The 51,376-nt window shown below is 36.3% G+C and carries 57 protein-coding genes, 2 tRNA genes and 2 rRNA genes; 40 read left to right on the top strand and 21 right to left on the bottom strand.

Going from position 1 to position 51,376, the window contains the following annotated elements:
* The 8 genes from PHH50_01805 to PHH50_01770 all read left to right on the top strand — a co-directional run.
* On the top strand, window positions 1-224 hold a 224-nt coding region (locus tag PHH50_01805), incomplete at its 5' end, for a hypothetical protein (GenBank protein ID MDD3729036.1).
* The gene (locus PHH50_01800; protein ID MDD3729035.1) at window positions 221-382 is read left to right on the top strand and encodes a hypothetical protein; all 162 of its coding nucleotides are present in this window, start codon (window positions 221-223) and stop codon (window positions 380-382) included. The genes PHH50_01805 and PHH50_01800, both read left to right, overlap by 4 nt.
* Window positions 379-1,626, top strand: a complete 1,248-nt coding sequence (locus PHH50_01795; GenBank protein ID MDD3729034.1) for a DegT/DnrJ/EryC1/StrS family aminotransferase — start codon at window positions 379-381, stop codon at window positions 1,624-1,626. Before PHH50_01800 ends, PHH50_01795 begins: the two co-directional genes overlap by 4 nt.
* The gene (locus tag PHH50_01790; protein ID MDD3729033.1) at window positions 1,617-2,639 is read left to right on the top strand and encodes a peptidoglycan bridge formation glycyltransferase FemA/FemB family protein; all 1,023 of its coding nucleotides are present in this window, start codon (window positions 1,617-1,619) and stop codon (window positions 2,637-2,639) included. The genes PHH50_01795 and PHH50_01790 overlap by 10 nt, the downstream gene beginning before the upstream one ends.
* Entirely contained in the window at window positions 2,639-3,394 is a 756-nt protein-coding gene (locus PHH50_01785) for a hypothetical protein (GenBank protein ID MDD3729032.1), read from the top strand. Before PHH50_01790 ends, PHH50_01785 begins: the two co-directional genes overlap by 1 nt.
* A 62-nt stretch (window positions 3,395-3,456) precedes the next feature.
* Window positions 3,457-4,131: a phosphoribosyltransferase family protein gene (locus PHH50_01780; protein ID MDD3729031.1), complete on the top strand. Its 675-nt coding sequence runs from the start codon at window positions 3,457-3,459 to the stop codon at window positions 4,129-4,131.
* 20 nt (window positions 4,132-4,151) lie between these two features.
* Entirely contained in the window at window positions 4,152-4,328 is a 177-nt protein-coding gene (locus tag PHH50_01775; GenBank protein ID MDD3729030.1) for a hypothetical protein, read from the top strand.
* Window positions 4,315-4,575, top strand: a complete 261-nt coding sequence (locus PHH50_01770) for a DUF3850 domain-containing protein (protein ID MDD3729029.1) — start codon at window positions 4,315-4,317, stop codon at window positions 4,573-4,575. The genes PHH50_01775 and PHH50_01770 overlap by 14 nt, the downstream gene beginning before the upstream one ends.
* Window positions 4,576-4,635: 60 nt before the next feature.
* On the opposite strand, the gene PHH50_01765 is transcribed toward PHH50_01770, so the two are convergent.
* Both PHH50_01765 and PHH50_01760 read right to left on the bottom strand, forming a co-directional pair.
* Window positions 4,636-6,381, bottom strand: a complete 1,746-nt coding sequence (locus tag PHH50_01765; GenBank protein MDD3729028.1) for a glycosyltransferase family 39 protein — start codon at window positions 6,379-6,381, stop codon at window positions 4,636-4,638.
* The gene (locus PHH50_01760; protein ID MDD3729027.1) at window positions 6,378-7,943 is read right to left on the bottom strand and encodes a glycosyltransferase family 39 protein; all 1,566 of its coding nucleotides are present in this window, start codon (window positions 7,941-7,943) and stop codon (window positions 6,378-6,380) included. The genes PHH50_01765 and PHH50_01760 overlap by 4 nt, the downstream gene beginning before the upstream one ends.
* A gap of 56 nt (window positions 7,944-7,999) precedes the next feature.
* Between PHH50_01760 and PHH50_01755 the strand changes: the two genes are divergently transcribed.
* The 5 genes from PHH50_01755 (at window position 8,000) to PHH50_01735 (ending at window position 12,535) form a co-directional block, all read left to right on the top strand.
* Window positions 8,000-8,704 (top strand): hypothetical protein, encoded by a 705-nt coding sequence (locus tag PHH50_01755; protein ID MDD3729026.1) that lies wholly within the window; start codon window positions 8,000-8,002, stop codon window positions 8,702-8,704.
* On the top strand, window positions 8,679-9,131 hold the full coding sequence (locus PHH50_01750; GenBank protein MDD3729025.1) for a nucleotide exchange factor GrpE: 453 nt from the start codon (window positions 8,679-8,681) through the stop codon (window positions 9,129-9,131). Before PHH50_01755 ends, PHH50_01750 begins: the two co-directional genes overlap by 26 nt.
* A 36-nt stretch (window positions 9,132-9,167) precedes the next feature.
* A complete protein-coding gene (dnaK, locus tag PHH50_01745) occupies window positions 9,168-11,084 on the top strand; it encodes a molecular chaperone DnaK (protein ID MDD3729024.1) in 1,917 nt (638 codons plus the stop codon).
* 6 nt (window positions 11,085-11,090) lie between these two features.
* Entirely contained in the window at window positions 11,091-12,158 is a 1,068-nt protein-coding gene (gene dnaJ / locus PHH50_01740; protein ID MDD3729023.1) for a molecular chaperone DnaJ, read from the top strand.
* A gap of 305 nt (window positions 12,159-12,463) precedes the next feature.
* A tRNA-Lys gene (locus PHH50_01735) sits at window positions 12,464-12,535 on the top strand.
* Between the two features lie 294 nt (window positions 12,536-12,829).
* Here the strand turns inward: PHH50_01735 and PHH50_01730 are convergent.
* Window positions 12,830-13,324 (bottom strand): hypothetical protein, encoded by a 495-nt coding sequence (locus PHH50_01730; GenBank protein MDD3729022.1) that lies wholly within the window; start codon window positions 13,322-13,324, stop codon window positions 12,830-12,832.
* 178 nt (window positions 13,325-13,502) lie between these two features.
* Between PHH50_01730 and PHH50_01725 the strand changes: the two genes are divergently transcribed.
* The 4 genes from PHH50_01725 (at window position 13,503) to PHH50_01710 (ending at window position 15,850) form a co-directional block, all read left to right on the top strand.
* Complete coding sequence (locus tag PHH50_01725; GenBank protein MDD3729021.1) at window positions 13,503-13,718, top strand: hypothetical protein; 216 nt, start codon at window positions 13,503-13,505, stop codon at window positions 13,716-13,718.
* A 107-nt stretch (window positions 13,719-13,825) separates the two neighbouring features.
* The gene (locus PHH50_01720) at window positions 13,826-14,710 is read left to right on the top strand and encodes an NUDIX hydrolase (protein ID MDD3729020.1); all 885 of its coding nucleotides are present in this window, start codon (window positions 13,826-13,828) and stop codon (window positions 14,708-14,710) included.
* 95 nt (window positions 14,711-14,805) lie between these two features.
* On the top strand, window positions 14,806-15,672 hold the full coding sequence (locus PHH50_01715; GenBank protein MDD3729019.1) for a hypothetical protein: 867 nt from the start codon (window positions 14,806-14,808) through the stop codon (window positions 15,670-15,672).
* 102 nt (window positions 15,673-15,774) lie between these two features.
* Window positions 15,775-15,850: transfer RNA gene (locus PHH50_01710), tRNA-Ala, on the top strand.
* A 1,512-nt stretch (window positions 15,851-17,362) separates the two neighbouring features.
* On the opposite strand, the gene PHH50_01705 is transcribed toward PHH50_01710, so the two are convergent.
* Window positions 17,363-18,037: a hypothetical protein gene (locus PHH50_01705; GenBank protein MDD3729018.1), complete on the bottom strand. Its 675-nt coding sequence runs from the start codon at window positions 18,035-18,037 to the stop codon at window positions 17,363-17,365.
* Between the two features lie 90 nt (window positions 18,038-18,127).
* On the opposite strand from PHH50_01705, the gene PHH50_01700 reads away from it, so the two are divergent.
* The 13 genes from PHH50_01700 to PHH50_01640 all read left to right on the top strand — a co-directional run bounded on the left by PHH50_01700 (window position 18,128) and on the right by PHH50_01640 (window position 30,686).
* Window positions 18,128-18,325 (top strand): helix-turn-helix transcriptional regulator, encoded by a 198-nt coding sequence (locus PHH50_01700; GenBank protein MDD3729017.1) that lies wholly within the window; start codon window positions 18,128-18,130, stop codon window positions 18,323-18,325.
* Between the two features lie 3 nt (window positions 18,326-18,328).
* Window positions 18,329-19,132, top strand: a complete 804-nt coding sequence (locus PHH50_01695; protein MDD3729016.1) for a class I SAM-dependent methyltransferase — start codon at window positions 18,329-18,331, stop codon at window positions 19,130-19,132.
* Window positions 19,108-20,676: an aminotransferase class I/II-fold pyridoxal phosphate-dependent enzyme gene (locus tag PHH50_01690; protein ID MDD3729015.1), complete on the top strand. Its 1,569-nt coding sequence runs from the start codon at window positions 19,108-19,110 to the stop codon at window positions 20,674-20,676. Before PHH50_01695 ends, PHH50_01690 begins: the two co-directional genes overlap by 25 nt.
* Complete coding sequence (locus PHH50_01685; protein ID MDD3729014.1) at window positions 20,642-21,349, top strand: NAD(P)-dependent oxidoreductase; 708 nt, start codon at window positions 20,642-20,644, stop codon at window positions 21,347-21,349. The genes PHH50_01690 and PHH50_01685 overlap by 35 nt, the downstream gene beginning before the upstream one ends.
* The gene (locus PHH50_01680) at window positions 21,346-22,095 is read left to right on the top strand and encodes a hypothetical protein (protein MDD3729013.1); all 750 of its coding nucleotides are present in this window, start codon (window positions 21,346-21,348) and stop codon (window positions 22,093-22,095) included. Before PHH50_01685 ends, PHH50_01680 begins: the two co-directional genes overlap by 4 nt.
* Before the next feature lie 64 nt (window positions 22,096-22,159).
* Window positions 22,160-22,924: a hypothetical protein gene (locus PHH50_01675; protein MDD3729012.1), complete on the top strand. Its 765-nt coding sequence runs from the start codon at window positions 22,160-22,162 to the stop codon at window positions 22,922-22,924.
* A 2-nt stretch (window positions 22,925-22,926) separates the two neighbouring features.
* Window positions 22,927-23,904 (top strand): nucleoside-diphosphate kinase, encoded by a 978-nt coding sequence (locus PHH50_01670; GenBank protein MDD3729011.1) that lies wholly within the window; start codon window positions 22,927-22,929, stop codon window positions 23,902-23,904.
* A gap of 69 nt (window positions 23,905-23,973) precedes the next feature.
* Complete coding sequence (locus tag PHH50_01665; protein MDD3729010.1) at window positions 23,974-24,807, top strand: deaminase; 834 nt, start codon at window positions 23,974-23,976, stop codon at window positions 24,805-24,807.
* A gap of 1 nt (window position 24,808) precedes the next feature.
* Window positions 24,809-25,621: a sugar phosphate isomerase/epimerase gene (locus PHH50_01660; protein MDD3729009.1), complete on the top strand. Its 813-nt coding sequence runs from the start codon at window positions 24,809-24,811 to the stop codon at window positions 25,619-25,621.
* A gap of 3 nt (window positions 25,622-25,624) precedes the next feature.
* A complete protein-coding gene (locus tag PHH50_01655; GenBank protein MDD3729008.1) occupies window positions 25,625-26,806 on the top strand; it encodes an FAD-dependent oxidoreductase in 1,182 nt (393 codons plus the stop codon).
* Between the two features lie 476 nt (window positions 26,807-27,282).
* On the top strand, window positions 27,283-28,473 hold the full coding sequence (locus PHH50_01650) for a S41 family peptidase (GenBank protein MDD3729007.1): 1,191 nt from the start codon (window positions 27,283-27,285) through the stop codon (window positions 28,471-28,473).
* Window positions 28,474-28,535: 62 nt separating this feature from the next.
* The gene (rplI, locus tag PHH50_01645; GenBank protein ID MDD3729006.1) at window positions 28,536-28,982 is read left to right on the top strand and encodes a 50S ribosomal protein L9; all 447 of its coding nucleotides are present in this window, start codon (window positions 28,536-28,538) and stop codon (window positions 28,980-28,982) included.
* A gap of 81 nt (window positions 28,983-29,063) precedes the next feature.
* Entirely contained in the window at window positions 29,064-30,686 is a 1,623-nt protein-coding gene (locus tag PHH50_01640) for a CTP synthase (GenBank protein MDD3729005.1), read from the top strand.
* Here PHH50_01640 and rpmA read toward each other — a convergent pair.
* The gene (rpmA, locus tag PHH50_01635) at window positions 30,673-30,945 is read right to left on the bottom strand and encodes a 50S ribosomal protein L27 (GenBank protein MDD3729004.1); all 273 of its coding nucleotides are present in this window, start codon (window positions 30,943-30,945) and stop codon (window positions 30,673-30,675) included. The two genes, PHH50_01640 and rpmA, sit on opposite strands and share 14 nt — an antisense overlap.
* A 30-nt stretch (window positions 30,946-30,975) precedes the next feature.
* Here rpmA and PHH50_01630 point away from each other — a divergent pair, with 30 nt between their 5' ends.
* Genes PHH50_01630 through PHH50_01595 form a run of 8 tightly spaced genes read left to right on the top strand, consistent with a single transcriptional unit; the run spans window position 30,976 to window position 34,664 of the window.
* Window positions 30,976-31,155, top strand: coding sequence for a hypothetical protein (locus PHH50_01630; GenBank protein ID MDD3729003.1), 180 nt, complete (start codon window positions 30,976-30,978; stop codon window positions 31,153-31,155).
* Window positions 31,148-32,071 (top strand): FAD-dependent oxidoreductase, encoded by a 924-nt coding sequence (locus PHH50_01625; GenBank protein MDD3729002.1) that lies wholly within the window; start codon window positions 31,148-31,150, stop codon window positions 32,069-32,071. Before PHH50_01630 ends, PHH50_01625 begins: the two co-directional genes overlap by 8 nt.
* 1 nt (window position 32,072) lies before the next feature.
* On the top strand, window positions 32,073-32,765 hold the full coding sequence (gene uppS, locus PHH50_01620; GenBank protein ID MDD3729001.1) for a polyprenyl diphosphate synthase: 693 nt from the start codon (window positions 32,073-32,075) through the stop codon (window positions 32,763-32,765).
* A gap of 3 nt (window positions 32,766-32,768) precedes the next feature.
* Entirely contained in the window at window positions 32,769-33,086 is a 318-nt protein-coding gene (locus tag PHH50_01615) for a hypothetical protein (protein ID MDD3729000.1), read from the top strand.
* A complete protein-coding gene (locus tag PHH50_01610) occupies window positions 33,083-33,418 on the top strand; it encodes a hypothetical protein (protein MDD3728999.1) in 336 nt (111 codons plus the stop codon). Before PHH50_01615 ends, PHH50_01610 begins: the two co-directional genes overlap by 4 nt.
* 24 nt (window positions 33,419-33,442) lie before the next feature.
* Window positions 33,443-33,589 carry a hypothetical protein gene (locus PHH50_01605; GenBank protein MDD3728998.1) on the top strand — a complete coding sequence of 49 codons (147 nt, stop codon included), beginning with the start codon at window positions 33,443-33,445 and terminating at the stop codon, window positions 33,587-33,589.
* A gap of 24 nt (window positions 33,590-33,613) precedes the next feature.
* Window positions 33,614-34,363, top strand: a complete 750-nt coding sequence (locus PHH50_01600) for a hypothetical protein (protein MDD3728997.1) — start codon at window positions 33,614-33,616, stop codon at window positions 34,361-34,363.
* 4 nt (window positions 34,364-34,367) lie between these two features.
* A complete protein-coding gene (locus PHH50_01595; protein ID MDD3728996.1) occupies window positions 34,368-34,664 on the top strand; it encodes a hypothetical protein in 297 nt (98 codons plus the stop codon).
* A gap of 79 nt (window positions 34,665-34,743) precedes the next feature.
* Here the strand turns inward: PHH50_01595 and PHH50_01590 are convergent, their stop codons facing one another.
* The 16 genes from PHH50_01590 to PHH50_01515 form a co-directional block, all read right to left on the bottom strand.
* Window positions 34,744-35,673 (bottom strand): tyrosine-type recombinase/integrase, encoded by a 930-nt coding sequence (locus tag PHH50_01590; GenBank protein MDD3728995.1) that lies wholly within the window; start codon window positions 35,671-35,673, stop codon window positions 34,744-34,746.
* 109 nt (window positions 35,674-35,782) lie between these two features.
* Window positions 35,783-36,091: a hypothetical protein gene (locus PHH50_01585; GenBank protein MDD3728994.1), complete on the bottom strand. Its 309-nt coding sequence runs from the start codon at window positions 36,089-36,091 to the stop codon at window positions 35,783-35,785.
* Window positions 36,088-37,596 carry a glutamate--tRNA ligase gene (gene gltX, locus PHH50_01580; protein ID MDD3728993.1) on the bottom strand — a complete coding sequence of 503 codons (1,509 nt, stop codon included), beginning with the start codon at window positions 37,594-37,596 and terminating at the stop codon, window positions 36,088-36,090. Before gltX ends, PHH50_01585 begins: the two co-directional genes overlap by 4 nt.
* Window positions 37,593-38,048 (bottom strand): transcription elongation factor GreA, encoded by a 456-nt coding sequence (greA, locus tag PHH50_01575; GenBank protein ID MDD3728992.1) that lies wholly within the window; start codon window positions 38,046-38,048, stop codon window positions 37,593-37,595. Before greA ends, gltX begins: the two co-directional genes overlap by 4 nt.
* A gap of 16 nt (window positions 38,049-38,064) precedes the next feature.
* Complete coding sequence (mrdA, locus tag PHH50_01570) at window positions 38,065-40,044, bottom strand: penicillin-binding protein 2 (protein ID MDD3728991.1); 1,980 nt, start codon at window positions 40,042-40,044, stop codon at window positions 38,065-38,067.
* Between the two features lie 257 nt (window positions 40,045-40,301).
* Window positions 40,302-41,081 (bottom strand): rod shape-determining protein MreC, encoded by a 780-nt coding sequence (gene mreC, locus PHH50_01565; GenBank protein ID MDD3728990.1) that lies wholly within the window; start codon window positions 41,079-41,081, stop codon window positions 40,302-40,304.
* An 89-nt stretch (window positions 41,082-41,170) separates the two neighbouring features.
* Window positions 41,171-41,279: ribosomal RNA gene (gene rrf, locus PHH50_01560) — 5S ribosomal RNA — on the bottom strand.
* 60 nt (window positions 41,280-41,339) lie between these two features.
* Window positions 41,340-44,304 (bottom strand): 23S ribosomal RNA (locus PHH50_01555).
* A gap of 292 nt (window positions 44,305-44,596) precedes the next feature.
* Complete coding sequence (locus PHH50_01550) at window positions 44,597-44,950, bottom strand: hypothetical protein (protein MDD3728989.1); 354 nt, start codon at window positions 44,948-44,950, stop codon at window positions 44,597-44,599.
* Between the two features lie 136 nt (window positions 44,951-45,086).
* A complete protein-coding gene (locus PHH50_01545; GenBank protein ID MDD3728988.1) occupies window positions 45,087-45,767 on the bottom strand; it encodes a hypothetical protein in 681 nt (226 codons plus the stop codon).
* A gap of 100 nt (window positions 45,768-45,867) precedes the next feature.
* Entirely contained in the window at window positions 45,868-47,619 is a 1,752-nt protein-coding gene (locus PHH50_01540) for an ABC transporter ATP-binding protein (GenBank protein ID MDD3728987.1), read from the bottom strand.
* Window positions 47,619-48,086, bottom strand: a complete 468-nt coding sequence (locus tag PHH50_01535; GenBank protein MDD3728986.1) for a chorismate mutase — start codon at window positions 48,084-48,086, stop codon at window positions 47,619-47,621. Before PHH50_01535 ends, PHH50_01540 begins: the two co-directional genes overlap by 1 nt.
* Before the next feature lie 174 nt (window positions 48,087-48,260).
* The gene (locus tag PHH50_01530) at window positions 48,261-48,806 is read right to left on the bottom strand and encodes a histidine phosphatase family protein (protein ID MDD3728985.1); all 546 of its coding nucleotides are present in this window, start codon (window positions 48,804-48,806) and stop codon (window positions 48,261-48,263) included.
* A 2-nt stretch (window positions 48,807-48,808) separates the two neighbouring features.
* Window positions 48,809-49,603, bottom strand: coding sequence for a TIGR02391 family protein (locus tag PHH50_01525; protein ID MDD3728984.1), 795 nt, complete (start codon window positions 49,601-49,603; stop codon window positions 48,809-48,811).
* Window positions 49,604-49,607: 4 nt separating this feature from the next.
* A complete protein-coding gene (locus tag PHH50_01520; protein ID MDD3728983.1) occupies window positions 49,608-50,225 on the bottom strand; it encodes an HNH endonuclease signature motif containing protein in 618 nt (205 codons plus the stop codon).
* The gene (locus tag PHH50_01515; GenBank protein ID MDD3728982.1) at window positions 50,222-50,425 is read right to left on the bottom strand and encodes a helix-turn-helix transcriptional regulator; all 204 of its coding nucleotides are present in this window, start codon (window positions 50,423-50,425) and stop codon (window positions 50,222-50,224) included. The genes PHH50_01520 and PHH50_01515 overlap by 4 nt, the downstream gene beginning before the upstream one ends.
* A 68-nt stretch (window positions 50,426-50,493) precedes the next feature.
* Between PHH50_01515 and PHH50_01510 the strand changes: the two genes are divergently transcribed.
* Together PHH50_01510 and PHH50_01505 are read left to right on the top strand one after the other, a co-directional pair.
* Window positions 50,494-51,003, top strand: a complete 510-nt coding sequence (locus tag PHH50_01510) for a hypothetical protein (GenBank protein MDD3728981.1) — start codon at window positions 50,494-50,496, stop codon at window positions 51,001-51,003.
* 15 nt (window positions 51,004-51,018) lie between these two features.
* Window positions 51,019-51,312 carry a recombinase family protein gene (locus tag PHH50_01505; GenBank protein MDD3728980.1) on the top strand — a complete coding sequence of 98 codons (294 nt, stop codon included), beginning with the start codon at window positions 51,019-51,021 and terminating at the stop codon, window positions 51,310-51,312.
* The last annotated feature ends 64 nt before the right edge of the window (window positions 51,313-51,376 follow it).

Raw genomic sequence — 51,376 nt, 5'->3', positions numbered from 1 at the left:
AGATAGCCGAGGTTTGCGATTTGGCAATAATAACTTCAGATGATTATTTAGATGAGATAAAGGAGGGAGCGGGGATTAAGAAGAATAAGATTTTGTTTATGAAAAATCCCGATGAAATTGTCTCAAAAATTGAAAAAGAAAAAGGAGTGGTTCTTTTAAAGGGAAGGGTTAATAAAAAAATAATATCTTCTCTTGCATTAAAAATTAATGATATAAAAAAATGAACGAAGAAGGAACAATAATTTGCCAAAATTGTGAAAATAAGTTGGCAAAAGAAGCCATAATTTGCCCGAAATGCGGAATGTATATTGCCTATGAAAACAAGAAAGGAAAAGGCTTTTTAAAAAGATTTTTTAATTTTAGAAAAAAGAATAAATCATGAAGGCAAGGCCCATTTCAATATCTCTTTCTCCGAATACCCAGAGAGACGATGTCTTTTTGGCCTTAAAATTGATTTTTCAGTTTTGGAAGTGGAAGAAAGGAAAAGAAACCTTAAAGCTGGAAGAGGAATTTAAAAAATACATAGGGGCAAAATATGCCTTTTCTTTTAATAGCGGAAGAAGCTCTCTTTTTGCCATTTTGAAATCCTTGGATATTAAAGAAGGAGAGGAGGTTCTTCTGCAGGGTTTTACTTGCAACGCTGCCGTAAATCCCGTTATTTGGGCAAAATTAAAGCCCGTTTTTGTTGACTGCAATAAAGACGACTATAATATTGACGTTTTAGACCTTCAAAAGAAAGTTTCTTCTAAAAGCAAAGTTGTAATAATCCAGCATACTTTTGGCCAGCCGGCCGATATTGACGGGGTCTTGAAAGTTTGCAACGAGAATAACCTTATTTTAATAGAGGACTGCGCCCATAGCTTAGGGGCAAAATACAAAGGAAAACTGGTTGGAAGTTTTGGAAAGGCCTCTTTTTTTAGCTTTTCAAGAGATAAGGTTATTTCTTCCGTTTATGGAGGAATGGCCGTTTCAAATGATGAGAGAATAGGCGATAATCTTAAAAAAATAAAGGAAGAATTGAAAGATTCCTCTTCTTACTTTGTTTTTCAGCAATTGCTTCATCCTATTCTTTTAAATTGGCTTGTTTTGCCGATTTACAGGTTTTTTAATTTAGGAAAGATATTTTTGGTTTTCTTCCAAATTTTGCATATTTTATCAAAAGCCGTTCACTACAAAGAAAAAAGAGGAAAAATTCCTTCATATTTTCCAGCTAGAATGCCAAATGCATTATCTATTCTTGCTTTGAATCAGTTTAAGAAGCTTCAATATTTTAACAGTCACAGGAAGAAAATGGCAGATTTTTATTATCAAAATCTTAAGGATTCTTCTTTTATTCTTCCTTCTGTTTTTGAAGAAAGGGAAAATATATTTTTGCGGTTTACCATAAGGCATAAGGATGCTTGGGATATTATCTACAATGCATGGGACAGGGAAAATATTTTAATAGGGGATTGGTACACGAGCCCGATTGCTCCGCATGATACAATAAGTGAAAAAATGGGATATTTGGGAGATTGCAAGAATGCAAAAGCGCTTTCAAAGGAAACCTTTAATCTGCCAACTCATATTAATTTATCATTTGAAGATGCAAAAAGAATCGTTTCATTCTTAAAAAAATGGAAATAAAGGAAATTACCGATAAAAAAAAATGGGAGGATTTTTTTCTTGATGCAGAAGAAAAGACATTTCTTCAATCGTGGAATTGGGGAGAATTCCAAAAGGAAATGGGAAATAAAATATGGCGTTTTGGGGTTTTTGAAAATGAAAAGATTGTTTTAATTGCTCTTGTTACTAGAATAAAAGCAAAGAGAGGAACTTTTTTGCTTATTCAGCATGGGCCTACTTTCAAACTTAACAATATTTTAGCCCTAGAGAAGCTGATTTTTAAAATAAAGGAAATTGGGAAAAAAGAAAAAGCCGTATTTCTTCGACTTAATCCTTTGTTTTTAAGAAATAAGGAAAACGAAGATTATTTTAAAAAACTTGGTTTCATTCATTCTCCTATTTTGGAAAATGCTTATGAGTCGACTCTAAAGCTTTCTCTTTCTTTATCTGAGGAAGATCTTTTAAAGAATATGAGAAAGACTACTCGCTATTTGATTCGCCAGGGATTAAAGAACAAAGATATTGTCATTGAAAAGAGCCAAAATAAAGACGCTCTTTCAGAATATATCATTCTTAACGAAAATGTCGGCAAAAGGCAGGGATTTGTTCCTTTTTCTTTTGATTATATCAAAAAGGAGTTTCAAGTTTTTTTAAAAGACAATCAGGCGCTTCTTTTTTTGGGAAAATATAATAATAAAGTTGCTGCCGGAGCGATTGTCATTTTTTGGAATAACCTTGCTTTTTATCATCAGGCCGCCTCAGATGACAAGTTTTCAAAGCTTTCTATTCCTTATCTAATTCAATGGGAAGCGATTAAGGAAGCCAAAAAAAGAGGATGCCTGTTTTATGATTTTTGGGGATATGTTGATCCTAAAGAAAATCCAAAACATCCTTGGGCAGGTCCGACATTGTTTAAGCTTGGCTATAATGGAAAACCCTTTTTATATCTCAAAAGCTTTGATTTGCCTCTTTCAAAGAAATATTTTCTTGTTTATATCTTTGAAACTTTAAGAAGAATAAAAAGAAGAATTTAATGTATAAGTATAAAAAGAAGTACAAGACAAAAAAGAAAAAAAGCATTTTCCCTTATGTTTTCATGTCTGTTCTTTTCTTTCTTATTTTTTTGTCTCTTTCCTATGTCTTTCTTTTTTTCCCTTTCTTTTTTGTAAAAAAAATAGAAATTGAAGGATATGAGAATAGAGAAAGGGTTTATGAAATTGCCGATAATTTTGTTGAAAAGGATTTTTTTTCTCTTAAAACAAGAAGCATTTTTCTTTTTGACAAAGATAAATTAAAGAATCAAATTTTGAATGATTTTTTTGATATTGAGAAGGTTGAAATAAAAAAAGATCTTCTTTCTCTTTCAATTGAAATTAATGTAAAGCAAAGGGAGCCCCTTTTTGTTTTCTGCAATAATGACTGTTATCTTGTTGACGGTTATGGAATTGCCTTTTCTTATGCCCTAGAATCTTCTCCATTTACTTATTTTGAAACGCAAATAGAAGATGTTTTCCTTGGAAAGAAGGTAATGGAAGAAAAACTGGCTCGTTTTATCTTTAAGCTTAAAGATTCTCTTGAACTTGAAGAAGTTGCTATACTAAGCCCAAAGAGAGTTAATGTTAAATCAAAAGAGGGCTGGGCTGCTTATTTCAATCCTCAAAAAGATGCAAAAGAGCAGATTGAGAACCTTAATCTTGTTTTTGAAGAGCATATTTTAGGGAAAGAGCATCTTCTTCAATATATTGATTTGAGGTTTCAGGACAGGGTTTATTATAAATACAGAGAGTAAATTTTTGTTGTTTTTTTTGACTTTTTTTTATCAAGTATGAATAAAAGAGAAAATCTTTAGATATGAAATATAAGATAAATAAAAAATTTAAGATTATGGAAAAAGAAGAAGATTTAATAGAAGATATTATAAGTCATAATTTGCTTTTTGTTGCTTCTTCTATGGATAAGGAAAATTGGGTTCTTTTAAAAAATGGTATTCGCGGGCCTTTGTTCTTTGATACTTCAAAAATAATTGGCTATCCTAGTTTAATGCAGAAAATTACACAATTTGCCGCCGATATTATAAAAGAGGAAAAGATAGATTATGATTTGATTGCAGGAGCTCCTTATGGGGGATTGCCATTATCCTATTATCTTGCATATAATCTCAAATCCCCTTGTCTAACTTTAAGAAAAGATGGCGTTAAAAAAGACGGTACTATGCCTACTTCAGGAGAAATTCTAGGAGTTTTTAAAAAAGATGATAAAGTTTTAATTGTTGAAGATGCAGTTCTTTCAGCAAATACGGTTATAAAATTTGCTTCAAGATTAAGAAATACTGGGCTTAAAATAACAGATGCTTTAGCAATAGTTGATGTTGGCAGAGGCGGAACAGAAAATTTAAAGAATCAAAACATTCGCTTGCACTCATTGTTTGAATGGAAAGATCTCTATAATTGCTATAAAATAAAAAAATCTCATCTTTTAAACTTCGAAATAAAGAATTATTTAGATGATATTTTTAAAGATAAATAAAAATTATAAAATTAAAAATCATGGTTATAGACATAGAACTTACTTTAAATAGATTCGGCATTGGCAGAATTGAAGAAAATAAATTTCAATTATTTTGTTTTAGATTTTCAAAATGGAATATTCCGAATAAACATTCAATTTCTTTTGAAATAAATTGGAGATTAAAGAATGATATAAAAAAATATGGCAATAATTAAAAAGAAAATATGGCCAGAGTATTTTGAACTCGTTTCTTCTAAAAAGAAGAATTTTGAACTGCGTCTTGCTGATTTTAAGGCAAAAGAAGAAGATATTCTTATTCTGGAAGAATGGGATCCGGAGAAAAAAGAATATACAGGAAGAAAAATAGAAAAAGAGATAAAATATATCTTAAAATTCAAGCTTGATGATTTTAACCAGAGAAAAGAAATTGAGGAAAAGGGCCTTTATGTAATAGAGTTTTAAGTATTAAAACCAGGCCCGGAAGGTTCTTTCTGGTTATCTTAAAGTTTAGCAGATAATAGATTAATCTACATAATAAAGAAAAATAGAATATCCTATTACATGACTTGGCTCATATTTATTAAGCCACATGTAGTAATCGGTTCTTTGGTCGTATCCTTTAACCGGAATGCCTCTTCCTCCCTGAAGCTGATTTAAGGAAACGGCAAGCCAGTTCCCTTTTGGAAAATCGTGGGGGCTGTTTAATCCTTCCCATCTTTTGTAATTTTCTTCTCCGAGATAATAATCAAGATTTCCTCCTCCAAAGTAGTCAATGTAAATAAAATCAATTTCTTTTTCATCAAGAAGATTTTTCAATCGCTTTAAATCCTGCCCCCAATCAAGATTTGAATCAACGACATACAAGTGCCCTTTTTGAGGAGTTACCGTTTCGTTAAAGTAAGCAAGAAAATGAGGATAAATAGATATTACAGAGTAAATTTGAAAAGAGAACAAGGCAAAAAGAAGAATCTTAAAACTTTTACTGAAATTTACCTTTGAGATTGCTCCTCCTACAAGAATAAAAGCAAAGGGGAAAACGGGAAGAAGATGCCTAACTCCAATATTAAGATTTGAATTTATGCTGGTGTACCAGTAAATTGTCATAAAGACAAACATTGAGAATTCGGCAAAATATTCTCTTAAGGCGTAAATAGGCCTTTGAAAAAGACGGTATTTCAAAATGTAAAGGAAAAGAAGAGCGAGGGATATTATGGTAAGAATATGAAATGTTAATGTTTCTTTTATGAAATAAACGGTGGGGAAATAGCTCTTAAAAGAACCGCTTGAGACCTCTCCTAAAAAGAAAGTGGTGTTTCCTCCGTCAACTCTTTGCATTGCCGTAAAAAGGCCAAGGAAATACTGAGCAAAGGGCCTTAAAAAGGGTCTTTCTGAAGAATAAATGATGCCGTTTACAATTGTCCTGTTTCCAAACGTTTCAAGAATATATTCGGCATCTCTTGCCTGGCGTTCGGGGGGATAATTGTAAACATGATATTGGTAAAGAGGGAAAACGACAAAAACCATTCCTATAACTCCCGCAAGGAAAGATAAAAGAGAATACTTAAGAAGCTGGTAAAAGGGCTTTTCTTGCAAAAGAGCGTAAACAAGGGTAATTATGACAAAGGTTGGAATAAGCAACACCAAAGAAAATTTGAGAGAAAGGGCTATTCCGAAAGTTATTCCCGCCAAAAGTACGCTTTTTTTGCTTGGCTTTTCAAAAAACCTGAGCCAAAAGTAAAAAGAAAGAAGGGCGCCGAAAGCCGCTCCGATATCGGTGTTAATAAGCCGTCCATGGGCAAGAAAGGTAGGGGAGAACGAAAAAAGAAACAAAGAAATGAGGCCTGCTTTGTTACCATATTTTTTTCTTGCAAAATGAAAGATAAGAAATCCCAAAAGAAGAAGAAAAAGAATCATAACCGTTCTTGAAAAAAGCATTATCTTATCGGGATTGTTTTTAGAGTTGTAAATGAAATCATTTGCAAGATCAAATTGAACCCACCATCTGGGAGGCTGTTCTTGCGTCCAGTTCGGGGAATCGGAAGGGAAATTAAGGTTTAAAAAAAGAAGAGGAAAAGCGGCAATGTTTTTAACAAGAGGAGGATGTTCGGGATTGACCCTCATATCTTTTTTTATTAAATACGAATATCCTGCCGTAACATGAGCCGTTTCGTCAAAGGTGAGAGTATCTTCAAGAATGCTTGTGAAGGAAATGAAAAAGAGAAAGATTAAAAGAATTGTGGCGATTATATATGTTGTTTTATTCTTCATTTTATTTCAAAAATTAATACGTTATTTTCTAATTTTACAATGCCGTTTTCAAAAATCCTTTCGAGCTCTTCAATGGATTTTTCAGGATAAATAGGAATAACTATGGAATGCTCTTTGGGATTTATTTTCTCTATTTCTTCAAATCTTATATACTCTGCCCTTGTTTCTCTATATTTTGTTTTTTCAATAAACATCGGGGTTTGGGCGGAAATGGATATCCCGTGAAGAAATTTACCCGGTTCGTTTATCATCACATATTTTTTAACGTCATTTGGCAGCGAATTCAAATAAGTCCCTATTTCAACATAGTTTTCGGTAAAAGAATGCCTTACTTCTTCTCTTTCTGCCCAATTGTAAAAATACTTGTTTATTTCAGAAAATCCCACTGTAAAGAGAAAGAATATTGTTAAAATATTAAGAATTTTAATCTTTTTTTCTTCTTTTAAATTTTCTTTAAGTTTTTTATAAACCCAAAAAAATCCGATTGTAACAAGAAGGTAAATAACCGGAATAACGTTAAGAACACGAAGAGCATGGGGGATTCCTTCGCTTGTCAGTATTCCCGGCAAGAGCATTACAAAAAACCAGGAAAAAATCAGAGAATAAACTGCAAGAAGAGAATAATCTTTATTTCTAAAAGAAACAAGAAAGCCCTTCAGGGAAGCTATAACCCCGACAAGAAAAAGAAGACCAAGAGAAAAGGGAAGCATTGGGCTTGTTGAAAAATTATGCCTCCAATTCGGGTCTCCGTAAAAATTAAACATTGCAAGGTGAGAGATGAGGCTTTTTGCACCAAAAAGAAGAGGATTTTCGGAATCAAAAATTGAAACCTGGGAAGTTCTTCCCATAAAGTCGCCTGGATTGTTTAAAAAATATATTCCTATTGGAAGAGCGACTATGAAAATGGAAATAAGGTAGAGAGAAACAAAAGCAATATATTTATTAAGGGATTTGTTTTTTAAATATTGAAAAAACAACGGGGTAAGAAACGCAAGAAAAAGAAGAGGGGCCATTCTGAAAGAAATGTACGTATGAAATCCTATTCCGAAAAATATTCCGGAGAGTATAAAATTCCATATTTTTTTTGTTCTAAACCCTCTTAGAAGAAAATAGAAAGAAAAGAGAAGGCAAAAAGGGCTCATGATGGCCCTAAAGGCGATACGGCTGAAGTTCAAATGCCAGAAAGATGTGGCAAGAAGAAAAGAAGCAACCAGAGGAGCCGTTTTATCTTCTTTTTTAAAAATAAGGAAAACTTCCTTGGTTAAAAAAAACATTCCCAAAACGGTAAGCGAGCCCAAAAGAGCGGAAGAAAATTTTAAAGACCACATGCTAATGCCGAAAAAATGAAAAGAGAGGGATATAATCCACATAAAAAGGCCCTCCCTTCCGTTATTGTCCGGATAGAAAAGCTTGAAATTGCCGCTTTTTAATGTTTCAACCGCATCGTTTCCATTCATCGCCTCATCTGGCCAGAGGCCTGGGGGAATAAGATCAAGCTGCCAAAATCTGAAAAAAAACGCCAGAAAAATGATTAAAAGAAGTATTATTATTTTTTTATTCATATTTTTATATATTAGCGCTCTTGACATTTAATTGCTAATTTTCTATTATTGTTTCTATGACGTTAAGACAGGAAAAAATTCTTGGCAAAATTGTAAAAGAGTATATAAGGACTGCCCATCCTGTCGGTTCCGCTTTCCTTGAAAAGAAATGCAAATTTGGTCTTTCTACGGCAACAATAAGAAATGAAATGAATTCTCTTTCAAAAGAAGGGTATCTTAGTCAGCTTTATACTTCTTCAGGAAGAGTTCCAACCGCAAAAGGATATCGCTTTTTCGTTGATAATTTTCTATTGAAAAATCCAGAAAACGATTTTTCCATTATAGACGATATTTTGGAAAATAAAAAGGTTCTTGATATTGATATAAAGATGATAGAGGAGATTATCAAAAAAATGGCGCTTGTTTCTTCAAATCTGGTTTTTGCTTATCTTCTTGAGGAGGATATTTTTCTTGCAAGCGGCTGGAGCGCTGTTTTAAAAAATCCTGAATTTGAAGAGAAAGAATTTCTTGAGGATTTCCTTTGCCAGTTTGATATTCTGGAAAAAGAAATAAAAGAATTGTTTGGAGAGTTTGAAGATTTTGACGTTTGTATAGGGAAAGAAAAGCCCTTTATAAACTTTGATAATTTTTCCTTGATAGTTTCAAAAAACAGCTTGCCCAATGTTTATTTGGGAATTTTGGGACCTTCAAGGATGGAGTATGATAAAAATATAAATCTAATATTAAAATACGAATATGGAAGAAATAAAAAAAGAGCTTGAGAAGTGCAAAAAAGAAAAAGAAGAAATTTTAAACAGTTTTAAAAGAGAAAGGGCCGATTTTATCAACTATAAAAAGGATGAAATGGAAAGAGCGGGAAAGACCTTAAACTATTTTTTGGAAGAAACGGTAAGCGAGCTTCTTCCTGTGCTGGATAGCTTTGCCCTTGCAAGAAAAGAAGCTCCGGAAAAAAAAGAAGGTTGGATGGAAGGATTTTTAAAAATAGAAAACCAGTTAAAAGAATTTTTAAAGTCATTAGGAGTTGAAGAGATAGATGCTTCATTGGGGAAAGATTTTGATCCTAATTTTCATGAAGCAGTTGAGGTGGTTGAGGGGGAAAAATCCCAAACGATAAATGAAGAAATCCAAAAAGGATATCTTCTTAAAGGAAGAGTGATAAGGCCGTCCAAAGTAAAAGTCGTTAAATAAAATAAATATATAAATAATTAAAAATAATAAAAAAATATGGGAAAAATAATAGGAATTGATTTAGGAACAACATTTTCAGCTATGGCAAATGTCACAGGAGGAGAACCGAGAATAATTGAAAACAGGGAAGGGGGAAGGACGACTCCTTCAATTGTTGCCTTGAGTAAATCCGGGGAACGTCTTGTTGGCGTAATCGCAAGGCGTCAGCAGATTACAAACCCTCAGAATACGATATTTTCGGCAAAAAGGCTTATAGGGAGAAGGTATAATGATCCGGAAGTCCAAAAAGACAAAAAGCTTTTGCCATATGAAATAAAAGAAGCAAGCGATGGAGGAATTGAAATAAAAATGGGGGAGAATTGGCATAAGCCGGCTGAAATTTCAGCCATGGTCTTGAAGAAATTAAAGCAGGACGCGGAAGAAAAGCTGGGAGAGAAAATAACAGATGCCATTATTACTTGTCCTGCGTATTTTGACGACTCTCAAAGGAAGGCAACCAAGATTGCGGGAGAAATAGCCGGATTTAACGTAAGAAGAGTAATAAACGAACCGACAGCGGCAGCTCTTGCATACGGTCTTACTAAAAAAAAGAATGAACAGATTGTTGTTTATGATTTTGGAGGAGGAACTTTTGATATTTCTGTTCTTGATATAGCAGAAGATACGATAGAGGTAAAAGCTACCGGGGGAGATACTCACCTTGGAGGAGATGATTTCGACCAAAAGGTAATGGACTGGCTAATTGAGCAATTTAAGAAAGACCAGGGAATAGATCTTTCAAAGGACCAGCTTGCTCTTCAAAGGATAAAAGAAGTGGCAGAGAAGGCAAAAATTGAGCTTTCGACTTCCCTTGAAACAGAAATAAACCTTCCGTTTATTACGTCCGGACAAGACGGTCCAAAGCATCTTTATTACAAAATGAGCAGAGCTGTTCTTGAAAACCTTGTTAGCGACTATATTTCAAAATCAATAAATTTAGTGAAAGAAACGTTAAAAGAGGCCGACTTGAAAATAGAAGATATTGAAGAGGTGGTTATGGTTGGAGGGCAGACAAGAATGCCTAAAATCCAGGAAGAAGTAAAGAGATTATTTAACAAAGAAGTGAACAAAGAAATTAATCCCGATGAAGTTGTTGCGCTGGGAGTGGCCATTCAAGGAGAAATACTCTCTGCAAAAGACGAAGGAAGAAAAACAGAGGGAGATGTAAAAGATATGCTTTTGCTAGATGTTACTCCTCTTTCTTTGGGCATAGAAACCTTAGGAGGAGTAAGTACGGTTTTGATATCCAAAAACACGACAATTCCTACTTCAAAGAGCCAGGTCTTTTCGACTGCTGCGGACAATCAAACATCGGTTCAAGTTCATGTTCTTCAGGGAGAGCGTCCTATGGCAAAAGACAACAAATCCTTAGGACAGTTTATTCTTGACGGGATTCCTCCCGCCAAGCGGGGAATTCCCCAGATAGAAGTTCAGTTTGATATAGATGCAAACGGGATACTTAGCGTTTCGGCAAAAGACAAAGCAAGCGGAAAATCTCAATCAATAAGAATAGAGGGCTCTACCGGCATTTCAAAAGAAGAAGTGGAGAAGATGAAAAAAGACGCAGAAATGCATGCCGAAGAAGACAAAAAGAAAAAAGAATTGATTGAAGAGAGGAATTTGGCCGATAACTTGATTAATACTTCTGAAAAGACGCTTAAAGATCTTGGAGAAAAGGTAGAGGAATCAAAGAAAAAAGAAGCCAATGAAAAAATAGAAGAATTAAAGAAAGTAAAGGATCAGGACGATCTTAATGCTATTAAAGAAAAGAATTCCCAGCTTTCACAGATAATGCAGCAGATTGGAAAAGATGCCTATAGTCAGGAAAAAGCGCCTGAGGGGCAGGAAAATCAGAGCAAGGAAAATAAAAAGCCGGAAGAAGGGGAGTATAAGGAGGAAAAAGAATCTAATTAATCTCTTATGAAGGACTATTATCAAATACTTGGCATATCAAGAGAAGCTTCTCAAGAGGAAGTCAAAAAGGCTTACCGAAAGATGGCCCACAAGCACCACCCCGATAAAGAAGGAGGAGACGAGCAGAAGTTTAAAGAGATAAACGAGGCTTATCAGGTTCTTTCCAATTCTCAAAAGAGAAGCAATTATGACAGGTTTGGAACTGATCAGCCGGGCGGTTTTAACTGGCAAGGACAGGGAAATCAAGGAGGTTTTAACGTTGATTTTGATTTTGAAGACCTTGGAGATATATTCGGAGATTTATTCGGATTCGGAAGGCAAGGACAGGGAAAGAAAAACGTCAATAAGGGAAAAGATATTACTATAGACATTGAAATTTCTCTTGAAGAAACGTTAAAAGAAATCAAAAAAGAGATTTCTCTTTACAAGCTTTCTGTTTGCAAAAGATGCAGCGGAACCGGAGGAGAACCAGGAACTTCTTTGAATGAATGTTTCTCATGCGGAGGAACTGGAGAAGTTCAACAAATCAAACAGACATTTTTGGGTTCATATACTAAAAAAGCTGTCTGTCCCCAGTGCAACGGAGTTGGAAAAAATCCGAAGGTTCCTTGTAATGTTTGCAGGGGAGAAGGAAGAATAAAAGAAGAAAACAGGATTATCGTTACTATCCCTTCGGGAGTCGATACCAATCAAGTTCTTAAGTTTGTCAAAATGGGAGAAGCCGGAAGAAGGGGACTTGCTTCGGGAAATCTTTATGTCAGGGTTTATGTAAAAAAACATTCTTTTTTTGAAAGAGAAGGAGACAATCTTTTTGCCGGCATTTCTATACCTTATTCAACTGCAATACTCGGAGGAGAAGTGGAAATAGCCACTCTTGAGAAAACAAAGCTTTTTTTGAAGGTTTCTCCTGGAACAGAATCAGGCAAGGTTCTAAAGATAACAGAAAAAGGCATTCCTCGCTTTTCTGGAAGAGGAAGAGGGGACTTATACGTCCAATTAAATATCAATTCTCCTAAAAAAGTAACCAAAGAGCAAAAGAAAATTCTTGAAGAAATGAAAAAAAACGGCCTCTAACTCCTTATTTTCCTTGCATTGTTCCTCTTAATTTGCTAAAATCGGGCTTAAAGGTTGATAGGTGAGGTTATAAACTTAACAGGAAAAATACTATGGAAGAAAATAATAACAACAATGCTCCTGTAGAAGAAACAGACACAGAAGAAACAGGTGCTGAAGAAACAACCACAGAAGAAACAAGCACAGAGGAAACAGACGCCGCTTAACTAAGGCGCAAAAAACAGGAATGTTTATTAAATGTTCCTGTTTTTTTTGTTCTTTACATATTTTTTTTTATAGTTTATTATACTTTAATAAAAAGAAATGCCCCGCTAACTCAATGGTAGAGTAACGGCCTTTTAAGCCGAGAGTTGCAGGTTCGAGTCCTGCGCGGGGCACAACTACAAAAAAGGGCAGTAGTTTTAAGCCGTCTTTATTTGGAACGTTTCCAAGTAAAGGGCAAATTGATCTTTCAAGGAGAAACTTAATGGAAGAAGCTCTTATTCTTATTTTCGTGATGCTTTTAATTGATACGGCGCTTGCTATTTGTTGGAACGGATATTCTTTTTGGAAGCGCTTTTTTAATAATTTTATTCAGATGATTTGGAGCTTATTGCTTCTATAGAATAATTGTAAAGTTTCTCAAAAAGCCCCTTCGGGCTTTAAAATATAAAAGCGCCTCAAAGGGGCGCTTATTGTTTTTCAACGGATGCATATCTTCCATCTTTAAGGTATTGAATTTTTTTTGCCTTTTTGAGGCATGTCAGGTATCCATGATACCGGGAATTTTCAAAAAGGGATAAAGGCAAGCCCAAAGCAAGCAATCTTTCCTTAAGTTCTTTTGGCAAAAGAGGCCGACCGGCTTTTTCAAGTTCACTTATTAGATTATGGCGATGTAAGGGCCAATAAGCGTTTTGATTTGTTTTTGGAAAAGATTTCTTTTTCTTTTTTTTTCTTTGCCCGTTTTTTGAACAATCTATTTTGCAACAGGCAAGAATATTTTCAATATCATAAATGGTAATATCGGGAAATTCGTCATTAAAATTAATTCGAATTATATCCAAAACTTGCAAGGAGTTAAATTCCTCTTTCTTTCTGTGAAAAAACATGGCAATTTCCCTTATTAAATCAATAAGATTTAAATTTATTTTATTTGAGTTTTGAAAAAGAACTGTATTGTTTGGCATTTGTCTCTCCTTTAAACAATAAGGAACTGCGGGTAAATATACAGTTTTGATATTGGTTTGTCAATTCAATTTGACTTTTTGAAATATTCTGCTATCTTATTTGTCATCGGGCAATGGTTGCCCGATGAACTTTCCGGCGAAAATTCGCCAAGCACTTTGAGAGGTGAAAATGACTCAGATGACAGAAAGAAGATTTAATACGGGCGACCTTGTTATTTTTAAGCCAAAAGCAGGAGAAAGCTCTTGGGCCGGGTGTCTTGCCCGAGTTGTTATCTCAAAAAACGAGAATTTTTCTGACGAGTCCGGACCGTCATACGGCATTAAATTTGCCGATCAGCACAAGATGTGGGCTTTTCCCCAAGAGCTCACGCCTGTAGCTGAATTCGAGTCGTAATTTTCATTTTAAAAAACGCACGACCTTCGGGTACGGCGTATTTTTTTTCTTGAAATATTATTTACGCAAGAGTACAATGGCAGTGATATTAAAATAAGCTTAATTTTATGAAAATAGTTATTTGCGGCAGCATGTCTTTTTCAAAAGAGATGCTAAAAACAGAAGAAGCGCTCAAAAAATTAGGGCATGAAGTTGTTTTGCCCGAATTTGTCAATGACCATGCTAATTTTTCAGGCGAAGGAGAAATGCCGGAAAATGAAGAGAAAGGGAATTTGATAAAAAAGCACTTTGAGGAAATAAGGAAAAGTGACGCTATTCTTGTTCTTAACATTGAACGTAAAAAAATAAAGGGATATGTGGGCGGCAATTCTTTTTTAGAAATGGGGTTTGCTTTTGTTTTAAATAAGTCAATTTATCTTTTTGAGCAAATTCCCGATATTGGGTATAAAGATGAAATAGAGGCAATGTCGCCCATAATTCTTGGCGGTAACTTTTTAAAAATAAAGGAAGATTTGATTTCTAATGATTCTCATGAAGATTATTACAATTCTTTACCTAAAAAGAGAATGTGCTCTGGCGTATTAATTTTCAATCAAAACGATGAGCTTCTTATCGTTAAGCCAAGTTATAAGGACCATTGGTCAATACCGGGCGGAGTTATAGAAGAGAACGAATCTCCTCGTCTTGCCTGTATAAGGGAAACTGAAGAAGAAACAGGGCTTTATATCGAAAATCTGGAATTTCTTAGCGTTGATTTTGTTCCTCCTAAAACAAAAGTAAGCGAAAATTTGCACTTTATCTTTTTCGGAGGAATATTAAAAGAAGAGGAAATTAAAAAAATAAAGATATTAAATGAAGAAATAGAGGATTATAAATTCCTTCCCATTGAAAAAGCATCTCTTTTATTGGGAAAAAACTTAGGCAAGAGAATAGAAAAATCCATAGAAGCGCTTAAAAATAGAAAAGTGATTTATATGGAGAGTGGAAAATAGAAATATGGCAATAGTCCCTTTTTATTTACCTTTATTTAAGATTATGTTAATTTAATGTCGGTTCTTTGATTTTAAGACAGAAACAGGAGGAAGAAATGATAAAGCTTTCAAACGGGCATTCTTTTAATTTTATGGCTGCAAGCGGCGCTCTTGGCTACGATGGGAAAGGATGGGCCTGGGAGAAACCGCTAAGATGGCTTAATCTTTTGGACGAAACTCTTTTTACGATTGTTATAAAAACGATAACTCTTTATCCGAGAAAAGGAAATCTGCGTTGGTACAACCCTTTCAGGGCTGTGCGCTTTCTCTCTGATGGGACAGTAAATGCCGTAGGCCTTACTAATCCCGGGATTGAGTGGTGGTGCCGAAAAGTAGGCCCCGGGCTTGATTCAAAAAAAAGGCCTCTTGTCGCTTCTATTTGGGGAGAGTCGGAAGAGTTATCTGTTATGGCAAGAATGCTTAACGATTTTGACCTAAAAGGCCTTGAAATAAACGCTTCCTGTCCCAATGTTGGCAGTCATTCTTTCGTGGTTTCCGATAAAGTTTTAAGAAGCTGTGAAGAGGTTAAAAAAGAAACCCGTTTCCCGATTATTCTCAAACTCTCGGTAGTGCATGACTTTGAAGATATTGTTTATAGAACAAAAGATATAGTTGAAGCTTTTTCAATAAACAGTGTTCCTTGGGCAAGAATTTTCCCGGAAAAAGAAAGTCCTCTTTTTCATTTCGGAGGGGGAGGGGTTTCCGGTAAAATAGCCCAACCTCTGACATGGAAAATGGTTAAAGAGATTGCTGAAATATCAGATATTCCGGTTATCGGTCCTAGTGTTTGGAATTATGAAGACATGAATTTTTTGAGAAAAATCGGAGCAAAAGCGATAAGCTTTAGCTCAATATTCTTAAAACATCCTTTGAGACCGACCTTATTTGTAAGAAGAGACAAAAAATCTTCCAATTTGGAATAGTTCTGTCTGTTAAAAAGAAGCGGCAATGCTCAAAGCGCAAAGCCGCTTTTTATTTAAATAACTTGAGAATTAAAATATTTTTGGTATAATGAAAGATTATAAGGGCCGTTGGCTCAGTTGGTAGAGCGCTTCAATGGCATTGAAGAGGTCGCCGGTTCGAATCCGGCACGGTCCACCATATTGAATTAGTCGCCTCGCTCGGGGCTTCGCCCCTCGCTTCGGCAGGCAGTTTTGCGAGCAAATCAAAGGGCTTTTTGAAATCAATTTCCAGTCGTCCCGCCGCAAGGCGGCGGTTCGAGCCGATTTTTTTGAGATAATTTTTCATTTCTGAAAAATTATCTTGCAAAGCGAGATTTTTGGCTTGATTGGTTTCCAAAATCCAGTTTCGGGTGAGTTCGAGCCAATGATTTCCTTTTCGTTCAAAATCAGATAATTTTTCCTCTTTTGTTTTCTTTTCCGCCATTAGGGCGTTTTTTGTTTGCTGAAATTCCGCCAATTCCAACGCTTCGGCTAAATATGCGTCTGTTAGCCGTTCCAGCTTCGCTTTAATGGCGGAAATTTCTTTTTTGAGATTTTGAGCGAAAAGGTCTGATGTTTGGCGGTTCTCGTTTCCCCACACTTTCAATTTATTCAAATATCTTTCCCGCCAAACATCGGGCAAAGAAACTTTTTGACAATTCTCTTTTACTTGCTCGGCTAAAACTTCTTCCCGCAAAAAGCGGCGTTGCTCACATTTTTGAATTTTGCTTTTTCGGGTGCAGAAATAATAGACATATTCTCTGCCGCTTTTTTTAATTTTTCTGTCCGCCGTTACGCAATAGCCGCACTCGCCACACCTCGCAAAATTCAAAAACAAAAATTCCTTTTTCTCTTTTCTCTTTTTGCGGGGCTTGCCGTTGTCTTTCAACGCTTGCTGGATTTGGTCAAAAAGTTTCTTTGCAATCATTGGCTTATGGCTTCCCTGATGAAGTTCGCCGCGGTAAAGAAAATGCCCGTAGTAAAACGGATTTTTCAAAATATGCTCAACGGACGACAAGGGCATTTTCTTTCCGCTTCTCGCGCCAACCAAGCCAAGAGAAAACATTTTGTCTTGAATTTTGGTTAAGGTGTAATTTCCGGTGGCAAAAACCCGCAAAATTTCTTTCACTTTGTTAAATGTCTTTTTATCGGGTTCAATGGTGCGAAGTCGCGGCTCGTTGAAATATCCGAGCGGGGCTTTTGCCGAAAGTTCGCCACGGCGTATTTTTTGCCTAATTCCTCGCAAAATGTTTTCTCTTAAATTGTCGGTGTAGTATTTGGCTTGTCCGAAAGCGACGCTCAACATGAATTTTCCTTGTGGTGTTGGCTCAAACCAAAAAGTAGGGAATTTTAGCGATCTGATTTTTTCGTTATCAACGAGGTAGATAATTTTTCCGCCGTCAACGCTGTTTCTCGCCAATCTGTCGGGATTCCACGCTAAAATTCCCTCGGCGTTTCCTTTTTCAATTTCCGAAAGCATTTGATTAAATATTTCTCGGCCCGGCTCCTTGGCGGTTTTGCTCTCGGTATATTCGCGGACGATAAAAAGATTGTTTTGCTTGGCAAACTCTCTTAACTCGGCGAGCTGGGCTTCAATGCTCAAAACCTGCCTTTCTTCGTCCTCGCTTGATTTACGGCAATAGATGAAATATTTAATCATAAAATTATTTGTTTAATTGTAATTGAAAAAGGAAACGCCACACCGACAATTTAATAAAATCTCGCTTTGCCTTTCGCCAAAGGCGAAAGAAAAAAATCGGCTCATTGCCCTTCGGGCAATACGAATTTTATTCGTGAACCGCCGCCTTGCGGCGGGACGACTGGAAATTGATTTCAAAAAGCCCTTTGATTTGCTCGCAAAACTGCCTGCCGAAGCGAGGGGCGAAGCCCCGAGCGAGGCGACTAATTCAATATGGTGGTGTTTGTTGGACGAAATCCGAACCCATTTTGAGCAAAATCCAGAGGATTTTGCGGATTGAATCCCGCCCAGCGTTTCCGCCCGCCTCCGCTTCGCTTCGGCGAGCAAAACAGAAAAATTTTCTCTACATTTTTTAATCGCCTGTCCCCCAAATTTTTTTTCAATTAAGGAAAAGAAAATTTTTCTGTTTTGCGTTCCTCTTGCGAGAGGAATTGCGGAAACGCCCCCACCCCATTGTCCGCCTTCGGCGGACTGGCAAGCGGGCAAAAATTCATTTTCCCCACACCCCTTTTTCTTTTTGCCCGCTTGCTTTCGGGATTCGGCTGATTTTTTTTGCGGACGGGCTATTATCAAATTCAATAGTCGCCCTTGCCCCACCGCACCCGTGCGCGGGCGACAAGAAGGAGCTCCCTTGAAATTCGTTGACATTTTTATTTTTTTCGTATAACATAATAATGGAAGGGATACGCATATTATATCACAATCCTTACATTTTAATAATATATCCAGCAAACAATTATGTCAACAATTGGAAAAAATATAAAACGATTGCGACATGAAAAGGGCATTTCTCAAGATAAGCTCTCAAAATTAGCAGATGTTTCGCTTAATACCGTTGTTAAACTTGAACTTGACCAAAGCCCAAACCCTACTCTTGAAACGATCAAAAAACTCGCCAAAGCTTTTAGTATTTCACTTGATGATTTAATAAAATAATCTATGAACTACATCAAATACCAAGATAAAATAATCCGTAAAATAGCTAGCGGTCATCAAAATTGGTACAAAGCCCAAAGTAGCGTTTGGGGTGAGCGATATATGAAAGAGAAAGAAAACATATTGACGAAGGGGCGCAATAAAAAAGAAGCTCGCATAATCGCAAAATATTTACCTAGAAATTGTAAGGATATTCTAGACGCACCTTGTGGTTATGGAAGAATTTCAAATACTTTAGCTACTTTAGGATATAGTGTAACCGGCATTGATATAAGTGATTATTTTATCAAACTCGCAAAAGAACAAGCTAAACAGCAAGGATTGTCTGTTTCTTATATTGTTGGCAATATTTTGTATAAAAAAATCCCCAGAAAATTTGATGCAGTATTGAATATCTTTACATCGTTGGGTTACTTGGAAAATGATAAGAAAAATGAAGTATTTATAAAAAAATTGTGTCAGCATATAAAACAGGGCGGGAGGTTGATTATTGAGATTATTAACCCCATTGCTTTAACAAAAGACTACAAAGAAAAAGATTCTGTTTTATTGAAAGATGGGACGAAACTTTATTTTGATCGGTATTTAGATTTTAGAACATCTACAAGTGTAACAAAAATTCGGGAAGTTAAAAAAGGTGGTAAAGCAAAAAATGTAGTTCATATTATCAGACTTTACTATCCACACGAACTAATAAACATTTGCAGAAAATTCGGTTGTGATTTAATTGATATTCTTGATCAAAATGGTAAGGCAAAAGATATTAAAAATTCTTTACGAATATGGCTAATTTTTCAAAAAAAATAACAGAGCGAGCTCGCGCTATCATCATTGAGCAGGATAAAATTCTACTCATTAACCGCATTAAAGGTAATGATTCTTATTGGGTTATACCTGGTGGTGCTGTAGAATCTAATGAATCTCACAAACAAGCCGTTAAACGCGAATGTCTTGAGGAATTGGGAGTTAAGATAGAAGTGCAGAAACTTTTTCTACAAAGACTTGGCGATAAACAAGAAATAGAAGGCCAGCAGGAATTTTTTTATATGTGCAATATCGTTGATGGCCAAATTGGAACGGGACAAGGACCCGAATTCCAAGCAGGAACTCAATATAAAGGCGAATATAGGGTTAAATGGATTGACCTTAAAAATCTTCCGGAAATCAATTTAAAACCAGATGAAGTAAAGAATAAAATTATTCAACAGGCGATTCTGGATAAAATAAATCATTCGATTGTTGATGATGAGGACATTCAGAATGTTGTTGCAGTATTAAAGAGTGGTTTCCTATCAAAACCGGATGGTGGCCCGAAAGTTACTGAATTTCAAAAACTTATGGCGGAGTTGCATGGCAAAAAATATGCATTTGCTGTCAACTCAGGAACTTCTGCGCTACATTGTGCGATTGTTGCCCTTGAACTACAAAAAGATGATGAAATTATTGTGCCGGCTTTGGCAAACATAGCTGATTGCTCGGTGGTTTTACAAGAACGAGGGAGGCCTGTTTTTGTAGATATTAGCCCCGAAGATTTTAATATTGACCCAATAAAAATTGAGGGGGAAATTACTCCTAGGACAAAAGCAATAATCGCTGTTCACATGTATGGCCAACCGGCCAAAATAAAGGAAATACGAAAAATAGCCGATAAGCATCGGATAGTCTTGATTGAAGATTGCGCCCAAGCAGCCGGCGCAAAATATGACAACAAATATGTAGGCTCTTTTGGCGATATAAGTTGTTTTAGTTTGTATCAGACAAAACATGTTATTTGCGGAGAAGGTGGGGTTGTAATGACAAACAATGATAAATACGCGCATATTATTACTTCCACAGCAAATAACGGGATTATGAAGCACGATTTAGATGCTTATGACTATGATCGCGTTGGCTTTAACTATCAATTAACTGACATACAAGCTACTCTTGCGGTTGGGCAACTGCAAAAACTAGACAAGAATAATGAAAAAAGGAGATTGAACGCCGGGATATTCAGAAATTTACTCCGAGATACCGATATACAATTCCAGCACGCTGGCTCCACCACCGAGCACTCTTATTTTTACTTAACTGGTTTACTGCCAAAATACCTCTCCAATCAGAAGGATAGGTTTCTGGATCTCGTAAAAAGTTTTGGAGTTCCAATCAAGAAACTTTACCCCCTTGCTTTAACTGAAATCACTTTGCTTAGAAATAAGGTGAAGCAGGATTGTCCGATAGCACAAGACATTACTAAAAGAATGTTTAATGTGTACGTAAATTCCGGGTTAAATCGTGAGGACATAGAATTCATGGCAAAATCAGTAATAAAAGCATATGAAATCATCAAAGCGAATAATCATCACAGGTAGCCGAGGTTCTTTGGGAAAAATTTTGCAAAAGGAATTGCAAGACATATTTGATTTGGTGTGTATAGATAAGAAACCTGATAGAGAAGAAACAATTGCTCTGGATATTACTAACGATTATGAAAAATTTAGAAATATTCTCAAAGGTAATGACGTTATTATTCACTTGGCGTGGGACGCGCTAGAAGACTTTCCAAGCGAAAATATTGTTCAGCAAAATAAAGTTATGGCGGAGAATGTTTATCGAGCTGCGGTGGAAAAAAATACTTCTCGCGTTATTATCGCAAGTTCGGTCCACGCCAACGATTATTCAAGGGTTCCGACTGGTACATATCTTAGCCCTAAATCAGAATGTTGGCCAGACACTCCTTACGGAGCAACTAAAATCTATATTGAACATTTGGGTCGTTATTATTCAAGAAAGCACGATATAGAAGTGATTTGCATCCGTTTCGGCGGTGTCAATGAAAGAAATGAGATCAGATTTAACGAAGATCCTTTGTATGATAAAGTTTTGCTGTATAAAGAAGATTTTGTACAGCTAATACGGATGTGCATTGAGGTCAAGAAAGTACCCGATAATTTTGCCGTCTTTTACGCAGTTTCCAACATGAAGGGACGAGTTCATTCATTAGATAACTTCTTGGGTTGGAAACCTAGCTTCCCAAAGAAATGAAAAGTATTGACACTATTGTGATAGCCGTTGGCGGTCAAGGCAGGCGCATCATAGCCGATTTAAAGAAAAGAGAAATCAAAGCATCCAAGATTTTTTTGGAATTGAACAGCAAACCGTTTTTGGGTCATTTGCTTGATATGTCACTTGCCTTAAATTTCCAAAGAATTTTTTTGCTGTCTAGTTATTATGAACGGGAGCTGCGAGATTTTTTGAAAGAAAATTATCCAACAGCTAATCAGATCACACCAATTTACGGGGGCAAGACGGGAAGAAAATGGGGCGTGCCGTGGTTGTTATATTCAGTTAGACAGAAACTTAGAAGGCCCTTTATATATTCAGATGGCAACATTTTGTATAACAAAAACATTCTGAAAAAGATAAAGAATACTGAGTTATCGAAGCCGACCATTGCCAACATTGTTCTAAACTCTAAAGATTTTGCGCCAACTCATTCACGAATTGTTGTGCACAAGGGAAGAGTTAAATCAGTAAATACACGGTTGCCGAACACCAAAGATGAAAATATTAATATTGAGGGGCAACAATACTACAGCCTTGGATTAATGGCGTTCAACAGAGGCGTTTTTTCATCTGTTCCTTCTTTCGCCTATAAAAAAGATTTAGATTTTGTAATTCATGATATTTTTAAATTGGGTGAAAATATGGTGAAAGCAACAATTTACAACGGGAGTTGGATTGCTATTCATAATATACACGATGTTGACAAATTAGGGATAAAGAGTTAAGGTAGTATATCGTTCTTTGACATAAACCAAAACCTACTTTGCGAGGAGGCAAACCATGATAGTAATGAATGAATGCTTCCTTGCCAACGCGGGAAGCAAGTACGACATTGACCTGAGCCTGCCGTTGCGATTGCAAAAAAGGGCTCTATTGAAAGCACTGGGTTTCCCTGGCGATCCCAAGTTAAAGGGGTGCCGATCTAGCGAAGCCAAAAAAGTCAAACAGTTCCTCGATGAGTACTGCTCCGAGGGGTGTCCTTTTTTGATCATCGTGTCAGAAAAGCCGATGCATACGCTTGTGCCGCCGCTCTTTGTCGTGAATAGTTCTGACAGTGTGCAATGGCGCGACGACCAAGGCGTCAAGCAAGTCATCTCGACGGACAAGGCGTTAGCGGTTATCGGGCAATACCCGCAAACGACTTGGGTGGAGTTTACTCCACGCCCTTGGAATGAGCGCGCCATCGCTGGACGACTAATATACACTTCCATGGACAATCAGGTCCTTGAAATCCAGCAGTGTACTGTTCCGGCGAAGCTCATTAACGATCGGCAACTGCCGACATACGTTGGTGAGTTAAGCTTTCTGGAAGTGACAAGGCGTGGCTATCTTGATGATAGCCGCCGTCTCCGAGAAATAGGCTACCTTAACATTTGCTCTTTCGGTGTGATTCGGAGCATTTGTAGAGCAATGCCTCCGATGGGTAGCTTTGAGGAGTTGCGGCTCATTTCGCGGCTTCCAACACTGGAGTTCGCATTCACCGAAACCGGCCGGCTGATGGCAATTGACATCGACTGGCCCGCACAGTACGTCGAAAAGAAAAGAGGTAGATAGTTATGAGCCAGTTCGAAGTTTCCATGCTGGTGGTGAAGCCGGACGGCGTTGAGAGAGGGTTGGTGGATCCGATACGGCAAATCCTTATCCGAAACGGACTCGTGATCAAGCGAGAGGTTCGTAAGACGCTCAAACCGGCCACAGTAGAGATGCTCTACTGGAATATCAGCGATGTACGGCATCGCGATTACTTCTCTGAGTTGGTGGCCTTCATGTCGTCGTCGCCCGTACACATCTTCATTGTGGATGGATACGATGCCGTCAACAAGGTTCGCCAGATCATCGGAAAACGCGTGCCTGCTTCCGGAATCCGCTCCCGATGGGCGGAAAGCATCATCAGGAACGTCGCTCACGGTCCTCACACTCCAGCGAGGGCCAAGCGAGAAATACAACTTCTCATGGAGGACTACAGTATGAAAAAAGTGTTCGTTATCGGCGGGATGAGCGAGTCCGGCAAGAGCACCTTGGGTCGTTACCTCGACCAGCGTGGCATCAAGAGGTTGAAGATCACCTTCTTCCTGAAGCGCGCGATGGAACGCGAAGGCGTGAATGGCGATTTCGTTGAGTGGAATAACCAAAACATGAAGGAAAGGCCAGAGTGGGTCTTCCGGACGTTCGCCGATGAATTCATCCCGTGGATCACCGATCAGGGCATCGAATTCTGCTGCCTTGAAAGTCTCTATAGTGCTGGTCTCGGCGTTCACCTGCGTAAGCGCCTCGGGCCGGACAAGGTCGTTATCGTCTACGTGGACATGGATGAAGACATCCGTCTCCAACGGCAGATGATTCGTCAAAACCTCACCTCTTTGGATGAAGCGCGGAAGCTGATGTTGCCCCGTGATCAGATCAAGAGGGAGTGGGGAGTTCCCGCAATCGCAGATGTCGCCGACATCATCATCGACAATTCCGATTCAATGGAGAACTTGACGAGAATCGCGGACGCGATGATCGCCAGGCATTGTCCGGAACTGTTCATTTAGATGAGCGTTTGGCATCGTTCTTCGACAGGGGGATTTCCTTCCATGGATTTCCCCCTTTCTTTTTAACTTATGAAGATTATTACTCTCTCAAAACTTACAAAAAAGCTTAAGCCATTTACCGCCACTCTTGTTGGTGATGTTTTTGATTTGTTCAATATTGAGCATGTTCGCTATTTACGAGAATGCAGTAAGGTTGGGAGACCACTCGTTGTTGTAGTTCAAGCCGATAAGACAGCAAAAATCCGGTCTGGATTCGGCAGGCCGATAATGAACGAGAGACAGAGAGCTGGAATGGTTGCCGTCCTTGAATTTGTTGATTTTGTATTGATTCTCGAAAGACCATCTGACTATGAGAAATATTTACAGATCATAAGGCCCAGAAATTATATTTATCCAAGGGGCATAATGAAACATAGAAAATTTACCGCCAGCTTAATCACTGAAAGATTTCCAAGTATCAGGATATTTTTTCTTGACAATAATTTACATCAATATAACGCCGACTACTTTATAAAAAGACTTTTAATGCGTCGAGATTATTCCAAAATAAAAAACCCTATTGCCCGTCGCCTTTATTTTATTGCTGATAACAGCAAGGCGGCCATCGGAAAAATATCCGCACTGGTTACTTTTGATAATAAAATTGTGGCCGAATCAGACAACATTGAAAGCCAGAATATGCACGCCGAGCAGATTGTCTTAAAGAAAGCGAAATTAAAAAGGATTGATCTTAAGAAAGCCAAGCTCTATATTCTTATTCCGCCATGCAAACTTTGTGCTCAAGAAATACTCAAGAGCCAACTTACCCAAATATATTATCTACACCCTTACGGTAACGATGATGGAATAAAATTTTTACGAGTGCGCGGTATTAAAGTAAAAAAAATGAAATTAGATAAATAATATGACAAAAATTGCGATTTCAAATTTAGCCTGGAGAAAATCGGAAGACGAGAAAGTTTTTAATATTATACGTGATTTGAACGTACTGAATATGGAAATCAGTCCATTTCGAGATGCCAGCACCTTACCGGAGGCAAAAGAACAGTTCTATAACGAAACCTCGAAATTATTAAATCAATACGGGATACACGTTGCGGCTTTTCAAGCGCTGATGTTCAGGTATCCTGAAGTTTCTATTTTTGAAGGAGCAACCGCTCGCAACAAAATATTGAAGCACCTAAGAGGCGTTTTGGAGTTTTTAAATCAGATTGGTGCAACTGTTGCGGTATTCGGTTCGCCCAAAAATAAAATCAGAGGCACACTGCCGCACAATAAAGCTATGGGTATTGCGAAAGATTTTTTCATACAAATAGCAGAACAGGCCAGGCTTTATAATGTAATTTTTTGTATTGAGCCAACGCCAACCGCCTATGGTGCTGATTTCATTTGTAATACACAAGAAGCTGTAGATTTTGTTAAAACGATTAGCCATCGTTCTCTCAAAATTAATTTAGATATTGGCTCGTCAATTTTGAACGGGGAAGATATTGAGAAAATAATAAACAAGAACATTGACTATGTAGGCCATGTACATATAAGCGAGCCGTATTTGAAAACTATTAACCTTAGCCGACCACTTCATAGAAGCATCGCTAGAACTCTCAATGATGGAAATTATAATGGGTTTGTCTCTGTTGAGATGCGACCGAGTGACAGACAAAATATTAAAAATATTTCTAAGATAATTTCCTTTGTAAAAAATATTTACCAGTAAGCTATGAATAAAAAAGAACAAAAAACAGATTGCATAATTGTTGGAGCCGGCATTTTTGGATTGTATGCGGCTTCGCTTTTAGTCAGACAGGGTCAACGTGTTGCTATTATAGACAAAAGTGTCAGACCATTTTCTCGTGCCAGCGCAATCAATCAGGCGAGGGTGCATAATGGTTATCACTACCCGCGTAGCTACGAAACCGCCAAAAAGGTAGCGGAGTATTACGCTAGATTTATTCGAGAATTTAATTTTGCCATTAACGACTCTTTTAAGCAGGTATATGCTATTTCAAGTAAGGGGTCCAAAACATCCGCACAAGAATTTACTAATTTTTGCAGAAAAGTAAACATACCTCTTCAAAAAATAGATGCTGATTTATATTTTAAAAAGGGTTCTGTAGAAGCTGCCTTTTTAACACAGGAGTGCAGTTTTGATTTTGCCAAGATACGAGATTTTCTTATAGATAAAATTGGAAATTCAGCGACTTATTATTACAACACTGGCATCAAAGCGGTTGAAAAAGTAAATCCATCATATAATGTCATTCTAGATAACGACACCTGCTTGTCGGCTCCTCTCGTTATTAACGCATCATACTCTGGGATTAATGAAGTGATTAATAAATTTGGCCAGAATTTTTTTGACTTAAAATACGAATTGTGCGAAATGGTTCTTTGTGAAGTACCTAAAAAATTCAAAAATTTAGGGATTACTGTAATGGACGGCGATTTCTTTTCTATCATGCCCTTTGGGGACTCCAACCTTCACGTATTAACTTCCGTTGGACACACTCCTCATTCTGTTTCTTGCGACAAGTTTCCGATTTTTGAGAATCATGCTAATAAGTCTATTTGTGAAATGCACGGAGTCAGTGGATGTGTTGTTTGTTCACAAAATTTAAGATCGGCCTGGAATAAGATGTATGCACTAAGTCAGTCATTTCTAAAACACAATTTTAAAATTGAATACAAAGATTCAAAATTTGAAATAAAGGCAATATTAAGGTCTTCGGAAAATGACGATTCTAGGCCGACAATTATTAAATATCATACAAGTAACCCGACTTTTATCAGTGTTCTGTCGGGGAAAATTAGTACTATCTATGACCTTGAGAAAATTTGCAAGCAACCCGATCGTTTAGAAATTTCGTCTTCTTCCGAAAAAGTTGTCAAAGTGGTAAAATAGAAAGTAGATAAAAGACAGGATCAATTTAATTTATACCCACCCTCCACCCTTTTGATTTGTAGCCCGTCCGCAAAAAAAATCAGCCGAATCCCGAAAGCAAGCGGGCAAAAAGAAAAAGGGGTGTGGGGAAAATGAATTTTTGCCCGCTTGCCAGTCCGCCGAAGGCGGACAATGGGGTGGGGGCGTTTCCGCAATTCCTCTCGCAAGAGGAACGCAAAACAGAAAAATTTTCTTTTCCTTAATTGAAAAAAAATTTGGGGGACAGGCGATTAAAAAATGTAGAGAAAATTTTTCTGTTTTGCTCGCCGAAGCGAAGCGGAGGCGGGCGGAAACGCTGGGCGGGATTCAATCCGCAAAATCCTCTGGATTTTGCTCAAAATGGGTTCGGATTTCGTCCAACAAACACCACAAAATGCAGAGAAGTTTTTCTTAAAATGGACTAACTGAAAGTTATTCGCTATAATCCTTGAAATATTATGTTTAAATTTCCGTCGTACAAATTTAAAAGCCCTTTTGTAATTCTCTTTTTCGTATTTATCTTCGGAACAGGTTTTCTTGTTGGAAAATATTCTATCAATGCAAGACCTTATTTATCAGATAAAGCCGACATCGGCCTTTTTTGGGAGGCCTGGGATCTTCTTGAAAGAAGATATATTGATTCTCAGTCGCTAGATTACAAGAAAATGGTTTATGGGGCAATATCCGGAATGATTGAAGCGCTTGAGGATCCTCCTACCGTCTTTTTTGACCCTCAGGACGCTAAGCGTTTTTTAGAAGACACAAGGGGTAATTTTGAAGGAGTGGGGATGGAAATAAGCATGAAAAACGGACAGCTTAAAATAGTGACTCCTCTTGAAGGCACTCCAGCCGAAAAAGCAGGCCTTAGAGCTGGCGATATCATAATTAAAATAGGAGAGGTTTTCGCTTCCGATATTACAGTAGAAGAAGCGGTTTCTTTAATCAGGGGGGAAAAGGGAACAGAGATTGTTTTTACTATTTATAGAGATAATTGGGATTTGCCGAAGGATTTTGTAATTACAAGAGGATTGATTGAAATTCCCTCAATGCGCTTTGAAATTATAGAAAAAGACAATCTTAAAATTGCTCATATAAAGTTAATACATTTTTCCTTAAAGTCCAGTTTTGATTTTTCCAAAATTGCAAAGGAAATATTGGACAGTTCGGCAAACGGAATAATTCTTGATTTAAGAAATAATCCTGGGGGGTATTTTGATGAGGCAAAAGAAATTGCCGATTGGTTTTTAATAAAAGATCAGATAATTACCATTCAAGAGGGAAAAAGAGAGAATATAGAGTATAGGGCTACCGGAAACGGCAATCTTTCCGGTTATCCGATAGTAATTTTAATCAATTACGGCTCGGCTTCAGCTTCGGAAATTTTAGCTTCAGCAATAAGAGACAATATGGACGCTGTTATAGTAGGGGAACAATCTTTTGGAAAAGGTTCTGTCCAGGAGCTTGTAACTTTAAGTGACGGTTCAAAAATAAAAGTGACTATATCAAAATGGCTCACTCCTAAAGGAAATTTAATAGATAAAGTTGGCATTGTTCCTGATGTTGTTATTGATATGTCTGAAGAGGATTACGAAGAAGACAAAGATGTTTATCTTGATACTGCTATTGAAATATTAAAAGATATGAGATAAAATAGGAAAATAGAAGAAATATAAAATAATTTAAAATTAAAACCCGACAGGGAAAAACCAATATGAAAGTAATTCTTATAGAAGACGTAAACGGACTGGGAAAAAAGTATGAGGTAAAAAACGTTGCCGATGGATACGCTAGGAATTTTTTAATTCCTAATAATTTGGCAAAGATAGCAACTGAAAATGCTTTGCTTTGGCTTGAAGCCCAGAAAGAGATAATGGAAAAGAAAACGGAAGATGATTTGGCAAAAGCCCAAAAAGTTGCCTCGAAAATTGACGGAATGGAAATAGCAATTCCGGTCAAACTTGGAGAAAAAGGCCAGCTTTTTGAAAAAATTACTGCCGTTAAAATTGCAGAGAAGTTAAAGGAAGAGGGGATTGAAATTGAAAAAAAGCAGATTAAATTGGAAAATCCGATAGAAGAACTGGGAGAATATTCTGTCAAAATCAAGCTTGAACATAATCTTGAACCGGAAGTTAAAGTTGTCGTTTCGGAAGAGTTATAAATAAAATTTTTATTGAGCTTTATACGTAATATCTCCGGTGTTTTAATAGGATAAATTATTACGCTTAAAGTTAACGGATGAATGCCTAAATATATTTTTATCTCAGGAGGAGTTATGTCAGGAATTGGAAAAGGAATTGTAACCTCTTCAATAGGAAAAGTTCTAAAGAGCAAAGGATTTAAAGTAACGGCGATTAAAATAGACCCCTATGTCAATGTTGATGCCGGGACCATGAATCCTCTTGAACACGGAGAGGTTTTTGTCACCGAAGACGGAATAGAATGCGATCAAGACATTGGAAACTACGAAAGATTTTTAGAGGAAAATATATTTAGCGACAACTATATTACCACAGGCAGGGTTTATCAGTCGGTAATAAACAGAGAAAGAAACCTTGAGTATAAGGGACGTTGCGTGGAGGTTGTTCCTGATATTCCAAACGAAGTAATTTCAAGGATAAAGAAAGCGGGAGAAAAAGCGAAAGCAGATTTTATTCTTATAGAAATTGGAGGGACTGTCGGGGAATATCAAAATATGCTTTTTCTTGAAGCGGGAAGAATGTTAAAGCTGTCTAACCCAAAAGACACGCTTTTTGTTTTGGTAAGTTATCTCCCTGTTCCAAAGCTTCTTGGCGAGATGAAAACTAAACCGACCCAATATGCCGTTAGGACTTTAAATTCAGCCGGAATCCAGCCTGATATCATAATAGCCCGCAGTGCTGTTTCTCTTGATAATGTTAGAAAGAAAAAAATATCTGTTTTTTGCAATGTATTGCCGGAGGACGTAATTTCTGCTCCTGATGCAGAAACAATATATGAGGTTCCTCTATTGTTTGAAAAAGACAATTTAGGAAACAGGATACTTCAAAAATTAAAAATGAAGCCCAAAAAGAATGATTTGAAAGATTTGTCCCGATTTGTAAATTTTGTTAAAAATAACAAGAAGGAGGTTAAAATAGGAATAGTCGGCAAATATTTTGAAATAGGAAATTTCACCCTTCTTGATTCATATATCTCTATTATAGAATCAATAAAACATGCTGCCTATAATCTTAAATCAAGACCGGAGATAGTTTGGATTTCTTCTGAAAAGTATGAAAAAAACTCTAAAAAATTAAAGGAACTGAAAGAGTGCGACGGCATTATTATTCCCGGAGGATTTGGGGTAAGAGGAGTTGAGGGGAAAATAAAGGCGATAGAATATTGCAGAAAAAACAAAATTCCTTTTTTCGGGCTTTGTTTGGGAATGCAGCTTGCAGTTATAGAATTTGCAAGGAATGTCTGCGGTATCAAAAAAGCCGGATCAAGGGAATTTGACGATAATTGCAAATATCCCGTTATTGATATCATGGATGAACAAAAAAATCTGCTGAAAGAAAAAAATTACGGCGGAACAATGCGCCTGGGAGCTTATTCTTGCGAGCTTAAAAAAGGAACTTTGGCAAAAAGCTGTTATAAAAAGAATCTTATTTCCGAGCGCCATCGCCATCGTTATGAGTTAAATAATAGCTATAGGGATTTATTGGAAAAAAAAGGACTGGTTTTATCGGGAAGAAATCCCGAAAGAGACCTTGTTGAAATTATTGAAATAAAAAAGCACCCATTTTTTCTGGGTACTCAGTTTCATCCGGAGTTTAAATCAAGCCCTTTGTCTCCTCATCCTTTGTTTTCAGGATTTATTAAGGCCTGTCTTAGAGAACATTAACAACCTTGGCAATTCTTTGAGAACCGTCAAAGCGCTTTTTTCTTTTTGTGGTGAATTTAACAATGCCGTCTTTGAGAGCAAAAAGAGTGTCATCTGCTCCGCGCTTTACGTTTTTTCCCGCTAAAAATCTGGTTCCTCTTTGTCTTATAATGATATTTCCCGTTTTCACTTTTTGGCCGTCAAAAAGCTTAACTCCCAAATATTTTGGCTGGGAATCTCTTCCTAGTTTTGTCGCTCCCGCGGATTTAGTTGTAGCCATAGTAATTTAAAAATAATTTAAGTATTTTAAATGAAAAACGGTATTATGATAGCAGAAACAATTTCTTTTGTCAAAAGACACCAAAAAGATATTATGCTTATAGTTGGTGTTATTTTAATTTCTTTATTTTCCTTTGCTGCCGGATATATTACGGCAAAACAGCAAAAAGAGGAGCCCTTTATAATAGAGAACATTTTGGAAAATGAATAAAAAAATAGCAATTATAGGAGGAGGAACAATTGGCCTTTATCTTGCCCTAAAATTGATAGAAAAAGGCAATAAAGTCGTTCTTTTTGAAAAAAGGAAAGAAATTGGAACCGATGTTTGTTCGGGAATATTTTCCGAAAAGATTTTTAAGTTTATTCCGGAAAGTAAAAATATAGTCGAAAAGGAGATAAAATCGGCTCTTCTTCGCTTTCCTAAAAAAACAATTCACCTTCTTTTTAAAGAAAGGTTTTTTTTATTTTCCCACTCTTCTCTTGATAAAATTTTATACTCCAAAGTGAAAGAAAGCGTTATTTTGGGGAAAGAAATAAAAAGCATTCCCCAAGGGTTTGACAGGGTAATAGGATGCGATGGGGCAAATTCTTTTATTAGAAAATCTCTCGGCCTTAAGAAGCCGAAATTGAAGGTTGGAATAAGAGGATTTTTAAAAGAAAAGGATAGTTCCGACTTTGTTGAAACATGGCCTCTTAGGGAAGGATTTGTGTGGAAAATACCAAGAAAAGAAGTGATTGAATACGGAATTATGGAAAAACCGGAAATAGCGAAAAAAGCACTTGCTCTTTTTTTAAAAAAAGATAAAATTAACCTTGAAGAAATTGATGCCAGAATTATTCCTTGCGGTTTTTCAATTCCGAAAAAGGGAAAAGTTACTCTTTGCGGGGATGCTGCCGGAATCACCAAGCCATGGTCAGGAGGAGGGGTTATTTGGGGGTTGAAATCCGCTGATATTTTAGTTGAAACCTTTCCGGACTTTGAACTTTACCACAAAAGAATGAGAAAGTTTTTCAAAAGAAAGATTGCCTTTTACAATTTAATGACAAAATCCGTATATTTTGCAGGAGAAAATATTCCTTTTTTAATTCCTAAAACTGTTAAAATAGAGCCGGACTTTTTATTATAAAATGGAAAAAAAAATACCATATCACTTGGGATTGATTATTGACGGAAACAGAAGATGGGCCAGGGAAAAAAATCTTCCCGTTTTTAGCGGTCATAAAAAAGGATTGGAAAATTTAGAGAGGATAGGGGATTACTTGCTTTTAAAAGGAGTAAAGATTTTAACGGTGTATGTTTTTTCTTATGAAAATTGGAAAAGAGCTGAAAGAGAAGTTAACTTTTTAATGCGTCTTCTTTTGGGTGCCCTTAGCGATAGGGCTGTGTCGAAATTACATAAAAAAGGAGTTAAGATTAATATTATTGGAAGCAAGGAAAAACTTTCCTCTGAAGTAAAAAAAAGAATAAAAATTGCTCAAGAAACTACCAAAGACAACAAGAAGGGGATATTGAATCTTGCTGTTTCATATAGCGGAAGAAGAGAAATAGTAAGCGCAGTTAAAAAAATAATTGAAGAAAAAATTTCTGTTGAAAAAATAACAGAGGATTTTTTTGAAAAATTTCTTTATACTGAAAATATGTCTCATCCGGATTTAATAATCAGAACAGGAGGGGAGCATCGTCTTTCTAATTTTCTAATCTGGCAGTCCGCATATTCAGAGCTTTATTTTTCAAATAAAATGTGGCCGTCTTTTAATGAAAGAGATATTGATAAGGCCCTTATTGATTATAGCAAGCGTGAAAGAAGGTTTGGGAAATAAATTATGACTTTTCATATTAAAAAAGGAAAAGAAAATCTTCTTGTCCTAATAAGGAAAGCAGGTTATATTCCTACTTCTTACTCTTTTGCTACAAAAGATGAATTCAATTTTATAAAACCTCTTTCAGGAAGAAAGGAAAAGTATCCGAGATTTCATATATATGTAGAAGAAGATTTTGAAAAGGGAGATTATGTTTTCAATCTCCATCTTGACCAGAAAAAAGCTTCATACGGCAAGTATAGCGCTCATAGCGCCGAATATGAAGGAGAAATTATTGAAAAAGAAGCCAGAAGAATAAAAGAAGCAACTGAAAGATTATGAAAATAAAACCGATGGATTATAGAAAAATACTTCAGATTATTGCAGAAGCGGCTGTTAAAAAAGAAACTGTTGAAATTTATTATCCTAAAACAGACACAACCAAAGAGGGCTGGAGGGAAATAGAGCCCTATTTTCTTTCCAATGATACAACCGAAGATGCCGAGCATTTGATATACGAGCAAGACCGTCTTTCTCCCGGACACATATTAAATGCCCGCACAGTAGGGGATAAAGACGAATTTTGCCATTATTTTATAATAGGAAAAATAAAAAAAGCAAGAAAAACAGGGAAGAGTTTTTCCCTTAAAAAAAACTGGCAAGTTGAATTTTAATATCTTAAATAGTATAATAAAAATATGGAAAATAAATCAAAAAAATGGGAAAAGAGGATTCCAAGAGAGTTAAAAAAAGAAATAAAACCGAAAGGAAGTATTAATAATAAAAAACCAAAAAGGTCGCACGATTTGGCTTCTCGTCTTGAAAACAGACGGGTAGGTCAATAATACAAATTATAAATTTAAATTAAAATGAAAAATTTTATCACAATTGCTTTTCTTCTATTTTTTTCTTTTTCTTTTGCTTTTGCCCAGCAAGGAGAAGGCAATATGCAAATTAACAATCTTGACCCGATTTTAGAAGAAGTTTCAAGTGGGGAAGTTCAGGGGTTTACTCCTTCAGTATCAACTAGAATTGTTCCAAGGGGAAAAATTGTTGATTTCGGGAAAGAGAGAGAAAGAATAATGGTTGAAGCTCAAAAAGGAGCAATAGAGGTAGGTGAAAGAGCAAAGGAAATAAGAATGGAAAATCTTCAACAAACAGAAGCAAGACAGAAACTTCTCAGGGAAAAAGCAGAGGAGATCGGCGGAGAACAGCTTAGAAATCGCTTTGAGATTCTTTCTGAGAATATGAACAGAGTAAATTATAATCTTTCAAACAGATATACGGGACTTCTTTTTGCAATGGAAATTGTTTTGAATAAGATTGAAAGCCGTACTGCAAAAATAGAGATAGCTCTTCAAAAGGATTTATCTTCTGTTTATTTGAAAGTGGATGAAGCCAGAAATTCCATTGAAGTTGCTAAAGAAGAAATAGCAGAGCAAAAAGCAAAAACTTATGTTCCTGACATTTCTTCTGGAGAAGATGTTGGCCTTCAGTTTCAAAATGTTCTTCAAGAGATAAGAACAGATCATAATACACTTAGAATTAGAACTATAGATGCCGTAAAGTTTTTGATTAGGGAAATAATGGCCGAATTAAGAAGCGCAATAATAAACTAAAAATATGACAAGAAAAGAAAAATATTTACTTGCTCTCTTAATTGTTATAGTCATTGCTCTTTTCGTAATGATTTTTTCAATTTTTCTTGACAGGGGAGGACTTGCTCCGAAATTAACTCCCGAAACCACAGAAACAGAACAAGAAGAGGATTTAATTTATGAAGGACCGGAAATTCCGGAAGTTACTTCAGGGGATAGCATTGAGGATATAGAAGCGGATATTGATATGTTTGAATCCTATGATTTTGGAGATATGGAAACAGAGATTGAGAGGTTAGAAAGAGAAATTGAAGAATTTTAACAGTTAAGGAAAAGCCAAAAAAACACCTCTTTTTTAGGAGGTGTTTTTAGTTGGTCCTTATTATATTAAGCGACATTATTTATTGAAGCTTATGATATTTACTGTGTATCTCTTTGAGGTGGGGTTTTGTAATATGGGTATATATTTGAGTTGTGGCGATATTTTTATGCCCTAAAAATTCCTGAACAACGCGAAGGTCAACGCCCTTAATAAGTAAATCGGTGGCAAAACTATGCCTTAATGTATGACAGGAAGTTGTCATAGGAAGGCCGGAAAGAGCCACATATTTTTTAACAATTCTTTCAACGCTTCTTATATTAAGCCGTCCTCCGGTTTTTTTTCCTCTGTAGTTAATAAAAAGGGCTTTTTCCTTGTCTTTCCTTGTCAAAAGATAGCTTCTGAGGCAGTTTATGGCCCTTTCTGAGAGGTATATGGTCCTGGGATGGCTTCCTTTGCCTATGATCCCTATTTCAAGGTATTTTATGCCGTCTTTTAGCTTTATTTGCTCTTTATCAAGAGAAACGAGTTCTGCTACCCGCAATCCGGTAGAAAAGAGGGTTTCAAGCATGGCTCTATCTCTTAATCCGGCAATATCATCTATATTTGGGGCTTCCAGAAGCTTTTTAACCTGTTCTGGATTTAAGAAGTTAACTGTTTTTTCCGATTTGCTTTTCGGAAGTTTTACTTTCTCAGGAGGCAACGAAAGGATGTCTTTTTCAGCAAAATAGGATAAAAGAGACCTTAGGGCTATTAGATAGTAGTTTTGGGTTGATCTTCTTAGCGGTGTTTTTGACTGCCTTGAAAGAAAGAGGCGATATTTCCATATATGATCGTTTGTTATTTCGTGAGGTTTTATTTCTTCCAGATTAGAAAATTTTAAAAAATCAAAAAACTTTTTTAAAAATCTTGAATAATTTTCCTGGCTTTTTGCAGATAATCCTTTCTCAAGCTCAAGCCAATCCAAAAATTCAGGGAAAAGGCCTTTTATTGAAATGCTTGTTTTTTTCATTTAAAAGAGTGGTTATATTAAAAGGTCTCTTAGAAAGACGCTTAACATACATTATGCGACATATTATATATCTAATTATATCCTCTCTTTTCACACTGTCAAGGCCTTTTTAAGACCTTTCTCTCTCTGGTGTCAGGAGTATTCTTTTTCCCCATTCTAACATTCTCTCCATTATATTTATTTTTTCCTCCTCAATCTCTTCTATTATAAAGCTCTTTATATCTTTAAAAATGTTTTTTAAAACATCTATTACATATGAAAAAAATCTTTTTAAAAGATCAAAAATATAAGAGAATGTTTTTTGTAGAATTTCTATAAAAAACTTTTCAATTTTTTCAAAAACTCCTTTTATAGTTTCTTCCGGGACTATTATCATAATTATTACTATTGCAATTGTAATAAAAATAATTAATCTCATGTCATTTTTATTGCCGCATTTATTCTTCTTAGGGTTTTTTCCTTCCCCAGAACGTTTGCAACGTCAAATGGTCCGGCAGATGACTTTTTTCCGGTTAAAGCTACTCTTAGGGGCCAAAGAACATATCCTCTATCCCCCGTTTTATATCTTTCTGCAAAAGGCATTATTTCTTCTTCTATCGTTTTGGAATCCCAGTTTTTAAGAGAATTCAAGATTTTGAAAAGCTCCGTTAAAACAAAAGACATTTCTTCTTTTTTACTTCCTTTCCATTGCAGTAGTTCTTTATCGAAAGATAAATCTTTTTTAAAGACATAATCTGTAAAATCTGCTATTTCGGAAAGTTTTTTCATTCTTTCTTTATAAAGAGAAACAACATTTTTTAAATATTCAAAGCTTATCTCTTCTTTTGTCTTTTTTATAATAAAAGACATTGATATCTCTTTTCCTGCAATTCCGGTAAGATTGGGAATTATTTCTCTATCTTTAAAAATTGGAGTAATATATTCTTTTTCAACAAGATATGGAATACAAAACTCTGTTATTTCATCAATGCTTTTTTTTCGGATGTAGTGTCCGTTTATATAATCCAGTTTTTTTAAATTAAAGACGGCCCCGCTTTTGTTCATTCTTTCCAGTGAGAATTCTTCAATAAGTTCTTCTATTTCAAAAAACTCTCTTTTATCTTTAGGGCTCCATCCTAAAAAAGCCAAAAAATTAATTAATGCTTCTTTTAGATATCCTTCTTTTTTATAATCAAGAACTGCCGTAGCCCCGTGCCTTTTACTTAGTTTGCTTTTGTCTGTTCCAAGTATCATTGGCATATGACCGTATTTTGGAGGATTAATTCCCAAATGATTGCATAAAACTATTTGTTTTGGAGTATTTGATAAAATATCCTCTCCTCTTAAAACGTGGGTTATTTTCATTTCATAATCGTCAATTACCACGGAAAAATTATATAACGGACTTTTTAAATTTTTAGCAATTACGATGTCTCCTATTAGTTTTGTATCAAAAATTATTTTTCCTCGAATTAAATCTTTTACCTCAATTTTTTCTTCGGGCATTTTCATTCGGATAACTGACATCTCTCCCCTCTTTATTTTTTTTTCTGCTTCTTCTCTTGATAAAGAAGAGCATTTTCCGTCGTATTTTACGGGTAATCCATTTACTGCATAATTTTCTTTTTTCGCTTCAAGTTCTTCTTTACTGCAAAAACAATAGTAGGCCTTTTTTTCATCAAGAAGCTTTTTGAGGTATTTTTCATATATCTCCCCTCTTTCGCTCTGTCTGTATGGACCTTCGTCAAAATCAATATTAAGCCATTTCAGGGCTTCTAAAATATTATTTTCAAATTCGGTTTTTGACCTTTCTTTGTCGGTATCTTCTATTCTCAGGAGAAAAGAACCTTTATTTTTTTTGGCAAAAAGATAATTAAAAAGAGCCGTTCTTACTGTTCCTATATGAAGAAAACCTGTTGGAGACGGAGCAAATCTTGTTTTCATTTTATTTCTTTTATTGTGTATTTTATTTTACCTTCTTCAAGAGAAAGTTCAACTGAGTCCCCTACTCTCTTTCCAAAAAGCTTCTCTCCTAATGGAGATGAAAATGAAATTTTATTTTTAAAAGGATCTGCTTCTGATGTATCAACCAAAGTATAGGATATTTCTTCTTTACCGTATGAAAGAACTATTGTAGAGCCGATTTCTACTTTTTCATAATTCCCTTTTTCCACCACTTTTGCCTCTCTAACCTTGTTTTCCAATTCCCTAATCCTGCCCTCTAAAAAAGCTTGCTCTTCCTTTGCTTCCGTATAGGCTGCATTTTCCGATAAATCTCCGAAAGAAGCTGCTTCTTTTATTCTTTTTGAAATATCTTTTCTTTTTTCTGTTTTTAAATATTCCAATTCTTTGTTGATTTTTTCCAATCCTTCTTTAGTAAAGTATTTTTCTGCCATGTTTTTTATTATTCTTTTAATCGTTATTTTTTTGTATCCTATTGTTAAAATACCATTCTAAAACATCTCTTGCAACAGGTATCGTTGATAATTGAATTCCTTCGACATCTTCAACTAGTATGAGAAGGGATATTTGGGGATCTTCATAGGGACCGAAAACGGAAATCCAATTATGGAAATATCCTTCTCTTGAGGTTTGGGCCGTCCCTGTTTTAGCGGCTGTTTTCTCCGGGAGAAGATTTAAAGATCTTGCCGTGGCATAGGGACTGTTCTCTCCGGTTACCGTTGCCCTCATCCCTTCTTTTATTACTTTAATGTTTTTTGGATCTATAAAATTTTCTCTTATTATTACAGGATTAATTTCTTGTTCTTGTCCGCTACTGTTGATTATTTTTTTTACAATCCTTGGAGAATGAAGAGTTCCTCCATTTGCTATTGCTGCGTAAGACATGGCAACTTGAAGAGGAGTAATAAAAATATTTCCCTGGCCGATTGAAAGGTTGTAAGTGTCTCCGTCAAACCATGACTCCTTTTTTATTTCACTTTTCCATTCAGGAGAAGGGATAAGCCCGCTTTGTTCGCCTGGAATATCAATGCCCGTTTTATTTCCCCATCCGAATAATTGAAGATATTTTTTGATATTAGTCGGTCCAAGCCCTTTTTGGTCTTGATATCCTCCTCCTATGGCGTAAAAATAGACGTTTACCGAAGCGGCAATGGCTTTTCGCATATTGGTTAATCCGTGAACGTAAATATCCTTGAAAGTATAGACAATAGAGGGATCATATCTGTGGGGAATTTCTATCTTCCCTCCGGCATATATTTCTTTTTCAGGGGTTATTATTCCTTCTTCAAGAGCTCCAGCGGCGATAAAGGGCTTTATTACCGACCCTGTTGGGTATTGCCCTGCAACGGCTCTGTTAAAAAGAGGATTAAGAGGATTTTTAAGAAGTTCGTTTATTTCTTCCTTTTTCTCTTCTGGAGAATTAAAAATATTATTATCATAAGAAGGAATATTAACCATGGCAAGTATTCCTCCTGTTTTTGGGTTTATGGCTATTCCTACGGCTTTTTTGCTTCCCAATCTTTGAAGATTTTCAGAGAGAGAATTTTCTAAAACTTGTTGGAGTTCCAAATCTAGCCAAAGCATTAAGCTATTCCCCGGCTCTGGTAAAGAAACAATTTCTTTTGAGATTTGATTTCCCAGGGCATCTCTTTCTATTTTAACAATGCCGGAATTTCTTCTTAAAATATCTTCATATTCTTTTTCAATCCCTGCTTTTCCGATATAATCAAGAAAGCTGTAATTAGGAAAAGATTCAAGCTCATCTTTGCTTATTTTCCCCGTGTATCCGATGATGTGGGAAAGAGTTTCTCCATATTCATATTTGCGAATGAAAGTTTCTTCTATTTCAAATCCAATAAACTCGTCTATTTTTGATTTTAGGATAATAAGAGGATTATGCTCTAAATTTCTTATTAAAATAATTTGATTTCCTTTGTTGTTCAAAAAATCCTCTCTTATTTTTTCTCTCAGAAAATCATACTGTTGGCCGGTTATCTTTGATATTTCACTTAATGTTTTTTCTTGGTTTTCTTCTTTTTGATCAAGAAAACTTCTTTTAATTATTAAATTAAAACTTGGATTATTGAATACAAGCTGGTTATAAAATTGGTCGTATATTATGCCTCTTGCTGCTTTTACTGAAAAAACGGCAAACTTATTCTCATAGGCAAAAGCGGAGAATTTTTCATTGTTTAAAATTTGATAATAAAAAGTTAGCGCTAATAAGAATAATATGGAAAAAAACATTGAAAAACGCAAAAAACTGGAAATTCTAAAAGACAAAGGAGTTTCAAACTTCTTTTCCGATATTCCTATCTCTTCTTCTTTTTTTTGAGCAAGTTTGTCTAAAAAAATCTCTTGAGGTTCTATATCTTCTTTAATAAGGAATTTTTTTATTCTAAATTTTTTGGGTGTAAGGAATAGAAACATTTTTTTTAATAACAAATTTTATTAGCAAAGACATTAATATTAAAACAAGGGTGTAATATCCGAAGAAATGAGATGAAAAAATATCTAAAAAGAATCCTCCGAAAAATGATGTCCATATTCCAAAATATTTTTTTGGGCTTTCATAAATATTAATAATTAGTACGATAATTCCAATTATATTAAAGTAGTAAAAAATAGGGAGAAAACTTGTTTGGATTAAACTCAAGAAATACAAAAGGAAAATAAAGAGGACTTTTTTAAAAATCATATATGGGCTTGTCGATAATAAATAAATTCTCGTTTCTTTCCAGTTTAAAGAAGGGAGATATGTTTCCGAAAAAATAGAAATCAGTGTCGCTTTTTTCTATTGTTTCAATCTTTCCCACTAAAAGTCCTTTTGGAAAAATTCCTCCTGTTCCGCTAGTTAGAACGATTTCTCCTGTTTCAGGTTTTTTGGAAGGAGGAATCAGGTCAATTCCAAGTTTTAAATTTCCCAGTCCTTTTGAAATTGCAAAAATATCTTCATTTACAATTATATCAAAGGAAAAATCTTTTTTTGAAGCAAGATAAACTTCTGAAAAATAATCATATGTCTCTCCTATTTTTCCAACCAGCGCTTTTTCTGCCGTAACAACCGGCATCCCAGTTGAAACTCCGTCAAGTTTTCCTTTATCGATAATAAGTATGTCGTCTGATATTTTTTTGGCAACAATACTTGATAAAAGCAAGTTATACTCTTTTTCCATTTCAAGAGAAAGAGCAGTTCTTAATTGCCTATTTTCCGCTTCATAAAGTTTGGCGCTTTCTATTTTTTGCAAAAGAAAAGCATTTTCACTTCTAAGATTTTCCAATTCTTTCTTTTTTTCAACAAAACCGTAAAAATCTTTACTTATTGCCCAAATGGATTTTTGAAAATTAGAAGAAAGAAGATAAAAATATTCTTTTGTTTTCGCTTCAAAAAAGAAAAAAAGAAGAAAAACCAAAACTATTGCCGATATTACAATAATAGTTTTTCTATTTTTTCTTCTCTTGACCATATAGCATAATAACTTAAATAAAGGGAAAAATAAAGGGTAAAAAAAATACGGGTTTTTAATTCCGTTTTTTAAAATAGTTTACGGTCATTATAGGGGGACTACCTACTCTTGCCCATAAGGACTACCATCGGCCTTGGTGTATTTCACTTCCGTGTTCGGAATGGGAACGGGTGGAGCAACACCAGTATAGTCCCCTTATGATAACAATAAACAATTTTTAAATTACAACCACAAATTATTAGCCAACCAAATTTAAGCAAAGATTAATGATGATTTATTAGTACTGCTTGGCTGAGGGCATTTCTGCCTTTACACCTGCAGCCTATCAACCTCGTCATCTTCGAGGAATCTATGAGTCCTAATCTTGGGGTGGGTTTCGTGCTTATATGCTTTCAGCGCTTATCCCGCCCAACATAGCTACCCAGCGATGCTTTTGGCAAAACAACTGGTACACCAGAGGTTAGTTCAATCCGGTCCTCTCGTACTAGGATCAAATCCCCTCAAGACTCTGCGCCTGCGGTAGATAGGGACCAACCTGTCTCACGACGGTCTGAACCCAGCTCACGTAACGCTTTAATTGGCGAACAGCCAAACCCTTGGGAGCTGCTTCACCCCCAGGATGCGTTGAGCCGACATCGAGGTGCCGAACAGGGCCGTTGATATGGACTCGCGGGCCCTACTAGCCTGTTATCCCCGGGGTAACTTTTGGCTGCTGATCTTCGGATTTTCTACCAAAATCCGTCGGTTCACTAAGTTCTGCTTTCGCAACAGCTCGACTTATCCGTCTCGCTGTAAAGCCGGCTTATGGCTTTGTCCTAACGCTCCGATTTCCATCCGGAGCTAGCCGACCTTGTAAACGCCTCCATTACTCTTTAGGAGGCAAGTGCCCCACTTAAACTGACCGTTAAACACTGTTTTCCGTTATAAACGAAGTTAGAATTGAGATTTAAAAAGGGTGGTGTTTCATTGGCGACTCCTCCTTATCCGAAAATAAAGATTCATAGTCTACCACCTACGCTACGCATCTTAAACCAAAATTCAATGTCTAACTACAGTAAAGCTCCCGGGGTCTTCCCGTCTAGCCGCAGGTAACCGGCATCTTTACCGGTATTGCATTTTCACCGAGCTACTCCTGGAGACAGTCCCCTAGTCGTTAAGCCTTTCATGCGGGCCGGAACTTACCCGGCAAGGGATTACGCTACCTTTGGACGATTATAGTTATCGCCGACGTTCACTGGCGCTTCAATCAGTCAGCATCCTGCAAAACAGGATACCGCCAATCTTAACGTTCCAGCACTGGTCAGGCCTCAGCCCCTATACATCCTCTTACGAGTTAGCAGGGACCTGTGTTTTTGATAAACAGTCGCTAGGGGGTCTTTTGCTGCGGCCGTTCTAAATGAACGGCAAGGCATATTGCGAACTTACGCCTGCTTTTTTGCCGAGTTCCTTCAGGAGATTTCACTCGTTCACCTTGGCACACTAACGCCAACCTACCTGTGTTGGTTTTCGGTACGGATAAGACCTAATGTAGCATCTAAAAAGCTTTTCTAGGAAGCTTGCTCATTTGGGTTTATGGAATCGAAACTCCACATTCTGCCAATCCTTGTCTCCTTAGATTAGCAACGGAAATCCAATAATCCGTCCAAACTACTAAACTCCGTCACATTTTAGAATATTAGGCCATAGGGCCGGAATATTAACCGGCTGTCCATCGAGTACGCCTTTCGGCTTTCCCTTAGGTCCGCCTAACCCTTGGATGATTGTCATTGCCAAGGAAACCTTAGGTTTTCGGTGTGCAGGACTCTCACCTGCATTGCGGTTACTCGTGCCAACATTCTCACTCCTTAACGCTCCACCAAACTTTACAATTTGGCTTCAATGTATTAAGGACGCTCCCCTACCCCTCATAAAATATAAATATTTTACAAAGCCTTATCTTCGGCATCAAGCTTTAGCCCCGTAAATTTTTGGCGCAAAATTCCTTAATTAGTAAGCTATTACGCACTTTTTAAAGGATAGCTGCTTCTAAGCTAACCTCCTAACTATCTCTGGAATCTTACTTCCTTGAAAGCACTTAGCTTGATTTTGGGGCCTTAGATTAAGGTCCGGGCTGTTTCCCTTTCGACCATGGAGCTTAGCCCCCACAGTCTGACTATCGATATTGCAAAATTGGTATTCGGAGTTTGATTGGAAAGACTGAGCAAAGCCCAAGTAATTCCATTCAGTGCTCTACCTCCAACTTCTAATTATCGACGCTAGCCCTAAAGCTATTTCGGGGAGAACCAGCTATTCCCAGACTCGATTAGCTTTTCACTCCTTACCACAGCTCATCCCAAGGTATTGCACGACCTACGGGTTCGGACCTCCCCCCAGATTTCTCTGGAGTTCATCCTGGCCATGGCAAGCTCGTCTGGCTTCGGGTCTACTATATACAACAAAACGCGCTATTAACACTCGCTTTCGCTACGCTTTCGTCCCGTAAGGACTTAAGCAAGCTGCATACAGTAAGTCGTTGGCTCATTCTTCAATAGGCACGCCATCACCAGGCAGTAAATTTTAGATTTCTCATTTTAGAGAATAACAAATAAAAGACCAATCCAAAATTTACCGCCCGGCTCTGACTCCTTGTGAGCATAATGGTTTCAGGTTCTATTTCAACGGGATCACCTCCCTGCTTTTCACCTTTCCCTCACGGTACTAGTTCACTATCGGTGATATCGTAGTATTTAGCCTTGGCTGTATAGTTCAGCCAGCTTCCCACAAGGTTTTCATTCCTCGAGGTACTTAAGAATAGATACTGGGAGCATGAAATCGTTTTCGTCTACGGGGCTTTCACCCTCTCTGGCAGTTCTTTCCAGAAACTTTTGACTAACGAAATTCCATTATTTTACTCCGTTCAAAGCTTACGCTCCAAAACGTATCTACCTTTCAACCCCTTTTTTGTAAACAAAAAAGGTTTAGGCTCCTCCCTTTTCGCTCGCCGCTACTTAGGGAATAATATTTTATTTTCTTTTCCTCCGCTTACTGAGATGTTTCACTTCAGCGGGTATCACTTTGCGTAAAATACGCAATAATGCGGATTAAGCCGCACTGGGTTTCCCCATTCGGAAATCTCCGGATCAAAGGCTGCTAAACGCCTCCCCGAAGCTTATCGCAGTCACGCCACGTCCTTCATCGTCTCGATATCCCTAGGCATCCACCATTTGCTCTTAAAAATTAATTAACTTAATAGGTTGGCTAATAATTAACGGTTGTAATTATTTATTCAATTGTCAAAGTCCAATCCTTAATTACTAAAAAAACCGCTCTAGAGGCGGCTTTAATTTCCAAAAAATAAAGCTGTGGGCTAGCCGCTCCTATATTGGTTTTTATAGTTTTTCCTTTTTCTTATCATTCCGCCTCAATCTTAACAAATTAAAAAAAGAGTGTCAAGGTTCAAATATTGTTTTTAAAATAGAGAAAATAAAAGCCCCGAAAATGCAATTTCTGGGGCAAAAACAAAGAGAAAAAAAGATTTATTTTTCTTTAGAAAAATTTTCAATTGCAATATTCATGTCTTTTTTTCTGTTTTCAAAAAGAACTTCTACTTCTTCAATTTCTAATTTTCTTTCGCGTATCTTTGAAAGAAGATCGTCTATTTTTTTCATGGCTTCATAAACTTTTGCGGACTTTTCTGGCAAATTTTCAGAATAGTCAGGGAGATTTAAAAGAGCTGGATTATTGGCAATATCGTTGCAATATTCAATTACTTCTTTTTTCAAGATTTCTATTCTTTTTTCTTTGCCAAAATCTTGAAGCTGAATAATCAAAAACCAAAAAAAAGCAATACTAACGGCAACGGCAACAGCGTTATTCTTTTTTTCGGACATGACATTCCCCTTTCGTTAAATAAGACAAAAAAGAGCTTTTCTTTTTTATAGCACGTATATTTTTAATTTCAATCTTTTAATAATAAAAAAACCGGCCCTTTGTAGGGCCAGTTTTTAAAATTCAGATGCGTTTCCTTTATTTCTTTTCCAGTTTTTTCTTAATGTCTGAAAGAAATTCTGCTGCAATATCTTTTCCGCCGATTCCGAAAGCAATACCTCCGGCAACGGTAATAAGGGCAACAACTCCTGTGAATAATATGAGGATTAATTCAGGAGCAATTTTTAATTGATAAAGAATAGTCAAAACGGCGAAAATCCAAATTGACCACCTTACCAAAGTGCCCAAAAGATTGCCATATCCGGACCATACTCTTTCAACTGAGGCCTTTGTAATTTTTTCCAAAAAATCGGCAATAATTATCGCAACAACGAACATTATTGCAGCAACTAAAACGTTGGGCAGGTAATTTAAAACACTGACAATAAAGTCAGCGAATTGCCTGAGACCTAATATTTCAATTGCAGCAAGAAGGAAAACGATTACAAGAACCCATTTGAATATTGATCCGATAAATCCTGCAACGTCTATTTTAAGCTCGGCCTTCTCTATTGCCTCTTTCCATGATTCCTTTTCAAAAACAGAATTAAGGCCTAATTTTCTTAAAATTTCAGCTACAAGCTTTCCAAGCCCTGCGGCTATAATCCAACCAATGAGAAAAACTAATAAGCTGCCGGTAAGTTTTGGAATAAAGACAAGAAATCCTTGCCATAATCCCAAGATAGCTGCAGCTGTAGGTTCGTACCAATCTATAAGCATATTTTTTTTGTTTATTTTTTTTGAGAATTTCGACCTTTTTAAAAGCCAATTTTATTATAACATTAAAAAAAATAAATAAAAGAGAAACTGTGGAAAACTTTTATAATCTTAATTTAATCCTTTTCTTTGTAAACTGAAGCTGATAAAGATTATAGTACATTCCCTTTCTTTTTATAAGTTCATCGTGAGTTCCTTCTTCAACTATTTCTCCTTTCTCTATAACCAGAATTTTATCCGCTTTTCTTACCGTGCTAAGGCGATGGGCAATTATAAAAGTTGTTTTGTTCTTTATTAGGTTTTCCAATGCTTCCTGAATTAGTTTTTCGGACTTTACATCCAAAGAAGAGGTTGCTTCGTCTAAAATAAGAATTTTTGGGTTTCGAATTATAGCCCTTGCAATTGCGAGGCGCTGCTTTTGTCCTGTAGAAAGCTTTATTCCTCTTTCCCCCACAATTGTATTATATTTTCTAGGGAGGGTCTCAATAAAGTGTGATATATTAGCCGCTCTTGCCGCTCTTAAAAGCTCTTCTTTTGTTGCTTCCGGATTTCCGTAAAGAATATTGTTTTTTATGCTGTCGTTAAACAGTACAATATCTTGAGGAACATATGCTATTATTTTTCTAAGAAAATTAAGGTTAAGATGCTTTGTATCAATGCCGTCTATTAGAATTTTTCCTTTTTTGGGAACAAAATATAAAGAGAGAAGATCAACCATTGTTGTCTTTCCTTCCCCGCTTCCTCCAACAAGAGCGACTTTCTGTCCTGGCAAAGTTGAAAAACTTATATTCTTGAGAACATTTTTTCTTTCGCTATAAGAAAAGAAAACATTTTTATATTCCACCTTTCCTTTCAGTTCTTTAATTAATTTTCCTTTTTTGTTGTATTTTTCAGGCGTTATTTTAAAGAACTCTCTTGCTCTTTTTATTCTTGCGAGGGATTTTTGTAAAGACAGCCATTGCCAAAGTAGAAACTTAAGAGGCATTCTTATTAAATTTAAATAACCCAAAAACATCACTAAAGTACCTTGTGATATATCCCCTTTTCCGGTTAAAAAAACGGCATAGGCAAAAATTCCCATAAAGCCGAGGGAGAAAAAAAGTTCTTGTAAAAATTCAGTATTTTCCCAGCTCAAAACCACTTTTTTATATGAAGGATTTATTTCTTCTTCATATATTTTTTTTATTTTTTCTTTTTGAAAATATTCCGCTCCTGACGACTTAATCGTTTGGATATTAATAAAAGAATCATTTAATATGCCGGCTGCAACATCAATCTTCTTATTAAAAGATTTTTGATTTTCTATAAGAAGAGGAGTTCTTAAAATGGAAATCGTTCCGGAAAGAATAAAAATTAAAAGAGCGCCCAAAGAAAGCTGCCAGTTAATGAAAAAAAGAATAGCAAGCCCTATTATGACCGTTAAAAAACGGGGAATTATCCAAAAAATAGTATCTCCCATTATAAATTGAAGAGCGTCTCCTGCTCTGGTAATTCTGGAAACAATATCTCCTGTGTTTTTTTCTTTATGGAACGAAAGTGGCAGATAAATAAGAGAGGAAAATATTTTAAAAACAAAATCTCCCATTGCTTCTACGGATAGATAAGATCCTCTTAGGGATACTATTCTTTTTGATAATTCTGACAGTATGCTCGTTAAAGCCCATATTCCTACCAGAAAAAGGATTAAGAAAAAAGGAGAATCGAGCAAAACCATATCTACCATTTTTCCGTAAATATATGGAACAAGCCCCTCAAAAACAGCAAAAAAAACAGCAAGGAGAGCTAAGAAAAAAACTCTCTTTTTATAATTTTTAAGATAATCCCAAATTATTTCTAAATCCTTTAAAAATTCCATTATAATTTTCCAAATATTTTTTTATGATTTTTTTTAATTTCTTTAAAAATATTATTAAAAAATCTTTCTATAAAAAAAGAATCAAGGCCTTTTTTATTTCCCCATTTTTTTCTTATTAAGAGCATTTCTTTCTCTCTTTTTTTATCTTCCCGATTCATTTCATTTTTTCTCTTATACTCCCCTATTCTTTTCCCAATTTTAAACCGCAGAGATAAAATATTAATTAATTCCCTGTCGCATTTATCAATTTCTTTTCTTAAGTTTATAAGTTCTTTATCCATTTTAGATTTATTTTCTTTCAGATAAGCGTACCATATTTTTGAAAAAAAATAAATTACGGAAAAATTAGTGAAATTGATTTTTAATTCAATTTTAAAAATTCCCGCTATAAAAAGAGAAGAATAAATATTTAAAACAAGGCAATAAGTTAACTTTGGTGGTGTTTGTTGGAAAAAGTCAGAACCCATTTTGAACAAAATCCTGACTGATTGCCGCGCTTCGCGCGGCAGAACAAAAACTGAACGCTCGGGCGCGCAAAAAGGAAGGGGGTTGGGGGGAAGGAATTTTTGCCCGCCCTCGCTTTCGCCTCTTCTTTTTTCGCCGCCGCAATTTTTCGTGCCAACGAAGTTGGCGCACCGCCTTTATTTTATATCATAATCCCAGCCCGGTTTCCACGATTTTGTTTTTCGCCAATCTTCGGCAAAAGCTTGTTCCCAAGTTTTGTTTTTCAATAAAACATCTAAAGCAAGTTGTGGCGCTTTGTGTGCGACTATCGCGACTGATTTTCCGTCATAATTTTTCTTTAAAAATTCAAGAAAATCAGCTATTCTCATTTTTACATCTTCATAACTTTCACCTTCAGGAAATTTTTCAATAATGTGGTTTTCTTGCATTGGCTCCACGATTGCCGAAGACTGGGCGTTGTATTTTCCGTAGTTGCACTCTCGCAATCTTTTGTCAGGGATAATTTGCACAACTCCCTCAAAAGTCAGTTTTGCTGAATTAACAGCTCGTTTTAAATCAGAACAAAACACAACATCAAACTTTTTGTCTTTGATTTTATCTTTTAATTCGATTGATTGTTTAACGCCCAAATCGGAAAGTTCAACATCAAACCAACCGGATGAAATTTCTTTTTCATTATCTGTTGTCGTTCCGTGGACAAAATAGGTAATTGTTATAGACATAATTATTTTGTGCTTTTGTCCACCAGCTTGGCGAGTAAGCTAACATAAGCGATAAATTCCAACGCCATTTCTGGGTCGTCTTTAATAATTTTATGGGCGCGCGGATTTCTCAAACCAGCAACAGCGCCTGACAACATCATCATAAATCCTTTTTGCTCATCAATATCTGAAGTGTCCGCTAACTGATTAAATTTTAGAATAGGATTTTTCGGACTAAATACCGCCTCCATAAGTGCGCTTCCGTCCTTATCCTCTACACCGCTTCGCATTCGCACCAAAGCGTTGAGTGCCTTGGTTGCGTCCTCAACGGCGTTTGCATAATGGCCGTCTCTGTATAAATTGCCAACAGCGCGCTCAATTTCTGGGTGTAATTCAAGACCTTCGTATGCTTTTAGTGTTTTTCCCGCAGAAGTCAATCCAGCGTCTCCCAATTCTTCAAGAAATCCTTTCTTAATTGTTTCTAAATGTGCCTTAGCTGTGGAAATGCCACGGTGAAGACCCTCCCGAACCTCGTGAATTGGAGTTTGATGCATCATATTTATTGATGCTGTGTCTAATCGTGTAACTTGCCAATGATAGCGTTCATATTCAACAGTTCCAGCGCCAAAAATTGAAACAAGTAACGCGTCCAAAGATTTTTCAAGCGCATCAATTCTTGCATCGCTTCTGTCGTTTACGGAATCAACATCAAAACCTTCAAGATCGGCTATTCTCCTTTCGATTTTAGGGATAGCCGCTTCCATTTGTTGATAAGATAGGTTTGCTTCTATAAGTTGTGGCTGTTTTGTCTTTGCCATAATTTTAATGATTATTGTTCCTGACTTTTCTTTCCTGAATACTTTTTAGTAAATAGGGCGCGGCTTCTTCGTAGGTTTTACCGGATTTAATACTATTACAAACTAAACAGCTTGTTTTTAGATTTTCTTTTGTATGTCCTTCTCCCTTGCATTGAGGTGTGAGATGATCGAGAGTTGCATTTTCTGGCGTTACTTTTTCTCCGCAATAATGACAAATATATTTATCTCTCTTGAAAATTTCTTTTCGTTTTTCTGGGTCAGTAAAATAATCTTCTTCGGTAGCATCAGCGACAATAGACAATTTCTCTTTTACAGATGGGATTTCCTCTGGAAGAAAAACTGAATATAATGTCCCTTCTCGCGTCGTGTCGCCAATTTTAATACATGATTTTTCTTCTAGACCATTTACTAATTTTGTAACATGGGCGTAATTCGTTTTTTCTCCCCTAGAAGCACCTAGATTGTCAGCAATAGTTCGTTTTCCAATTCTTATTTCTCTTGAGCCGTTTTTAATAAACGAATTACGCAAAAGAAAAATATAAAGTCCTGCCTCATATGGTGTCAAAATAGGCAATAAATAATCTGTAAATTGCTCGATGATTTTTTGTAAATCTTCTTTCATAGTAAATCTTCTATCGAAACACCCAACGCTTTGGCGATTTTCGCCATAGTTTGAACGCTCGGCTTATTAACTGTTCCGCTCTCTACCTTCATAAGCGTGGTGTATTTAATATCCGCCTTCTTGGCCAAATCGTCTTGAGTTAATCCAAGTTTAGCCCGCAATTTCTTGATATTTTCACTTATTGTTTTTCCACTTGTCATATAAATAAAGTTTTGGTAGTATTATAGTATATTAGGTTATTATCTGTATATTTATACTACCAAATAAAATGATGCTTAGCAAGCAAAATCAGGGGAGAAAAATTATTGTGTGCGCACGGGCGGGTGGGGCAAACACAATTCCTTTTCTGGCGGCGCATTTCGCAAAGCGAAATACGAAAAATTGCGGCGGCGAAAAAGCGAGGGCGGGGCGGGAATTCCTTTCCCCCCAACCCCCTTTCCTTCCCGCCCCGCCCGAGCGTCCGGCGAGCGAAGCGAGCCGATCATTCGGGATTTTGTTCAAAATGAGTTCTGACTTTTTCCAACAAACACCACCAAAGTTGATTAGTTGCCTCGCTCGGCGCTTCGCGCCTCGCTTCGGCGGGCATTTCCGCAAGGAAATGCCAAGGGTTTTTGAAATCAATCGCCAATTTTCCCGCCGCAAGGCGGCGGTTCACAAATCTAAAAATTTGTATTGCGGCTTTGCCGCAATGAGCCGATGGTTTTCTTCCGCCTTTGGCGGAACGCAAAACAAAATTTTACAAATTGTCGGTGTAAAGCGTTGCCTTTTTCAAAATTAAAAACTTCTAAAAATTATGACTAAATATTTTATCTACTGCCGAAAATCAAGCGAGGACGAAGAAAGACAGGTTTTGTCCATTGAGGCCCAGCTAGCGGAATTGCGAGAGTTTGCCAAACAAAACAATCTTTTTGTTGTCAAAGAATTTTACGAAAGCAAGACCGCCAAAGAACCGGGCCGAGAAGTTTTTAATTTTATGCTTTCGGAAATTGAAAAAGGCAACGCTTCGGGAATTTTAGCGTGGAATCCCTTTATGTTAACACATAATTATCCACAGCCATTTAGTTTCAAAATTTTTAATAAATCTTGAAACAAAAAAACGCCTTTGAATATTTTAAAAAGCCAAATTATCTAAGGTTTTCAGGCTTTTATCC

This window comes from Candidatus Paceibacterota bacterium, assembly GCA_028697015.1.
Classification (GTDB): Bacteria; Patescibacteriota; Minisyncoccia; order Minisyncoccales; family GWA2-38-27; genus JAQVFW01.
This window is presented reverse-complemented; position numbering and strand designations above follow the sequence as displayed.

Coding starts and splice junctions, on each gene's coding strand:
- PHH50_01800 (MDD3729035.1), top strand. CDS start 221: ATGAACGAAGAAGGAACAATAATTTGCCAAAATTGTGAAAATAAGTTG.
- PHH50_01795 (MDD3729034.1), top strand. CDS start 379: ATGAAGGCAAGGCCCATTTCAATATCTCTTTCTCCGAATACCCAGAGA.
- PHH50_01790 (MDD3729033.1), top strand. CDS start 1,617: ATGGAAATAAAGGAAATTACCGATAAAAAAAAATGGGAGGATTTTTTT.
- PHH50_01785 (MDD3729032.1), top strand. CDS start 2,639: ATGTATAAGTATAAAAAGAAGTACAAGACAAAAAAGAAAAAAAGCATT.
- PHH50_01780 (MDD3729031.1), top strand. CDS start 3,457: ATGAAATATAAGATAAATAAAAAATTTAAGATTATGGAAAAAGAAGAA.
- PHH50_01775 (MDD3729030.1), top strand. CDS start 4,152: ATGGTTATAGACATAGAACTTACTTTAAATAGATTCGGCATTGGCAGA.
- PHH50_01770 (MDD3729029.1), top strand. CDS start 4,315: ATGGCAATAATTAAAAAGAAAATATGGCCAGAGTATTTTGAACTCGTT.
- PHH50_01765 (MDD3729028.1), bottom strand. CDS start 6,381: ATGAAGAATAAAACAACATATATAATCGCCACAATTCTTTTAATCTTT.
- PHH50_01760 (MDD3729027.1), bottom strand. CDS start 7,943: ATGAATAAAAAAATAATAATACTTCTTTTAATCATTTTTCTGGCGTTT.
- PHH50_01755 (MDD3729026.1), top strand. CDS start 8,000: ATGACGTTAAGACAGGAAAAAATTCTTGGCAAAATTGTAAAAGAGTAT.
- PHH50_01750 (MDD3729025.1), top strand. CDS start 8,679: ATGGAAGAAATAAAAAAAGAGCTTGAGAAGTGCAAAAAAGAAAAAGAA.
- dnaK (MDD3729024.1), top strand. CDS start 9,168: ATGGGAAAAATAATAGGAATTGATTTAGGAACAACATTTTCAGCTATG.
- dnaJ (MDD3729023.1), top strand. CDS start 11,091: ATGAAGGACTATTATCAAATACTTGGCATATCAAGAGAAGCTTCTCAA.
- PHH50_01730 (MDD3729022.1), bottom strand. CDS start 13,324: ATGCCAAACAATACAGTTCTTTTTCAAAACTCAAATAAAATAAATTTA.
- PHH50_01725 (MDD3729021.1), top strand. CDS start 13,503: ATGACAGAAAGAAGATTTAATACGGGCGACCTTGTTATTTTTAAGCCA.
- PHH50_01720 (MDD3729020.1), top strand. CDS start 13,826: ATGAAAATAGTTATTTGCGGCAGCATGTCTTTTTCAAAAGAGATGCTA.
- PHH50_01715 (MDD3729019.1), top strand. CDS start 14,806: ATGATAAAGCTTTCAAACGGGCATTCTTTTAATTTTATGGCTGCAAGC.
- PHH50_01705 (MDD3729018.1), bottom strand. CDS start 18,037: ATGTCAACGAATTTCAAGGGAGCTCCTTCTTGTCGCCCGCGCACGGGT.
- PHH50_01700 (MDD3729017.1), top strand. CDS start 18,128: ATGTCAACAATTGGAAAAAATATAAAACGATTGCGACATGAAAAGGGC.
- PHH50_01695 (MDD3729016.1), top strand. CDS start 18,329: ATGAACTACATCAAATACCAAGATAAAATAATCCGTAAAATAGCTAGC.
- PHH50_01690 (MDD3729015.1), top strand. CDS start 19,108: ATGGCTAATTTTTCAAAAAAAATAACAGAGCGAGCTCGCGCTATCATC.
- PHH50_01685 (MDD3729014.1), top strand. CDS start 20,642: ATGAAATCATCAAAGCGAATAATCATCACAGGTAGCCGAGGTTCTTTG.
- PHH50_01680 (MDD3729013.1), top strand. CDS start 21,346: ATGAAAAGTATTGACACTATTGTGATAGCCGTTGGCGGTCAAGGCAGG.
- PHH50_01675 (MDD3729012.1), top strand. CDS start 22,160: ATGAATGAATGCTTCCTTGCCAACGCGGGAAGCAAGTACGACATTGAC.
- PHH50_01670 (MDD3729011.1), top strand. CDS start 22,927: ATGAGCCAGTTCGAAGTTTCCATGCTGGTGGTGAAGCCGGACGGCGTT.
- PHH50_01665 (MDD3729010.1), top strand. CDS start 23,974: ATGAAGATTATTACTCTCTCAAAACTTACAAAAAAGCTTAAGCCATTT.
- PHH50_01660 (MDD3729009.1), top strand. CDS start 24,809: ATGACAAAAATTGCGATTTCAAATTTAGCCTGGAGAAAATCGGAAGAC.
- PHH50_01655 (MDD3729008.1), top strand. CDS start 25,625: ATGAATAAAAAAGAACAAAAAACAGATTGCATAATTGTTGGAGCCGGC.
- PHH50_01650 (MDD3729007.1), top strand. CDS start 27,283: ATGTTTAAATTTCCGTCGTACAAATTTAAAAGCCCTTTTGTAATTCTC.
- rplI (MDD3729006.1), top strand. CDS start 28,536: ATGAAAGTAATTCTTATAGAAGACGTAAACGGACTGGGAAAAAAGTAT.
- PHH50_01640 (MDD3729005.1), top strand. CDS start 29,064: ATGCCTAAATATATTTTTATCTCAGGAGGAGTTATGTCAGGAATTGGA.
- rpmA (MDD3729004.1), bottom strand. CDS start 30,945: ATGGCTACAACTAAATCCGCGGGAGCGACAAAACTAGGAAGAGATTCC.
- PHH50_01630 (MDD3729003.1), top strand. CDS start 30,976: ATGAAAAACGGTATTATGATAGCAGAAACAATTTCTTTTGTCAAAAGA.
- PHH50_01625 (MDD3729002.1), top strand. CDS start 31,148: ATGAATAAAAAAATAGCAATTATAGGAGGAGGAACAATTGGCCTTTAT.
- uppS (MDD3729001.1), top strand. CDS start 32,073: ATGGAAAAAAAAATACCATATCACTTGGGATTGATTATTGACGGAAAC.
- PHH50_01615 (MDD3729000.1), top strand. CDS start 32,769: ATGACTTTTCATATTAAAAAAGGAAAAGAAAATCTTCTTGTCCTAATA.
- PHH50_01610 (MDD3728999.1), top strand. CDS start 33,083: ATGAAAATAAAACCGATGGATTATAGAAAAATACTTCAGATTATTGCA.
- PHH50_01605 (MDD3728998.1), top strand. CDS start 33,443: ATGGAAAATAAATCAAAAAAATGGGAAAAGAGGATTCCAAGAGAGTTA.
- PHH50_01600 (MDD3728997.1), top strand. CDS start 33,614: ATGAAAAATTTTATCACAATTGCTTTTCTTCTATTTTTTTCTTTTTCT.
- PHH50_01595 (MDD3728996.1), top strand. CDS start 34,368: ATGACAAGAAAAGAAAAATATTTACTTGCTCTCTTAATTGTTATAGTC.
- PHH50_01590 (MDD3728995.1), bottom strand. CDS start 35,673: ATGAAAAAAACAAGCATTTCAATAAAAGGCCTTTTCCCTGAATTTTTG.
- PHH50_01585 (MDD3728994.1), bottom strand. CDS start 36,091: ATGAGATTAATTATTTTTATTACAATTGCAATAGTAATAATTATGATA.
- gltX (MDD3728993.1), bottom strand. CDS start 37,596: ATGAAAACAAGATTTGCTCCGTCTCCAACAGGTTTTCTTCATATAGGA.
- greA (MDD3728992.1), bottom strand. CDS start 38,048: ATGGCAGAAAAATACTTTACTAAAGAAGGATTGGAAAAAATCAACAAA.
- mrdA (MDD3728991.1), bottom strand. CDS start 40,044: ATGTTTCTATTCCTTACACCCAAAAAATTTAGAATAAAAAAATTCCTT.
- mreC (MDD3728990.1), bottom strand. CDS start 41,081: ATGGTCAAGAGAAGAAAAAATAGAAAAACTATTATTGTAATATCGGCA.
- PHH50_01550 (MDD3728989.1), bottom strand. CDS start 44,950: ATGTCCGAAAAAAAGAATAACGCTGTTGCCGTTGCCGTTAGTATTGCT.
- PHH50_01545 (MDD3728988.1), bottom strand. CDS start 45,767: ATGCTTATAGATTGGTACGAACCTACAGCTGCAGCTATCTTGGGATTA.
- PHH50_01540 (MDD3728987.1), bottom strand. CDS start 47,619: ATGGAATTTTTAAAGGATTTAGAAATAATTTGGGATTATCTTAAAAAT.
- PHH50_01535 (MDD3728986.1), bottom strand. CDS start 48,086: ATGGGTTCTGACTTTTTCCAACAAACACCACCAAAGTTAACTTATTGC.
- PHH50_01530 (MDD3728985.1), bottom strand. CDS start 48,806: ATGTCTATAACAATTACCTATTTTGTCCACGGAACGACAACAGATAAT.
- PHH50_01525 (MDD3728984.1), bottom strand. CDS start 49,603: ATGGCAAAGACAAAACAGCCACAACTTATAGAAGCAAACCTATCTTAT.
- PHH50_01520 (MDD3728983.1), bottom strand. CDS start 50,225: ATGAAAGAAGATTTACAAAAAATCATCGAGCAATTTACAGATTATTTA.
- PHH50_01515 (MDD3728982.1), bottom strand. CDS start 50,425: ATGACAAGTGGAAAAACAATAAGTGAAAATATCAAGAAATTGCGGGCT.
- PHH50_01510 (MDD3728981.1), top strand. CDS start 50,494: ATGATGCTTAGCAAGCAAAATCAGGGGAGAAAAATTATTGTGTGCGCA.
- PHH50_01505 (MDD3728980.1), top strand. CDS start 51,019: ATGACTAAATATTTTATCTACTGCCGAAAATCAAGCGAGGACGAAGAA.